This is a genomic window from Clostridium aquiflavi (assembly GCF_031344075.1).
Lineage (GTDB): Bacteria > Bacillota > Clostridia > Clostridiales > Clostridiaceae > Clostridium > Clostridium aquiflavi.
This window is the reverse complement of the sequence record NZ_JAVJAN010000021.1, coordinates 1-57,671: the sequence shown is the minus strand read 5'-3', so window position 1 is coordinate 57,671 and position 57,671 is coordinate 1. Positions and strand designations below refer to the sequence as shown.

Below are 57,671 nucleotides of genomic sequence, written 5' to 3'. Positions count from 1 at the left end.
ATCCTGGTGGTGCAAATATAAAAATGATTGGTGGTGCGAATTTATATGATTAATACTGATTTTTATCTCGTTGAATTGCTTGTAAGAAATCATCCTGGAGTAATGAGTCATATAACAGGATTGTTTACTAGAAGAGCTTTTAATTTGGAAGGGATATTTTGTACTCAAATTGGTGACGGTAGTACAAGCAAAATGTTCTTACTTGTAAAGAATGATTTCACATTAGAGCAAATTATAAAACAATTAGAGAAACTTTATGATGTTCTTCAAGTCTCACTTCATCAAGATTATGATTATTCAATTTTTCAAAATCTAGATAAAGTATTAAAAATAAAATAGTATCAAATAGCTGTATATAGAAACAGTACAACTACTTGATACTTTGTAGGAAAGTGGGAATATTCTAATTAAAGTTATATTTTAAAATAAAAAATTAATTTATTAATTACAACTTCCACTTTCCCTTTAAACTCTTTTTTTATTTAAATAATTATTATATTATATTCTTTATCTGTTATATATTAAATTACATCTTTATTAGAAAATTGGCTATTATATAATTTCTCATAAAATCCACCTTTTTTCATTAATTCTTCATGGTTTCCTTGTTCAACAATGTTTCCATCATTTATTACTAAAATTAAATCTGCATTACGAATTGTTGAAAGTCTGTGTGCAATAACAAAACTTGTTCTACCCTTCATTACATTTTTCATTGCTTTTTGAAGCATTAACTCAATTCTTGTATCTACTGAACTAGTTGCTTCATCTAATATTAAGATTGCTGGATCAGATATTATCGCTCTAGCTATAGTTAATAGTTGTTTTTCGCCCTGAGATATATTAGATCCTTCTTCATTAATAAACATATCATAACCATCTGGTAAAGTTTTAATAAAATGATGTACATTTGCTATCTTAGCAGCATCTTTAATCTCTTCTTTAGTAGCGCCAAATCTACCATATTCTATGTTTTCATAAATACTTCCATTAAATAACCAAGTATCCTGAAGAACCATTCCAAAAATAGATCTTAAATCTTCACGTTTCATATCTCTACTATCTACACCATCTATTTTTATAGATCCACCTTGAATTTCATAAAACCTCATTAACAAATTAATTAATGTGGTTTTTCCTGCCCCTGTTGGACCTACTATTGCAACCATTTGGCCACTCTTAATTTCTGCATTTAAATCAGTTATTAAAGGTTTATCTTCAGAATATCCAAATTTAACATGTTCAAAAGAAACATTTCCTTTAGGATCACTTAACTTTTTAAAATCTTCTTTATCAGAAATTTGTTCTTCTTCATCTAATATTTCAAACACACGATCTATAGCTGCAAATGCTGATTGAATTGCAGAAGATAATTGTGTTACTTGTGAAAGGGGTTGATTTATTTGCCATATATAACGTATAAATGCTTGTAAATTACCTACTGTTAACGTACCAGTTACAGAATAAAATGCTCCTAAAACGCCTATAACAGCAATTCCAAGATAAGTTATTAATGAAATAAATGGAGACATAGTACTTGATATAAATTGTGCCTTAAATCCTGTTTTATACAGCTCTTCATTTATATCTGAAAATTCTTTAATAACATCTTCTTGTTTTCCATATAACTTTATTTCATTAAATCCAGTATACATTTCTTGAACATTACCATTTAATTTACCCAACGCATTTTGTTGATGATAAAATAACTTTTGAGATTTTGATACTACTATTTTTGATATCAAATAACTTGTAGGAATAATTAATATTGCAATCAATGCCAATTTAACATTAATTGTAAACATCATTATTACTGCTAATGTTAATGATAATACAGCATTAATTACTTGGCTAAAACTTTGTTGAAGCGCATTAGATATTGTATCTATATCATTAGTAATTCTACTTAATACATCCCCTTGACTATTTTTATCAAAATAACTTATTGGTAATTTTCTTATTTTATTTTGAACTGCATTTCTCAAATCTCTCATTGCATTTTGTATAGAATTTGTTAATAAAAAGCTAGCTCCATAAGTTGAAACAGCACTAAATACATAGACTGTTCCTAATAATATAAGAACCTTTATAATGTAATTAAAATTTACTGCTGCTCCATCAATTCCTTTAACTATATTAATTGAATCCCTTGTAAGTTGTGTTATTATAAGCCCTTCTACAACAGGTGAAATAGCCGTAAATACCGCTGCTATTATTATTAATACAATTGCTCCTATAAATCCTTTTTTGTATTGTTTTACAAAAGGAGATATCTTATTTACTGTATATTTTAATTTTTTCATTATGCTAATTCCTCCTTTGTAAGCTGAGATGAGGCAATTTCATTATATATATTACAACTATTTAATAGTTCTTTATGTTTACCTATTCCAACAACCTTCCCTTCATTTAAAACTATAATTTTGTCTGCATCCATTATTGAACTTACTCTTTGTGCTACTATTAGAACCACTGATTCTTTTGTTTCTTCTTTTAATTTCGCTCTAAGTAATGAATCTGTTTTAAAATCAAGTGCTGAAAAACTATCATCAAATATATATATTTCCGGTTTTCTAACTATAGCTCTTGCTATAGACAATCTTTGTTTTTGCCCCCCTGATACATTGGCTCCACCTTCAGTTATCATTTCATCAAACATCTTAGGTTTATGTGAAATAAAATCATAAGCTTGTGATACTTTAGCTGAATATTCTACTTCTCCAGTGCTTGCATTTTTTTTACCAAACTTAATATTATTAGATATACTACCTGTAAATAATAAAGTTTTTTGTGGTATAAAACCTATCTTTTTACGAAGAGAATTTAAATCATACTCTCTAACATCAACATTATCTATCTTTATATTACCTTCAGTAACATCATAAAATCTTGGAATTAAATTAATTAAAGTAGATTTTCCACTACCTGTACTTCCTATAAATGCTACTGTTTCACCCTTTTTAGCAATAAAAGATATATCTTTTAGTACAGCTTCTTCTCCACCTGGATAAGTAAATGTTACATTATTAAATTCTACTAAGCCTCTAATTTCCGTACTTTTAATACCATTTTTAGGATTTTCTATTATAGGCTCTTCTTTTAATATTTCTTCAATTCTATTTGCAGATACCTGTGCCTTTGGATACATAATAAATATCATTGAAAATAACATCATTGAAAACATAGCATGAAACAAGTATTCTATAAATGCTACTAGCTGTCCAACTTGAAGAGTACCTACATTTATCATATTACTTGATAACCAAAAAATAGCTATTATAGCTACGTCTAGCAATAAGAAAAATGCGGGTTGTGATACTGCCATTAATTTAAATAAATTTTTAGATATATTAGCATATTCATTATTAGTTTCATAAAACCTTTGTTTTTCATGATCATCATTTCCAAAAGCTCTAATAACTCTTATGCCAGTTAAATTCTCTCTAGATATTCTATTTAGCTTATCTAATCTATTTTGTTGTTTTTCTGATATAGGATGAGATAATTTTGCAATTATAATAACTCCTACTATTATAAATGGTACTGCAATTAATAATACGGTTGATAATTTCACATTAGTTCTTACTATCATAATTAAACTTACTACAAACATAACTGGAGTAAGTAATGCCATTCTAAGCAACGTATTTGTAAATTGCATAACTTGATAAGCATCATTTGTAGTTCTTGTAATCATTGAAGAAACTCCAAATTTATTGTATTCACTATGTGAAAATTCTTGAGATTTTTTAAATATATCATTTCTTATATCTCTAGTTATACTTGTGGAGATTTTTGCTGAGCAATATCCAACCATTATTGTTCCTATTACTCCTAAAATAGAAATTAAAACAATAACCAAGCCCATATTTTTTATGTACTGTACATCACTATTAGCTATTCCATTATCAATAATTTTAGCCATAATAGTTGGAATTCCTAATTCAACTAAAGCAAATCCAAACACAGATATCACATTTAAAGCTATTAGAAATTTATAATTTTTTAAGTATCTTAAAATTAATTTCATTCTGTAATTTTCTCCTATCTATTTTTTATTGATTATATTGTTTAAAAAATATTAAAACTATTATTCCATATTAAATTATTCCTAATTAGTTTGTACTAATTTTTCTATATTTAATAAAAAATTTATATTATTAGTTAGCTTTATTTATGCTAAAATATGAGCACTATATTAAAATATGATTAATTTTAATATATGATATTTTTACTTAGAGTTATTAATATTAATTTTACAACTACTGTATTATTTTGGACATTTCTTAATTTTACCACATAAAATTTACATTATTGAAAAATCTTTATAGAAATATTATTATATAATCATAAGGTATATAGTAACCATACAGTCAATAGGAGGATTAAAAAATGAGCGAAAAATTAAAAAAATATTTTAATACTGGAGAATTTGCTAAACTATGTAATGTAAAAAAACAAACACTTTTTCACTATGATGCAATAGGAATTTTTTCGCCTGAGATAAAAGATAAAAATGGATACAGATATTATTCACACCATCAATTTGAAATCTTTAATGTTATTATGATTCTAAAAGGAATTAATATGCCATTAAAAGATATAAGATCTTATCTTGATAATAGAACTCCTGATTCATTAATTAATTTATTTAAAAATAAAATGTTAGAAATAGATAATGAAATTGAAAACTTAAATAGAATAAAAGAACTTATGCAAACTAAAATAGATGTGACAGAAAAATCATATAAAATTGATCCATTGAAGATATCTTTAGAATTTAAAGAAGAAGAACATTTGATTCTTAGTAAATCTATAGAAAATGTTAGTTATAACGAATACCTAAGATCAGTATCAGAACATATGAAATACTGCACTTCAAATAAACTAAATACAAGTTACTCCCTTGGTGCAATGATAAATAAAAAAAATATTCTTCAGGGTGTAAAAGAAAATTATTCTTATCTTTACACAAAAATAGATCCAAAATTAAATTGTAGTTCTATTTTTATTAAACCTAACGGTATTTATGCTATAGCTTATCATAAAGGAAATTATGAAACTATTAATTCTACATATAAAAAAATAATATCATTTTTAGATTCGTTTAACCTTAATATTGGTGATTATGCTTATGAAGAATGCATTTTAGATGAAGCTTCTGTTATCGGATTTGAAAATTACTTAACAGAAATTTCAGTTGAGGTTAATACTAAATAGATTTCTAAATGCTTAATTGAATTAATATATACAGCATCAAAGCTTGAAATAATTTCATCTTCTTATTGTATATATTTTGATTATTTCATATATCAATTAAAATTTAAAACAATTATAAATTAATATTATTGTGTTAAATTTATTTTTTTATTTAATATTTGCTTTTATATAAAATCATAAAACTTTTTTAATTCTTTCAATGGAATATCTATATCTTCTGAATATTTTTCACATGTATACACAGGTAAATTAGTCATTTCTTCTAAAATTCTTTTATTATCTATATGAATAATATTACTCTTATCATAATTGTTTAATATAATTGAATTTACAACAAGATTATGTTTTTTTATATATTCCAAAGTCAAAATAGTCCCATTTATACTGCCTAATCCTGATGGTGATACTAGTATAATTGGAATTTTTAATTTTTTTATAATATCCGTTAACATTATTTTTTCTTTATCATAATAAATTGGACATATGATCCCCCCACTACCTTCTACTGTAATATAATCATGCTCATTACATCTATAATTAAAATCAGCAACTATTTTATCCATACTAATATGCACGTTATTAAGTTTAGCTGCTAAATGAGGTGATACAGCTTGTTTAAAAATGTAACTTACACATTCATTTGGATTTCCTTTAATATTTGCTACATTATAAACATACTTTGCATCCCCAGCTACAATATCATTATTTATAATTTCTGCACCACTAAGCGCTGCTTTATAATAACCACAATTAATATTTGCTTCTCTTAATTTTTTTACAATTAAAGCAGTTATATACGTCTTTCCTACATCTGTATTAGTTGCTGTTATAAAAACTCCCTTTGCCATATTTACACCTCAAATCCTAACTCTTTTATCATTTTTATGTCATCAAAAGTTTTTATCCCACTTGTTGTTAACATATCTCCTGAAATAGCTGCATTTACTCCAGACTTCATAAGTCTTTCACCTTTATCATTAAGCAACGCTCTTCCTCCTGCAAGACGAATTTGCTTTTTGGGAAGAATAAATCTAAATAACGCAAATGTTTTTGTTATCTCATCATAAGATAATTTTTCTTGATTTTCTAATGCTGTTCCCTTTATGGGGTTTAAAATATTAATTGGTATGCTATCTACATTAAGTTCTCTTAAAGTAAATGCCATATCTATTCTATCTTCCATAGTTTCTCCAAGTCCTATGATTCCACCACTACAAACTTGAAGTCCTGCCTTTAATGCATTTTTAATAGTATGTATTTTTTCATCAAAGGTATGTGTAGTACAAATGTTAGAAAAAAAGTTTCTAGATGTTTCTAAATTATTGTGGTATCGAATTACTCCTGATTCTTTTAGTTTTATTAATTCTTCATAATTTAATAATCCATGAGAGGCACAAAGCTTAATATCACATTTGTCTTTTAATTCACTATAAGTTTTGCAAACTGTATGTACTTCTTTATTAGTTAGCTTTTTTCCAGAAGTTACAACAGAAAATCTATGTACTCCACTATTATAATTAGAAATTGCACTTGTTATTATTGATTCACTATCCAAAAGGTTATATTCTTCAATATCAGTTTTAAAATACACAGATTGTGCACAGTATTTACAATTTTCTCCACACCTTCCGCTTTTTCCATTTATAATTGTGCATAAGTTGAATTCTTTTCCACATAAACTCATTCTTATATCGTTTGCTGCACTTGCTAATTCATCTATGTTTTCTTTTGAAAGTATCATAACTTCTTTTTTAGAAATTAATTCTCCACTTAAAATTTTTTCTTTAAATTTATCTACTATATTCAATATACTTACTCCTTAAAATTGGATTTATCTTACTTGCTAATATCGCTCCTACTATACATAATACAATGTCACCTGGCATATCTAATGGAAGGCACGATAATATAATAATGCTTATTGATGTTGGAGTTTTTAAATATAAATTTAAAATTATAAATTTATATAGTATTCCAATAAAATATGTTGCAAAGAAACCTGATAAAGCTGAAATTAAATATTGCTTAAAATTCTTTGCTTTTATCTTATCAACTACGTATCCAACTAGAAATGATGCTACAATAAATCCTATTAAATATCCAAAACTTGGTCTAAAAATATATTGAATCCCACCTCCTGCTGCAAATACTGGTACTCCCAATAATCCTAACATTACATAGGTACCCACAGAAGTTGCTCCTGACTTTGGTCCTAAAATCATTCCAGATAAAATAACAAAAAGAAATTGTAATGTAAAATAGTCCATAAAGGGTACAGGAATTTGAATAAATGCTCCTATTATAATTAATGTAGTAAATAATGCACAATAACTCATATCCCTAATTTTTGATTTTCTCATAACTATAACTCTCCTATTTTTTATAAATATGTGAATAATTATAGTTGTACAATTTTAGATTGTCAACTTTATTTTTTATTAAAGTCGACAATGAATATATTATTAAAATATTTTATAAATACCCATCAAGTAGCATAAAATAATAACGAGATATTAAATAAGTACTTTAAGATAAAGAGAATTATTATGGATAAAGATTTAACACCTAGAACCTATGTAGCTTAAACTACTATTTAATAAGCCCATTTAAAAACCTTAATATATAAAAAGAACTAGAACATTTCCTTAATTGGTTGTTCTAGTTCTTTTAAATTATATATAATTTAAAATTATTTTTTTAATAGTTTTACTAAATATTTTAATTTTTCTTCACTAATTTCTCCAAATGGTTCATTATCAATTCTCACAGCAGTCCCAAAATGAAAATCTGTAAACTCCGTATTTTCCTTAAGCATTTCTATATTATTAAAATTCAATCCACCACCTAAAAGTATATTAATATGTCTTGAATTTCTTATCATCTCTTTTATTACAGATATATTTTTTACAATATCTCCAGTTCCACCAGAAGTTAATATATTTTTTATCTCTTTATATTTACTAAGTGTTTTTACACTCTCTATTGTATTAGTTTCATCTATAGCTTTATGAAATGTTACATCTATCTCCTTACAACTTTCAATTATCCTTTTAAGCTGTAATTCTGATATATTTTTATTTTCATCTAACATTCCAAGAACAACACCATTAGCACCTAAATTTCTTACTATATCAATATCTCTTATCATTATATCTATTTCATCATCACTATAGAGGAATCCTTTTGCATGATTTCGTATCATTACATTTACAGGTATTTTCACATTTTTTATTACACTTTCTATCATCCCAAAACTCGGCGTAAGTCCACCTTCTGTTAAAGCACTTACAAGCTCTATTCTATCAGCTCCACAATATTCTATAATTTTTGCATCTTCTAATGTCATTCCTATTATTTCTAACATTATATATCACCTCAAGTAATTTAAAGAAGTCGCGTATTTTACGACTCCTTATTATATATTTTTAATTATGTTTTAAAATCTAAATTATATTTTTAATTAGACTCTCATTAAGGTTTTAATTCCATCGGCAACAAATTCTACATTAGTTCCTATTATAACTTGAGCACTATTTTTATCTAATCTAACTACACCTCTCGCACCAATAGATTTTAACTTTTTCTCATCAATTAAACTTGAATCTCCTACTTCTAATCTTAAACGAGTTGCACAATTATCAACTTTTAATATATTTTCTTTTCCACCTAAATATTCTATATACTTTCCATAAACGTTTTCATCAGACATATTTAAAGTTATGTTTTCTGTAAATTCATCATCATCTTCTTCTCTACCTGGTGTTGGTAAATTTAATTTCTTTATTAATACAAAAAATATTAAGAAATAAAGAAGCCCTATTCCAAGTCCTATTGGTATTATTAATGATGGCTTAGTTGCTAAATTAAAGTTTAATCCGTAATCAATGAATCCTGCTGAGAATGTAAACCCATGTAGTATTCCCATAGAATCTACTACGAAACAAGATAAAGCGGTTAATAAAGCATGCGCTACTAATAAAACTGGTGATAAGAATATAAATAAGAATTCTAATGGTTCAGTAACACCTGTTAAGAACGCTGTAAGAGCTAATGATATCAACATTCCTGATACTGCTTTTCTTTTTTCTTTTTTAGCTGCAAAATAAATTGCAAGTCCTACTGCTGGCATACCAAACATCATTACCGGGAAAAATCCTGCCATAAAATGTCCTGCAGTAGGATCTCCTTGGAAGAATCTATTTAAGTCCCCTGCTTTACCATTAAATTCTCCTAATTGGAACCAGAAAAACGAATTTAAAACATGATGAAGTCCCATAGGTATTAACAAACGATTAAAGAATCCAAATAGTGCTACACCAACTGCACCTAATGCTGCTACACCAGCTGACGCAGTGCCTAATGCATTTTGAATTGATGGCCAAATCATTCCAAGCGGTATTGCTACTACAAATGCAATTAATCCTGACATGATTGGAACAAGTCTTCTCCCACCAAAGAATGCCAAAAATTCTGGTAACTTTACAGTTCTAAATCTATTATAAGATAACCCACCTATAACTCCTGCAAGTATCCCCCCTAAAAATGATATATTAAGTGTTTTAGCAAATTCTGCTTCATAATTCATAATCCAATATTGTTTAGTTACATTTGTTAACGTTAAATAAGTAATAACACCAGCCAATCCAGCTGAACCATTTTGGTCATCAGATAACCCTACAGCAACACCCACTGCAAATAATAACGGTAAATTATCGAATAATGCACTTCCTGCAGCTTTAAAAAAAGGTAATATTTGCGCTAGAAATGGTATAAATCCTAATGCTTCAATAACATCTGGCTGACCAATTCTAAGCATTAGTCCACCAATTGGCAAACATGCTATTGGAAGCATTAGTGATTTCCCTATCCGTTGTAAAAATTTAATCATAAATTATTCCTCCCCCTTAAATTGTTAATCTATAAAAAATTAATTTTTATACTACTTTATAGTCTTTAGGGTTTAGTAAACTAGCAGCTTCTTTATCTAAAATAACTATTAAATCATCATGAAATTGAAGTATTGAAGCTGGAACTTCTGGTGTCACTTTTCCATAAATAGTATCATAGATAGCCTTTGCTTTATTTTTTCCAGTTGCTAAAAGCATAATTTTTTTGCTTTCAAATATTGAACCTATTCCCATTGTAATGGCTTTGCTAGGTACTTCGTCTAAACTGTTAAAAAATCTTGCATTTGCAATTTTAGTAGACTCCTCTAATTCAACTACATAAGTTTTCTTTTCAAAATTTACTGTTGGTTCATTGAATCCTATATGAGCATTATTTCCTATACCCAATACTTGTATATCTATTCCGCCAGCTTCTTTTATCAAATTATCATATTTTACACATTCATTTTCAATATCATTGGCCATTCCATTAGGTATATGGATATTTTCCCTTTTTACATTTATATAGTTGAATAAATTATCATCCATAAAATAATGATAACTTTGGTTATTACTTATAGGTAAATTTTGATATTCATCTAAATTAAATGTTTTTACATCTGAGAAATCTATCATTTTATTTTCATACATTTCAACTAATTTCTTATACATACCTATTGGTGTACTTCCTGTTGCAAGACCTAATATTGAATTAGACTTTAAAGTTATTTGGCTCATTATTATTTGAGCTGCTTTTTCACTTAACTTATCATAATTTTCACAAACTAATATTTTCATAATTTTAACCCACCTCTAATTTAATTTTTATAACTATTTTCTATTTTTCAGAATTCACTTTTTAATATTTATATTATTGTGATTCTTAAAATTTTTACATAATATTATTTTATAAAGAATTAAAAATAACTCTTCCTTCTGATACTAAAAAATAACAATTCATTTCATCATCAAAAATACATATATCTGCATCTTTTCCAATATCTAAACTTCCTTTTTTATCATCTATTCCTATAGATTTCGCTGGATTTAATGAAGCCATATTTATAACTTCATTAAGTTCTAAGTTAGTATTTTCAAAAAAATTATAAACTGCTTTATTTAAAGTTAGAATGCTTCCTGCTAAAGTTCCATTAATTAGCCTTGCAGCACCATCCTTAACATAAACATCTTGTCCACCTAGCTCATATTTACCATCTTTCATACATCCAGCTCTCATACAATCAGTTATAAGAATTACTTTTTCATTACCTTTATTATTTAATATAAATTGAAATAAGCTTTTATCTACATGTATCTTGTCTGCTATTATTTCGCAATAAGCATTACTCATAAGAGCTGCACCAACTACCCCTGGTTCCCTGTGATTTAATGGACTCATAGCATTAAATAAATGAGTTATATTAGTAACTCCTAAACTTATTGCTTCCATACATTGCTTATATGAAGCATTACTATGACAAATTGATAATGTAATCTTAGTATTTTCTTTAACTTCTTTTGTAAATTCATAATCATCATCTAGTTCAGGTGAATATGAAATTAGTTTTATAACATCAGTGTAGTCTTTTATAAATTGAAAATTTGGTTTTAATATATGTTTAGAATCTTGTGCACCTTTATAAATTGGATTTATAAATGGCCCTTCCATATGAGCCCCAATAACTTTTGCACCATTAAAGTCTTTTTTCATACATTTTTTTATTATATTTAAAGAACTATAAATATTTTCTTTAGTCATTGTCATTGTTGTTGGTAAAAATGAAGTGACACCATTTTTACAAATTCCACTACTTATAGCTTCTATTGCTTCTATTGAATTATCCATAGTGTCAAAATTACAGCTACCATGTACATGTATATCTATAAGACCAGGTGTTACTATTTTTTGCTTTGCATCAATAATCTCACAATTTTCTGGTATTTCCTCACATATACTAATTATTTTTTTATCAAACAAAAGAACCTTATTTCCTAAAATCCCACTCTTAGTTACAATTATTCCATTTATTATTGCTTTCATATTAAACCCTTCCTATCAATTTTTTAGTTTTCATGTAATACTATTTCATATTCATGCTTGCCTGTCATAAATATTGAACTCGTATATTCCATTATTTCTTCTTTATCTGTATATACTAATCTATCTATTTTAAGTGCTAACGTATGATTTTCTTGATTTAATAAATCTGCAGTAAACTCATTTATCATTATTGGACTTATTACTTGTTCTGCTCTTTTGGTTTTATGATTATATCTTTCTCTATACAATGTATATAAAGAATTTTCTTTTACTAATTCCTCATTTAAGTCTTGACACATGTCTTTTGATGTATATACAATTTCTAATGCAAATGGATCATCATCTATATATCTTATTCTTTCAATCCTATATATGAGAGTATCTTTATCTTCCACATTTAGTTTTTTTCTTATACTTTTATTTTGAAAATCTAATTCAAATTTTAATAATTTGCTTTTTACTGTAAATCCCTTTTCATTCATTACTTCAGTAAATCCCAGTAACTTTTGGAATTTATGTTTTTTCTTTTCATAAGCAACAAATGTTCCTTTTCCCTGTTTTCTATCTAATAAACCTTCAGATACAAGATTTAGTATTGCTTTATTAACCGTCATTCTACTAACGTTTTGAATCTTGCAAATTTCTCTTTCTGGCATTAAATAGTTACCTTCCTTTAATTCACCACTTTTTATCATATCTCTAATTATCAAAGATAATTGAGTATGTAATGGTATGTTTAAATTTTTGTCTACTATTTTCAATTTTATCTCCCCCATCTTGGCATATTATATTGGTATATACCAATTGGTCTATACCAATATAATATGCCATATCGTTTTCAATGTCAATTATTTTTATAAAAAAATTTATTATCTTATTAAAATATTAACATATGTGCTAGTTAAATGATCTCATACTCTTTTTAGTATTCCTAATTCTGACTGCTTCATCCATTTTACTTGTACATATATCAATCTATATATTTAAAATATAGGATACACAAAAAAGCCTAATGTAGTTTTATTCTACATTAGACTTTCTATACTATATTTAATAATAACAAATAATTGTAGTTTTGGGTGTTATATTATCATAAATAGATTTAGCTGTACTATATGGCAAGTTTATGCATCCATGAGAACCACCATTTTTATAAATTTCTCCACCAAACTCTGATCTCCAATTAGCATCATGAAGTCCTATTCCACCATTGAAAGGCATCCAAAAATTTACCGGTGATGCATATCCTGGACCTCTTAATACAGTATCTTTTTGTTTGTAATATAATTTATAAGTACCACTTGGTGTTGCATATCCCGCACTCATATTTCCTGTAACAATATCACTTTGCACAACAAGATATCCATTTTTATAAAACCATAAATGTTGATTAGTCATATCTATCTCAACAAAAGTATCTGATACATTATTAAAATAACTTGCTGCTGATGTTTGATAATATGATGGGTAAGTTGTTAATGTTTGTCCATTTTTTATAAGGCTTATTAATGTTCTAGTTTCTTCATCAACATTGATTGCCCATCCATGATTATTTCCTGAATATCCACCATTAACTTTTATAGAAGTTCCTAATGAACTTCTATAAGAACTGGCTAATCCTTCTACAAAGTTTCTAACTTTAGATTCATCTAATATTATTGATAAATTAGGCTCTATTGAAATCCAATCTATTACTTTATATTTATCTACAACTTGTACCATTCCACCATAACTATAAGTTATATTAGCTGATAAATACTTGTTAATAGTATTTGCTGCATAAATTACCTCGGGTGAATTAGATGTATATTGTGGATGTTCATAACAATCCAATGTTTCTAAATTCAATTCAATATCTTGGTTCTTTATAGCCATAACTACATTAGTATATAATTTTTCTTTATTTAATTTACTTCCTATAACTTCTGATGTAATTATATAAGAATAATTTCTATATTCTAACTTTGAACTTTTAGGTTCAGTTACATTAGTTGGATTTAAACAAGATAAGTTATCTATACATTGCCTCAACAATTGTTCATCATAAGAAATTGATATGGAATCTGTAGAATTGACTTTTAAATTTATATCTTTTCCTTTAATTTCTTCAATAGTTCCACCTCTTTTTATTAATTTTAATACATATTCATCACTTGATGTAGAACTTAAAGTTTTTGCATAAGCATTTGTAGTATTAATAAAGATTATACTTAATGCTAAAATCATACTCAAAAAAGTGGCTAAGCATTTACTTATAAACTTATTATAATTATTAATTTCTTTCTCCATAAAAATAATCCCCCCTAAAACTCTTATATTAAATTAAACAATATTTTTTATCGTAGTGTTTATCTTTATTAAATAAAGCTACAACTTATTTAAAAATTATAATTTTATATTTATTATTATACATTTTTTTCCATTTGTAAAGTTTTGTGGCAATAATTATTTAAAAAGAAATTTTTTTAAATAATTACATTACATAAAATAAGGTTTCTAGATAGAGCCTTTTTACATATTATTTCCAACTATAATATATAATTATAAAAATCATCAACAATATATCTTACTTCTGTCTTAAGTTAAAATATAATTATTATTAAATTATAATAAGCTATATAATGAATTGAATTTCATTATATAGCTTATTCTTAAATAACAATAACTCTTATGTTAATTGTCAAATCTATCAACTCTAAAAAGCTTTAAATTTTCATCAATTTCACCTAAATAAAGCTTATTTAACATGATTCCACCTAGTATCGCAAAAAGTATTCCATTAGCTCCATATCCAAGATTGAACCATAATTTTTTATTCTTAGGATCTTTTCCTATAAACCCTAAATTATCTTGAGTTGAAGTAAAAGCTCCACAATATTTATATTCTATATCAATATTCTTTATATTAGGAAACATTGATTTTAATCTTTGTTCTAATATAGAGTACTTTTCACTAACTTGCTTTTTATTATAAATATCGGGAATAAAATTTATATCTTCTCCACCAATTATAATTCTATTATCACTAGTTGTTCTTAAGTAATTATATGGTTCCTTATTATCTCTAATTAAAACTTTATTATAATATCCATCAAAATTATCTAAAGGTTTTGTTGCTATATTAAATGCTGTTGTAGTTACACCAAAATTTCTACTTGTAAATAGGTCTGTGTGATAACCTGTAGCAACTATTACTATCTTACCTCTAACTTTAAAATCATACTTCGTTACTACTTCTACTCCATCATCATTATAGAGTACTTTTACAGCCTCTGTATTTTCATATACTCTTAACCCTTTTTTAGTAGATACATCTATCAGTTGATGTGTAAACTTATAAGGATCTATTTCTGCCCCGCCATTTTTAGAATATAATCCGGCTTTTAAATCAAACGAAAACGGATTATTTTTCTCTTCGATAAATTCAACATCGAATCCATTTTCTTTTCTTATTTTATATTCTTCTTTTATCTGTGCTATATCACTAGATTTAGCTGTATAAAATAAAGTATCCCTTTTTTTATAATTACATTTATTATCGTATTGTTTTATAAATTCTTCAATTTCATTCAATGCTTTTATTCCCAATTTATAGGATTGTATTACATTTTGAGTAGTAGTATACTGTTCCAATTCTCTAACTGTTCCATCTAATTCATATTGTAATAACGCTGTCGTAATTCCTGTGCTTCCATACCCAATTATATTTTTTTCTAGAATCACCGAATTTATATTATTTTTACTAAAATAATATCCTAAAATACTTCCTGTAACTCCCCCTCCAACAATAATTACATCTGTTTCTACATCTTCTGTTAAATAATTATATTGCTTAATAATTTTATTTATTTTAGCAAATAAAGAATCACCCTTAACAAATTGTAAATCCATGTTTAGACCCTCCAATATATTCTTTAATCAAAATATTTGTTTCAGATGAAATTTAACTTAATAGCAGACTCAGTAAAATTATACATATATTTAATAATCATCTGATAAAAGTATTATTTCCTAGAAAACTTTTAGTATACTTTTAAACATTACTATATCAAACTTTATTGGTTATTTTTTAGTGATTCTCATAATCTCTTAAAAATACAACATTCTATAAGTTGTCTTCATATTCTTTAAGAATATAAATTCCTAAAAATAAAAAGAGATTCTAATCAGAATCCCTTTAAAATTATTTCTTATATGCACTTTTTAATAGTTCTATTTCATTCTTATATCCCTCAAGCTCATTAGGTGTCTCAAGGAAAAATGGTAAATGACACAATTTAGGATGATTAATAATATTTGTTACAGCTTCTAATCCTATATACCCATTTCCTATAGTTTCATGTCTATCCTTATGACTTTCAAATGGATTTTTGCTGTCATTTAAATGGATAGCATATAATTTATCTAATCCTATTATACTATTAAATTCCTCTAAAACCTTATCTAACTCATTTACTATATCATATCCTGCATCATGAATATGACATGTATCTAAGCACACTCCTACATGTTCTTTTAATTCAACACGTTTTATAATTTCAGCTATTTCTTCAAAATTTCTACCTACTTCAGTTCCCTTTCCTGACATAGTTTCTAAAAGAACTTTAGTTGTTTGATCCTTTTTTAAAATAGAATTTAAAGCACTTGAAATATACTCTATACCAACTTCTGTTCCTTGCTTAACATGACTGCCTGGATGAAAATTATATAAATTATTAGGTAGATACTCCATTCTTTTTAAGTCATCTGCCATTATTTCTATTGCAAATTCTCTATTTCTTTCATCAGCTGAACATGCATTTAATGTATATGGTGCATGAGCTAATATCTTACAAAAATTATTTTCCTTTGCTAATTCTAAAAACTCTTTAACATCATTTTCATCTATATCTTTTGCCTTGCTTCCCCTTGGATTACGAGTAAAGAACTGAAAAGTATTTGCTCCAATTTTCAAAGCATTTTCACCCATATTTTTAAATCCCTTTGATGAAGATAAATGGCATCCTATATTTAACATATTATATCCTCCATATTTAACTAGCAGTTTATTTATTAGTTATATTTTAATATTATATCGATATATGCTTAAGTAAAACTAGAAAGAATATTTGACTCTTTGTTTATTGCATATATCAGAATATATTTAAAACATATCTTATTTATCTTATTATACCGCTAATAAATTATTATTTCTATATAATAATTATTATCCTTTTGCTATCTCATCTAAAGTTTCAGTTATTATTTCATAAACTCCACTATATGTCTATAAATAAAGCTTAGTATCAATTCTTCTATCATATTCTGACCATGTGCCACTTTTAGTCTTATCTTTTAATTGATTAATTTTATTCATTGTAGCATCTATAGTATCAGCATAATTTACTATAAAAGATTCTTCCATCTTCATATCTCTAGGAGATCCATATTCAAGTTTACCGTGATGTTGAGTAACACATCCTTTTATTCTGTTTACAAAATCGTCACTATAAGGAAAGGAAGTTTCACGAATAGCTTGATCTATCATTTGAACCCCAATTACAATATGTCCCTCCATTTCACCTTGCAGTGTATATTTAAAAGGCCCATCATAGTAAAGTTCATATATCTTTCCAATATCATGAAGTTTAGCAGAAAGTACTGCTATTTCATTTCTTCTACAATCATATCTTTCGCAAAGCATTGCAGTTAAATACATGACATTTAATGTATGTTCTGCAAGTCCACCTATATAATTATGATGCATAGAAACACCACCAATTCCTCGTTTAAATTTATTTAAAAACTCTTCATCTTTAAAAAAATAATCGTTTAGTGCTTTTCCTTCTTTAGATATTATGTACTTATTTGTATATTCTTCAATTTCATTCATTATATCTTCAATTGGTCTCTTTACTGTTGGTAGATAATCTTCTAAATTGTACTCTGAAATAAATTCATATCTTCTAATATCTAAATTTACGCCCTTTGTTCCATGTACCTTTAGCACCATACCTTCCTTAATATCTTGTTTTTTACTAGCTATATTTGATTTGCTTTCTCCTGTCTTATCTGCAAGTATACATACAGTCTTATTAGGATCCTTAAAAATTATCCTCATAACCATTAAATTTATTTCTATAGTTTCCTCATCTTTTAAATCGCATAAAAACTTATCTTTATCGCTCATAAAGTCCTCCATCTTAAATTTATTTATAAAAATATTATGTGTAAAAATATACAAATTATAATTATTTGTTATAAATCAAATAATTAGTATATTGTACCACAATTATATTGAAAATTTATAAATAATAATAAGTATTGCTAGCTCCTCTATCTAATTTTTAATCTAAACTAATACTAATTTAAAAACCTGTACATTAAAAGATTTCATAGACCTTGTCCTCATTAGTTTCATTATTGACTATAAGGATCTTAAGATTTGATAAGCCTCTAGATCCATTATTCTCACTAGGATATATTAAATAACACATATTATTTTTATCTATATATGCACAATCTAGTAACTCCATATCTCCATATTTTTTAATACATTCATCGTTATAATAATTTATTTTATTATATTCATCTTCAAAATAATGTGGTCCTTTATACTCATCATTAAAATTACTAATATTACTTTTACTTAATTTATCATTTTCAATATTATATAAATAAGCATTATCATGATCAGAATCATTATAAATTAGTATCTCACTTCCGTCTTCTTTTACTTTAAAAATAGTAACTTCATCACCTTGAATATAGTTCATATTAATATTCTTTAAGTTTATAGCTCTATAAATTTGCTTATTAGAAACATCATATACAATTAAACCAATAGTTCCATAAAAAATAACTCTATCTTTTGAAGCATATGCTAATTCTGTAAAAAGGGCCATCTGTTTATCTTCCATTTCTTTAGCAATTCCATTTAAATGTTTTTGATTTAATATGTTGCAAGCTGTAAATTGAAAAATAATTATACTCATAGTAAAAAACAATATAAAATCAAAGCAATTCTTTTTTAAATTAAATATATTTTTTGACAATACCTAATACCCCCATCTTAAGATTCTAAATCTCTTATTATATATAATAACATTAAATACCCTTTTTAATTTACAAAATATGTTATAATTGTTCTGTTTATATAGAATTAATTATATATGAATAACAATTTTAAAACTCTATAAAACAAACCTTACAAAATTGAAATATTACAGTCACATAAATGAATACTAAAATATAACTATTTGATTTAAAATTAGCTCATACCTTACAAATAACAAATAAATATTCAATAAAATCAATACAATTGGAGGCGTTAATTTTGAAAAAGATATTTATAACATTAGGCATAGTTGGAGCATTATTAATTGGAACTGGAGTTTGTGCAAGATCTGTATTGTATCCATTAAATAATAAAGATAATATACAAAAATACTCTAAAGAATACAATGTAAAACCAGAAGTGATAGCTGCTGTAATACATTTTGAAACTGGTTTTAAATCAACTCCTTATAAAGAAGGACATAGAGTTGGTTTAATGAATATAAAAGATACTGAAGGTATAAAAATGTCTAAAGAAATTGGGTTAAATATTACAGATCCTAAAGACATTGCATCAGATGATGTAAATATACAAATTGGTACATGGTATATTTCTCATAATGGTGGTGATTCAAATTTAAATGATATGATGGGAAAATGGGTTTTGCGTAATGACGAAAAAGTTGAATCAAAAATAATTGAATATGCTAAACAATACTATGGTAAAAAAATAGAACAACGCTCTAAAATATACAAAATATTATATCCAGAACTTAAATTTTAAATTCCTCTACCCTAATACTAAATAACTATATTGAATATTATCTTTACATAAAAAAACGTGGCTTTATGTCACGTTTTTTAGTTGAGAGTGCAAAAGTTAAAGTGAAGAGTTAAGGAATTTTTTCCTTAACTCTTCACTTTAACTTCTCAACTAATATTAATTCACTATTTTATTATTATTTAATCAAATATTATTTTATGGTTTTTTTGAAAATTATCTTTTAATGTAAGGGATAAACTATTTGCTCTGTTTCCCTCTATTATATTGGTCACAGTAAAATCCTTAACTCTATCAAATAGTGTGAAAATAGTTTTGGCCTTATTTTCACTATTATATACTTTCCAATATCCACAAGTTAAACATTTTTTCTCTGAACACTCCATAAAATCTTTAACATCTTCTAAAGGATATCCTAAAAATATTCCTAATTCATGAGGACAATTATATACTTCATATCTATCTTTTAATGTATTCAACGCATCTTCTACTGATAGCTCTCTATCATATCCTACACAATTAAGAAATTTTAAATTATCCTTCTTATTGATATATTTTTCTAATAGCTCTTTATCATAAATTAATACTATTAAAGACTTATCGCTATCTCTCAATGAAATATAACCTAAGTTTAATTTTCTCAAATAATCTTTTCCATACATATTCCATAAGTAAAATATATCCTTATTATCATATTTACTTAAATTCAGTGTAATTGATGGCTTCAATCTAGCACTTATTAATGCAACATTATAAGATATAAAAGTTTCAATATATTCTTTTCCCTCCATACCATTTAATAAGTTATAAAAAGTACTAATTTTTTCTCCCATCATTACTCCTCCATTAATTAATTACTTAATTTAGCTATTTCTCTTCCGTATTGAATGCATTGTTCTTCACTTTCACCTTCCGGTGCATAATTTACAATTAGTGGTTCTAAAGCCACATTAACTCCTGAAGCTGTCATTTCTTCTTCCCAGCTTCTCATCCACTGTCCATCACCCCATCCATAAGATCCAAACAATATAACTTTTTTATTTTTTAAATCATCTTGAACATTCTCTAATAATGGTAAAAATTCTCCTCCTTCAAGTTCTTCATCGCCCATAGAAGGACATCCTAAAACTACTATGTTTTCATCCTTTAAACTATCTACATTAGCATTAGAAATATTTATCAGTTCAGTTTTAACTTCTGAGTCTTCAATTCCTTTTGCTATTAAATTTGCCATAGCCTCTGTATTACCTGTACCACTCCAATAAATTATTTTCATAAATCCTCCTCTTTGTTCCCTTGTTGAGAACAATTATCAATTTCATTATATTATTATAATATTCTACTTAAATAATGTTGTCAAGAGTATTTTTAATAAAAACTATATAACTAAAATATATTAATTTATATAAAAAGACCTTGGTAATTCTTTTTAATTACCAAGGTCTAAAAAGCATTATTTATATTACTACTGAACTTTCAGTTATTATATCTTATTTAATACCAATTTTCTACTTTTCATTAAGTAAATTGTAAATATAACAACCCCTATTATTAGCGTAACTCCTGCATATGCATAAATACTTCTATATCCATAATCCATAACTACTTCACCCCAAATTATTGAGCCAACTCCATAGCCACCATCTAATAGTGCATAATAAATAGCATTAGCCATTCCTTTTTTATTTTCACTTACTGAATCTAATATCATAAGATTAATTATTGGTAATAATGATCCCATCATAATTCCACATAAAAATCCAAATATTATTAATTGAGGCATTGTTTTAACTATTGACATTCCAAATATAGATACTGAAAAAATTATTAATCCATATGATAATACTGCATTTGTTCCGAATTTACTTACTATTTGATTTATAAACAATCTTGATGCTAATATACCTAAAGCATTTATTGTGAAAAATAATCCAATATTACTAAAGCCTAACTCTATTCCATATAAAGCTGTAAATGCCAAAATAGTACTTTCTGCAACTGCTGCTAAAAATAATATGATTGCAGGTACAAGCATATTTCTTTCATTTACTTTTTCTTCAGCATTATCTTTATTATTCTCTTCATTTAATTGAGTTTTTGTAGTATTTTCACTATATGATAATTTTAAAGATATCAAAATTGTTATAATAGCTACAACTGTTGTTGTAATAAATAATAATCTAAAGTTTTCATAGCTCTTACCAACTAAAGCTAATGCAATTGATGGTCCTATTGCTGTAGTTATAGTTATTCCTACTCCAGAATATCCTATTCCTTCAAGCATTCTTGATTTTGGTGTAACATCTGTAACAATTGTTGCTACTGCAGTAGAAGATATCCCGAATCCAAATCCCTGAAATATTCTTAATAATATAATCATTTGTATATTATTTATAGCTAAATATGATATTGTTGACAGTGCAGTTATAGCTACACCTAATATTAATATTTTCCTTCTTCCAACCTTGTCTAAAAGTTTTCCTGCAAGCAATCTAATAAATAATGCTGCTAATGTAAATGCCCCTGTCATCATGCCTGCATAGGTATCAACATTAGTAATTTGTTTTGTATAAATTGATATTGTTGATAATAATAAATTACAAGCTAGGTTTACCCCTATTGTAATAAATAATGCCAATATAAAATGACTTGTCCATAGTTTTTCTTTTTTATCCATTACGTTATCCCCATCCTATATTCGTTTTTCCTTACAATATTTTAACTAGATACTTGAAAATAGATTGTAGTATAGGCTACAATCTATTTAATAAATATTTTTTATAGATGGTGGTTTTATGAATAATAAACTAAAATTTTTTCCCAGTTCAACTGTAAATATAACATCTGAATTTTATAAGGTATTTGAAGATGCCGGTACACTAAAAAAATATCGTAAAAATGAAATAATATATTTCCAAGACGATATAGCTGAAAATTTCTATTTAATTAAATCAGGAAGAGTTCGAGTTTTTTTAATATCTCCTCAAGGTACAGAACTTACTATTGAAATTTTAAGGAAAGGAAATCTTTTTGGTGAATCATCTTATTTTGCCTATGGTTCTAGAATGACCTCTGGTAGCGCTGCTACAGATGTGGAATTAATCGCTGTAAGCCTAAGTGATCTTTATCCTTATCTAACAAAATATCCTGAATTAATGATTCAAATGTTCCATCTTATGTCACTATCCATTCAGAATTTATCAATTCAAGTTACTAGCATGGCTTTTTTAGAAGCCGATAAAAAAACCGCTGAATTATTAGTACGTTTAGGTGTGTATTTTAAGAAAAATAAATGTGATAATTCCTACACTATTGATTATTCGCATGAAGAGATTGCTCAATTAATCGGATGTTGTAGAGTTACTGTAACCAAAATATTAAATAGATTTCAAAAGGATGGATTAGTATCTTTAGGCTATAAAGAAGTAAAAGTTATAGATGAAAAAAAACTGAAAGAACTTGTTTTTTATTAAATTCATTTGAATAATCTATGATTATATTAAATACCTGACTATTATTACTAAAATCCGTTGTTTTAGGTATAACCTTAACTTTTTCATTAATTGAAGTACTTTTTATATTTAATTCATCACATGTCTTATGTATTGTAAATATAATATAAATAGGAACTATTAAATTCCAGTAAAATTTTTTCTATGTAGGTGATTAAAATGTACTATTTTGATAAAAAAATTAGGAAGGAAGTATCAGTACCTTATCCATTATACCAATCAGAAAAGGGAGAGTACTTCATTGGTCAGACACCAAAATTAATTGGTGAAGATCAGCATGCTTTAGCTGCATTAGTAAATCCTATTGGTTCAAAAGTAAACATTTATGTGAATGCTATAACTGTAACAAATATTTCAACTCTTAATTTATCAGCTGAATTTTACCTTAGAGCTACCCTAAAGAAAGGTATGGTTAGTGATTCAGTTAGCTGTACTAACTTAGGTATTATTCCAAAACCAATTCCTGAAGGAAAAATTAAATATTTAACTACAGTTACCAAACCACCTCAAGATGGTGTAAATATATTTAGTCGAATAGTTTCTTCATATTCAACTTTAGTAATTGATGGTGGACAGATAATTATTTCACCTGGACAATCTCTTATAGTTTATCTTGGAGGATTTCTTCCACTTGAATTTGATAGTGCAATAGTTGCTTTCGGATGGTGGGAAGAAACAATATACGAGTATCCATGCTGCCATTGCTAAAATAAAATTTTTTTATTAACCTATAAATATTTTAAGTATTAAAATCCACGATATTTCCGTCGTGGATTTTTTAGTATAAATTAAGTGTGACTCTTTTAATTTACTTTTTAATTGGAATCCATATTTCACATCTATAATCTGAAGAATATATATCACCTTCAGGATAAATCTCTAGCTCTGGTGCACAAGCATGCTCATATCCCGTAGATGGCAACCATTCAGTAAATATCCTTCTGGTAAGATCTTGTATAGCATCAGGTAACGCTCCAGATGATTCAAATATAGCCCAAGTAGCAGCAGGTATTGTTGCTGAAACATATCCTTTTGGAATAGAGTCTTTGATTTCCTCAACCCCTATCATATAATTAAATTCATCTTTGCCAAAATCTTTACATATCCCTAGAACCCCTAGCTTGCCTACTTTTGAGCAAATCCAATTGTATGAACCATCTTTCATACAATTGTTCCAAAATTCAGGTACTTGTTCAAAATTTTCTCCGTCAACCATAGTTATTCTTGTTTGTTTACCAACTACTCTAAAACTCTCTTTCTCAACGATTTTATAATTCATATCTTTATCTCCTTTTATTGAAATGTGAAAGGATAGTTTTGGATATGCCTTAAGATTTGCCTCTGGCTCACGTGCAGCTGATGGACTCATTCCATACATTCTTCTAAAAGCTTTTGTGAATGCTTCTGGTGTTTCATATCCATACTTATAAGCTACATTAATAATTTTTTCACCAGATATAATGTCTTGTGCTGCCAGTGTAAGTCTTCTTCTCCGTACATATTCAGCTATTGTTACACCTGTTATCACATGGTACATACGCTGAAAGTGAAACGGGGATGATAATGCAATTTTAGCTACCTTTTCAATATCAAGCTTTTCAGTGATATTATCTTCTATATATTCAACTGCCTTATTCATTGAATCAAGCCAATCCATAAACTCACTCCTTACTATTTCTATATTAAAGGTTTTATATTTATTTATCCTGTCTTTAAATGCTATCCGATGATAGGTTATAAATTTGTTGCTTATATATTTTTATTTACATGTATTTTCTCTTTGTGAATTTAGAATTATCCAATCAGTGGAATCAAGTTTATCCATAAGTGCATCCATACCATTTTGCAGTTTATATTCAATTTCTTCCTTATACAAAGGAAGCACATAATATATATTAATTCTATTACTATCGTTTGTATTTATTACACTGATTTCTTCTTTAAACATATTAAATATAACACCATTTAGTCCTGTATTTTCTGAATATGAATCATATGTTTCATAATTTGGTACAGTATGTCCATATGCAAGCCATGTATTATATTCATGAGGAAAGCGTGCCATTTGTTTCATTAATCTAATAGGCCAGTAATTGTTCTCATTTTTTATGCTTTGCTCTGTCAACTCCCAATCTGCTGGTAAAAACATCATTAGCTCTGACCTGTAATATAATTCTCTTTGATCTTCCGGTATTTCATCTGGAAGGGTCATAGGCATGCTACTCATTCCAGTTGTAAATAATATCTTAAAAGGCTGTTCTTCAGTTGCTTCCATAATTGTTATATCAATATGTATAGTATCAGAAATCAACTCATGAAAAGTAGACGATTGCCTTCCTGGAAAAACTTTATCAAAATGTTTTTTAATTTCTTCTACATATGGTGTAAACGCTACATTATCCATATCACTTAATGATTCATCATATCTATATACACTTGTTCCATCTTCTGAAGTCCCTTCTGATTTACCACCAAATATTTTTTTAAATATATTTTTCATTTTCTTACCTGCTTTCTTTTGTCTAAAATTAATCATAATTGTATATATTATACTATTTAATATATAATTTAAAAATAAATATAAAATGAGCTGTTACTCAAATCAACTAATCAGTTAATTATGCAACAGCTCATTCTATAGTCTACTTATTTTAAATTACAAAATCATTTTTGCAAATTCCATATTATCAAAGTTATTTTCTTTGATATACTCTAAAATCTCACTTCTATAATTCTTATCGTGCTCTACTGCTTTTATAAATACTTGGATAAACTCTATCATATCTTCTATAGAATCTTTTCCATTATGTATGTATTTTCCAACTAGATAAAACCTCATTAATGAATATCTAAATAAAAGCATAATATACCCTTCAAACATAAAATCACTTTCTGAAAAAGGGAATAAATTATTATATATAAAGTTCACCATATAATTTTCAAATATGTAACTGTTGTTTTCTATATACATATCTGTATATTTTTCAAATGCATTTATATATTCCTCTGCATTTTCAATTACACCATCATTATCTTTAATATTATATCCCTTTAAAAGTTCTTTAGTGTAGTTTTTAAATTTATCACTATCAGTTTCATTTACTATATCTAAAGAATCAACTACATTTTTAAAAAATGAAACTTGAAGTGCATAATTCATACGCTCTCTTTTATAATACTTAGATTTAGTTTCTATATCATATTTATTTATAAATTCCTTTATTTTACCATTCTCTAGATCTTCTATCTCATTTAAAAAATCACCAAGAACATATAATCTAGAACTTATATTTAAATTTCTATTTTGTACTATTTTTATTGAAAAATCTCGTATTTCTTTAAAATACTTTATAGGTGTATCTTTGAATTCTGATGATCTAGTATTAAGTACACCAGACATAGTATACTTACCTAAATTCCTCTCACTTTCCTTGAATTCTATTTTTTCTTTACTCCCAAGAATAATTCTTGATGCTTCTGGACATGCTGAATCAAGGCATATTTCATAATGATCGTCTACTTTATTTAGCACTCTAGGAAATTGAGTACAAACACTAGAAAGATAATCTTCACCAAATTTTCCTTGAATCAAACAATAATTATCATCATCTAAAAACGGACATCTTTTTACTTTGTTTAATTTAATTCTTCCATAATCTAAATTTTCATTAGTACAATATTTATTGTTATGAACATTTTTTTGGAACATCTTCTTCATGGTTTCATCTTTAACTTTATGATATTTTTTAAATGTTTCTTTATCAATATCTATATCCCATCCAATGCAACAGTTATCTTCACATTTTCCTCCAATGCACTGAAACTTCTCTATATATGATGGATATATCATTTTTACACTCTTTTTCATGTTTATCTTCCTTACATTTTAATATTTTATCTAAAGCTAATTATATCATCAACATCACATATAATGATAAATATTTACGCTTTAATACTTACTATAAATTATTAAATATTTAAAAGTAATTTAAATTTTTAATAAAAAACTCTAGTTGATATTATATCCTTTTTAAAACTTTCTAGTGTAACTTTTAAATTTATCTTTATGGTGTTAATATAAAATAGTAAATACAATAAAACAAACTAAATAAAATAATATTAGTTTTAAAAATTTGTGTACATTATTAGAAAACAAAAGATATGACTAGTGCTAAACTTGAAAAATTTATTTTTATTAGTTTTAGGAGGTATAACAATGAAAAAAATTATTAATTTAGGTGTAATAGGTAGTGGTGCAATAGCTGAGAATTTTTTAGATGCTGCCTCTAATTTTAAGAATTTAAACTTTCACACATTTTATTCAAGAAATGAGGATACAGCTAAAAAATTTAAAAATAAGTATAATTTTTATAAAGCATCAACTTCATTAAATGAAATGTCAAAAGACAAAGAATTAGATGCTGTGTATATAGCTTCACCAAATGCACTTCACCACGATCATTCTATACTTTTTCTTGAAAATAAAAAGCATGTTTTATGTGAGAAGGCATTTGCATCAAATTATGTTCAAGCTTTAAATATTATAAATACAGCTAAAAAAAATAACGTAGTAATAATGGAAGCTATGAGACTTACTTGCCTTCCAAACTTTATAAATGTTAAAAATAACCTTCATAAAATTGGTGAAATTAGGAGATATTTTGCAAGTTACTGCCAATATTCATCTAGATATGATAAATTTAAAGAAGGCATTATACTGAATGCTTTTAAAAAAGAATTATCTAATGGATCTCTTATGGATATAGGGATATATTGTTTATCACCCATGATAAATTTATTTGGAAAACCACAAAATATAAAATGTAATACATTATTTTTAAGTAATGGTGTTGATGGGCAAGGAAGTGCAATACTTGATTATGGTTATATGGATGCAGTAATACTTTACTCTAAAATAGCAAACTCTAATATCCCCTCAGAGATACAAGGTGAAAAAGGAAGTATTATAATTGACAAAATAAATACATTCAAAAATGTAAAATTAGTGTACAATGACGGAACTATCGAAAATTTAAGTGAAAATCAATATGATAATGATATGTATTATGAAATTGAGGAATTTATTAAATTAATTAATTCTAGTGATGTCAAAGCTACTTATTCATCTCTTAATACTTTAGATAATACACTTGATACTATTAGTACTATTGATTCAATAAGAAATAAGCTGGATATAGTTTTTCCTGCAGATAATATATAATCTATTGTGGTAAATAGTATCTAAAATTCTTTTTAACTTTATATTTACCTTAATCTAAATCTTTCTTATTATTGTAATAAAATTACTATTATTAAAATAAATTAAATTGGATAAAGAAAAATTTAAAGCTATTACATCTATAAATGGTAGATATTCTAATGAATTATTAAGACTTAAAGAAGAATTTTATAATAAGTTTATGTCTATAAAATAAAAAACTGTACAAATAAATGTACAGTTTTTTTTCTTCTATGCTGAGGCGAGGTATGACTATTAGTGTCCTCGAACTATTTCATAAAGTTGCTCTTGAACATTAAAATTTTTGTAAGCATATTATATTTCCATTTCCTTAACATCATCAGCTATTAATAAATCAGCATCAGTAATCTTTACTACTTCATCAACAGTTACACCTGGTGCCACTTCCATTAATACTAATCCTTTATCTGTAACCTTCATAACCGCTTTGTCAGTAATTATAAGATTAACGCATTTTTTAGCTGATAAAGGTAATGTGCATTTCTTTAGCACCTTTGGATTCCCTTTTTTATCATTATGACTTAAGGCAGCTATTACATATTTTGCTCCTACTAAAAGATCCATTGCGCCACCCATACCTGGTGCAAAAACCCCTGGTATCTTCCAATTTGCAATATTTCCTTCTTCGTCGACCTCTAAAGCTCCTAGTGCAGTTATATCAACATGTCCACCTCTTATTATTGCAAAAGATAGATCCATTTCAAATGTTGATGCTCCTGGCAATAAAGTAATTGGAGCTCCACCAGAATTGGCTAAGTCAGGATCAGCTTCACCTATGCTTGGAGTTGCACCAAACTTCAATGCACCATTTTCACATTGTAGTATTATTTCCATTCCTTCTGGCAAATAGTTTGCAGCCATATTAGGTATACCAAATCCTAAATTCGCAACCATTCCTTCTTTAAATTCTTTTGCGATTCTTCTTGCAATTATTTCTTTACCATTCATCATTTCTCACCCCTATTTCATTTTATTAGTTCTTGTCCATAAATCTTCAAAATATTTTGTTCTCTCTTCAAAAGAGTCGCCTTGAACTATTATATCTACCAATATTCCTGGTGTTCCAACACTATCAGGTGAAATTTCACCTACTTCTACAATTTCATCTACTTCAGCTATAACTAAATCAGCTGCAAGTGCCATACTTGTATTTGTTCCTTTAGTTGTTCCTCTATATACGATGTTACCAAGTTTATCAGCTTTATATCCCTTGATTATTGCAACATCTGCCTTTATTGCTGGAAATACTAAATATTCTTTGCCATCTATAGTAAGTTTATCTCTTCCCTTTTCAATTTCAGTTCCAAGACCAGTTGGAGTTATAACTGCACCAAGTCCAGCCCCCCCAGCTCTTATACATTCTACTATAGTTCCCATAGGTATAAATTCCACTTCTAATGTACCTGCATTGTATTGTTCTTGTATTTCAGGACAAGTTCCAATATGTGAACCTATAAACTTTTTTATTTGTTTATTTGCTACAAGCTTACCAACATCATGAGTTTGTCCTGGATGAGCTGATACAGCTTGAATAAGTGTAAGATATTTAACATTTGTCTCTGCTAATGCATCTATCATCTTTAACGGAGCACCTATTCCTAAAAACCTGCTGTCATAATTTTCATTCCATCTTTAATATTTTCTACTGCTTCTTGTATTGTCTTAATCTTTGTCATTTCTCTATACACCTCCAAAGTTTTATAATCTAACATGGACTACTTGTTTTGAAACTAATCTTGCTATCTTAGAAATTCGATTCTTAGATTATTATTATTCTTATCTAATAATTTTATTCCAACCTTATCCAAATATCAGAAGTATATGTGATTTAATTCTTTAATATAAACCAGTATAAATATTTAGAAACATGCAAATAATCATAATAAATTATAATAAATGTTTTAGGTGATTTTATGTTAGAAACTGAAAAAGCTTATATTGCTGGAATAATAGATGGTGAAGGTAGTATAATGCTTCAAAAAATAAATTCAAATGAGCATCCTTCACCTTGTATATCAATAGCATCAACAACAATAGAATTATTAAATTGGATAAAAGATACAGTTGGTAAAGGTGCCATTAAAAAGAAGAAAAATTATGATATTAATAAACATAGAGATTGCTATAGTTATATTCTTAGGCGTAATGATGCAATTAATTTTTTAGAAGATATATACCCTTACTTACTTATTAATTCAAAGAAAAGAAGAGCTCAATTAATCTTAGAGAAATACAAAGCTCTTACTCCTAGAAATGGTAGATATTCTGCTGAATTATTGAAACTTAAAAAGGAATTCTATAATGAATTTATGGCTCTAAAATAAAAAAACTGTACAAATAAATGTACAGTTTTTCATGGTGGAGGCGAGGGGTCACCGGCGTCCATTATCTCTAATGGTGCTGACTATATCTTAATCTTGTGGACAATCTCTACAAGACTCTTGGCGTATTATAGAAGCATAGTATAGTTTTAATCTTCTATCCTAGTATTCCGTAACATTAATAAATAATATCCTTAGGAACCTATAAGTCGATACGAGGCTGTTAAGTTTCCTTACATACCTCTCGGTATTGCCGGCAACATTATTTGCTACGGTTTCACCGATAAAGCCAAGTTTTCACTTAAGGATCACTCCCTAATGCGACTTTGTTACAAATCGAACCCCTGTCCGAAAGTAGATGCATCTGACTTTCTACGAGTGTAGTCTATATATTAAAATTCGCTCATATGAACGCCTACAGACAGGCAACATACTTGCTAGCTTCATAAATACCCCTCTAGCTCAAAGCTTTGCTAAACTTCGTTTCCCACTTTAATGACACCAGTGATCCGAAGCGTGGGCACCCCGGGCTGATGAACAGCGCTAAATTAGGCTGCTATTGCAAAATTGTCTTCTGCGTTTATCTTTTTGCATACTTGATTAACGAGGTGACATGCTGCCTCGACTCGCTTATCAAACTCCTCTTACCCCCGTCGAAGCCAAAACGCCCCCATGTTAGTAACGAAGTTTGAAACTTCATTATTCAATTTTTCTTTGTTCCTAAATTATATATTATAAAAAATATAATGTCAAATATCATATTACTACAATAATTACATAAAATAGATTCTATATAAAAAAACAAAAAAAGTTCTTTTTATAATTTAAAATTATAAAGAGAACTTTTTAAATTCCTTATCTACTTTCTAAGAACTCAGTTAACCTATTTACAGTTGACATATCTTCTCTTTCTAAATCTGTAGGTTGTAATTTTATTCCTAGCTTTTCTTCTATTTGAAGTAACATTTCAATTATTGCTAAAGAATCTAATAATCCCGCTTCAAAAAGATCTAAATCTAAATCTTCTGCAATTTCATCATTTCCAGTAACTTCAATAAACATTTCTAATACTTTATCTTTCATAATTAACACACATCCTTTTCACATATAGTATAGCAAATGATAATCTTGAATTCATTCAAAATTTATTATAGCAATACTTTATTTAAATAAATATCCTGAAAATATTAACATACCAAAACATACAATATGGAATGTTACTACTCTTTGTATCATTTGAAACCATTTTTCTTTTTTATGCTTTTTATAATAAGATGATTTTCTTTGATATATATCCGTTAAAACCAATGCTGAACCTTGATACAATCCATAAATTATGTAATATGTAGTTAGTCCATGCCACAATCCCATTACAAACATTGTTATTATTTGTGCCACATGTGATGCTATAATTCTATTTTTGAATCTTTTCTTTCTCATTGAATTTAATACAAATCTTGAAAAGATATAATCACCAAACCATCTTGATAAAGATATATGCCATCTAGTCCAAAATTCCTTCATATCTTTACTTACAAAAGGTTTGTTAAAGTTATCTGGTGTTTTAATTCCAAATATATAGCTAGTTCCAACTGCAAATAAACTATATCCTGCAAAATCAAAGACTAGATATAATGTATATGCATACATATAGTTCCAACTATTTAATAAAGTTATATCTGTAGGTATCTTTAATAGCCAATACGTATCTATTAAATATGCCAAGATAAATTTATATCCTATAGCTAAAATTATTTTTCTAAACCCTGGTATTAAATATTCATTTATATATTCTTCTTTTTCAATCTTACCATTTAAATTTTCCTCAAATCTTTTCCATCTATCAATAGGTCCTGAACTTAAAGTTGGGAAAAACATTATGAAATATATAAATGTAGTGAATTTTATTTCTGTAATTCTTCCATCATAAATTTCAATTATCATTTGAATAGCTTTAAAATTCAAATATGATAAACCAATAAATCCAATAACAGATGAATATCTAGTAACCCCTGCTAATTTGCTAATAACAACAGGAAGCATTGACAAAAATAATGCTAACCAATATATGTACTTATTATCTGTTTTCTTTCTTATAAATAAATACATATATATTACAAAAGTTTCACCAATTAAAAACATTAAAAATAGATACAATCCTATACTTTTAGTCATGATTAATAAAATCATAACTGCTGATACAATTATTCCATAATATTTAGGTTTTATTCCATTTAGCCCTAATATTATTGCTGGAATAAATGTTAGTAATAATAAATATAAATAAAAGTAATCTCCATATTGCGTTAACTTCATTATAATTCCTCCGCTAATTTCTTCCTATCAATTTTTCCGTTTATATTAGTAGGAAATTCTTTTACTATTTTTATATTTCTCGGAATCATATATGAAGGTATTAATTCACTTAGCTCTTTTTTTATCATTATTCCATTTTTTAATCCACTTAATCCATTGTCCTCTTTTAATTCAATGAAAGCAGTTAAATATGCTATCTTTCCATCCTTATTTACTGGAACAACAGCTGCATTCTTTACATTACTTACCCTTACTAAGTTATTTTCTATATCTTCTATCTCTATTCTATAACCATTTAGTTTTATTTGGAAATCTTTTCTACCACAGTAATATAAGTTTCCATTAACATAGTATCCTAAATCTCCAGTTCTATAAGCTCTGCATCTTTCTCCGTTATACTCATCATAATAAAATGATTTTTTAGTCATTTCTTCATTATTAAAGTATCCTTTGCTTACACTAGGACCTACTATTATAATTTCTCCTTTTTCTTCATCTTTTAAAACATTTCCTTCTTCATCAACAATCTTAACTACTGATTTCTTCATAGGATATCCAATAGGTAAACTTCCTTCTTGTAATAATACTTCTCTATTCATATCATTTATACTTACCGCTACCGTTGCCTCTGTTGGACCATATCCATTTATTATTCTCGTATTTGGAAATCTCTTCAAAAGTTCTTCACATAATGGCTTAGGAAGTATTTCTCCTACAAATACCATAGCTTTTAAATTAGTTAACATATTTGAATTAAAGTTGTCCTCAGTTACACACATTCCAGCAAATGATGGTGTAGATACCCATATATTAATTCCTGAATGTTTTATATCTTCAAACATTTGTTTTAAATTTGAAAGTGTATTTTTTGAAAATCCATGTAGAGTTTTTCCATAGCATAATCCTGGATAAATTGAAGTTACAGATAAATCAAATGAATAAGCAGCTTGATTCATAAATACTTCTTCACTTTCATCTAGTTTTAAATAATCTGCCATCCACTCAACAAAATTATCTAAATTGTTACTGCTTATTTGCACTCCCTTTGGCTTTCCTGTGCTACCAGAAGTGAATAAAATATATGCATTTTCATCTTCTTTTACCCATTTTTCTGGACTTACTTCTAAACCATTATATTCATTAACTATTTCTCTAATTTCTTTTTCTTTTAAAACTAATATATTATCGAAAACATTACCTTCACTAAAATCTATAAGAACTTGTGGATTTACCTCTTTAATAATTGCATCCACTCTTTCTTTAGGATAACTTATATCTATAGGTATGTATGCTCTCCCACATTTTAATGCTGATATCATAGATGCCATCATTAAATTTTCTTTATTTCCGTAAATAATAATAGGGGTTCTATCATTACCTAATTTCTTTAATACAAAACTTGCTATACTTTCTGATATATTATCTAATTCTTTATATGTCATAGACATTCCATCACAAGTTAATGCAACTCTATCACTTTTTGAAAACTTCTTTATTCCTTCTAATATCTTCATTTTAACTACACCTTTCTTTAAAATTGATTGTATATAAATGGAATTTCGTTAAATGGTTCAAATACTAATATTAAAATAGCAAAAATCACTACTATTGAACTTATTAAAACAAATTTTAATTCTTCATTATTCTTTAAAGCGTTTATATAGTTCTTCATCTACTTTAAGCCATCCTTTCCATCCTAAATGCATTACATCACACATAAAGTAAGGTGTATATTCTTCATCTTTTAAGTTTAAGACATCAAAGCCTTTTTCTTCTGCCATCTCTTGAACTTTATCATAAAATTCATCTCTTTTTTCTTTGCTAAGTCCAGTATAGTCATACCATAATCCATTTGTTGGCATTAATATTATGTATGGCTCTATTCCTAATTCAGTACAAGTATCTAAATATAACTCATAATCCTCAAATTCTTTTGATTTCATTAAATCAACATTCTTATTTGAATCTTTTTGTGATTCTACATTGCTTTTTAAGTTATTGTTATAATAACTATCATATACCATAAATTCATTGTTAGTTACTTGTGGACTTGCTTCTTCCTCTGCTCTTTTATATTCCTCATCCCAATTAACTATTTCACTTTGAATTTCACTTTTTTCTGGTAATTTTTTTAACTTTTTATATAATAGTCCTTTATCTTTAAGTTCAACCACTTCTTTTCTTGCAATAAAATAAGGCTTACATAATATATCAGCCATGTTATATAAAAAATTATCACTACTATACATTTTTGAATATAATCTTTCTGGTGCAAATTGAGTACTTCCAGATAATAAACTACATATTCTAGTTGCATATTGTTTTTTATTACCTTCACTTATTTTTTCATTACTTAAAAAATTATAAAATTGTACTGGTGAAAAATTGGCTTGAAAACTGCCTGAATCTATTCCACCTTCTCCCATAAACCATTGTAATGAAAGTACTAGTGCAACTTTTTTACCTTCCATATCAACTTGTTGACTTCCCAATATAGATGATTGATGTAAATGTTGAGAATACGATCTTCCATTTGTAACAATTTGATCTAATCCCTTAACTGGGAAAAATGTTGTAGGTAATTGTGAAACTGGAGAACCTAATTCTGATGATCCTTGTAATACTAATTCATTTTCTTGAGTAATATACTCATTATATGCTAATCCTTTATCCTTATATATGCTCCCATATTCCTTATTTATGCTGGTTAAATCCTTAGACTTTAACATATCATTTAATTCTTTATCTAAAAAAATATTTAAAGAAGTAACTGTTATTAGCATTATAATGATAGGAAGTATTATGTATATAGCTATCTTTTTCATATTGTCCCTCCTTTTTAATAATCAACTATTTATCATTAAAATTTTATACACATTAATTCTAAAAATAAATATCATAAATCCTTTTAATATCATTAATATTTTATACATATAATTGTATCAATGTCAATATTATCTGAGTTGACGTTTTATTTTTCTAAGATTCACTTTAAATCTGTTACATTTGAAACAGATTTAAAACTTTCTCTATACTATAATAAATATTATTAGGTTGTATTTAAATCAATATTGTTTGTTATGGAGGGTTATTTTATGATAAGAAAAATTATTAAAATTGACGAAAATAAATGTACTGGTTGTGGACTTTGTGTTGATGCTTGCCATGAAGATGCTATTGGATTAATTAATGGTAAAGCGCAATTATTACGTGATGATTATTGTGATGGATTAGGTGATTGTTTACCATCTTGTCCTACAAATGCTATTTCTTTTGAAGAAAGAGAAGCTCTAGACTACGATGAAGAAGCAGTCAAATTAAATATGGAAAATAAAAAAACATCTATACCTAAAACTTTAAATTTAAATAATAATGTAAACATACCTAAAGGTTGTCCTGGTTCTAATGCCAAAGTTATAAAACATAATGATTTAACTAATGAAGAAACAACTATTGTGTCTTCTCAATTAAATCAATGGCCAGTTCAAATAAAACTCGTTTCACCTAAAGCAGAATATTTAAATGATTCTAATCTTTTAATTGCAGCAGATTGTACTGCATATGCTTATGGCAACTTTCACAACAAGTTTATGAAAAATAGAATTACTTTGATAGGTTGTCCGAAATTAGATAATGTTGATTATTCTGAAAAATTAATAGAAATATTAAACTATAATGAAATAAATAGTATTACTATTGTTCGTATGGAAGTACCTTGCTGTGCTGGAATAGTTAATGCTACAAAAAAAGCACTTCTGGAAAGTGGAAAAGTAATACCTTGGCAAATTGTAACTATTTCTACTTCTGGAGAAATATTAGAATAATATCTATGTAAATAAATAAATAAGGAGTACTTAATCAAACATTAATTGCTCCTTATTTTTATTATTCACTCTGTTTTAAATATATCACTATCTTCTTATTTAATCATTTGCAAATAAATTCATTAGTTCTGTTGCTTCATTATATATGTTTTCAACACTTTCTTGTATGCTATTAATTTGTTCTTCCTGTTCTTCCTGTAGTGTTGTTACTTCTTCTGTATTAGCTACATATTGTTCAGTAATAGCTGTTGTACTCTCAACATTTGATTGTACATTGTCTACTAATGAATTTATTTTTTCCACTAATCCATATTCTTTATATATGTCATCTTTAATATTTTCAAACATTTTTTGCATATCTTTAAAACTAATCAAAGTAGATTCTATGATATCTCTACCCTTTTCAGCTTCTTCATCACCTTTTTTAACAGACTTAACTACTTAATAATTACTTTTTATTTTATAAATAATTTATTATCTTTAAATTTAATTGTATTTTTTCCAAATATAGTATTGACAAAATTAGTATATAGTTGTACTATTGTATTACGTTATTAATACAATAGTACAAGGAGTTGAAAATATGGGTTGGGAATTCAAAGATGATAGACCAATATATCTACAATTAATAGATCAACTACAATTGCGAATTATTTCAGGTATATATATAACTGGTGATAAATTACCATCTGTAAGAGAACTTGCTAGTGAAGCTTCTGTTAATCCTAATACAATGCAAAAAGCTCTTACTGAGCTTGAACGAAAAAACTTAGTATTTACACAAAGAACAAGTGGTAGATTTATTACGGAGGATATAGACTTGATTAATAAAATTAGAAATGATTTAGCTAAAAAAGAAATTGAGAGTTTTCTTAATAATATGAAGAATATAGGCTATGCCCAAAATGAAATAATTAATATTATGGATAAATTTATGAAGGAGATGAAATAATGAATAATACACCTATATTGGAATGCAAAAATTTAGTTAAAAATTATGGTGGAAAACAAGCATTAAAAGGTATTGATTTAACAATTAATCGTGGTAGAATTGTTGGACTTTTAGGACCAAATGGTAGTGGTAAAAGTACATTAATAAAACTTGCTAATTCACTCTTAACACCTAACAGTGGTGAAATATTAATTAATGGAAATAAACCTGGTGTTGAAACAAAAAAAATAGTTTCCTATTTACCAGAAAGAACTTACCTAAATGATTGGATGAAAGTATCTGATATTATAAATTTATTTAAGGATTTTTATAAAGATTTTAATTCTGATAAAGCTTATGATATGTTAAAAAACTTGAATATTAATCCTAATGATAAATTAAAAACTATGTCTAAGGGTACAAAAGAAAAAGTACAACTTATTTTAGTAATGAGTAGAGATGCTGAACTTTACTTTTTAGATGAACCAATAGCCGGAGTTGACCCTGCGGCTAGAGATTATATATTAAACACTATTATTAATAATTATAGTGAAAATGCAACTGTAATTATATCTACACATTTAATATCAGATATTGAACAAGTATTAGATGATGTTGTATTTATATCTTATGGTGAAATATACTTGACAAAAAGTGTTGACGAAATTAGAGAAGAACATGGAAAAAGTGTTGATGCTTTATTTAGGGAGGTATTTAAATGTTAGGAAAATTAATGAAATATGAGACAAAAGCAACTGGAAGAACATTACTTCCACTTTATGCTGCACTTTTAATATTTGCACTAATTAATAAAATTTTTATGAATAATGATTTTTCTGTTATTAATACAGATACTTTAGGAGGAATTCCAGCTTTCCTTAGTGTATTTGCTTATGGATGTACTATGGCTGCAGTATTTATAGTAACATTTTTTATAATTGTACAAAGATTTTATAAAAACATTCTTGGCGATGAAGGTTATTTAATGAATACATTACCTGTTGCCCCTTGGCAAAATATATTTAGTAAGCTTTTAATTGCTGTTATGTGGACTATAGTTAGTGGCATTGTTGCAATACTTTCAGTATTTATTTTGGCATTTAATTCCAATGCACTTAACCCAAACTTCTTTAAGGATTTATGTACTGCTTTTTCATCTATTTATCAATATTGGGGTATAAGTGGTTATATGGTTGGTTTAGAATTTATAATCGCTGCATTAGTTCAAATGGCCATGGGAATTATTATGATATATGCTTCCATATCAATAGGTCACTTATTTAATAAGAGAAAAATATTGTCTTCATTCGGAGCATTTATAGTTTTAAATCTTATTATGAATACAATACTTTCTACTTTAGCAATTACTTTTTCAGATAAAGTTTCTAATTATATGATTTCATGGAATATATCTTCAATCAATCAATTTCACGGAGTTTTTATTTCTGCTATAGCTATTAATGCTATATTCTTTATATGTTATTTCTTAATAACTAATTACATCATAAAAAATAAATTAAATTTGGAATAATTGCATAAAAAAAATAGTTGAGATTAAAATCTCAACTATTTTTATTTACTATTAAATTTATTTATATCTCTATTCTTTAGTCACTAATTGTTGGTAGTGAGCTCAAGTTATTTGATTCATTTTGATCTGGTAAACTTCTAAGATATTCTTCTCCCTTTTTAGAAACACTAACTGATACACCAGCTATATTCCCATCTTTGGCCATTTTAACGCCTTCTTCTTTAGATATTCTTTGACCATTTGAAAGTTCATATCCTGTTATTTCTCCTGAATTTTTTATTACAGCTGATATTGATTGTGAATTACTACTAGGTGTAGTCACTTCTTTAGTACTATTAGTTGATACACCATCTAACATCTCTTTATTATTATTCATAAAATCACACCTCCTATAATATTATGATGTTATTTTATCCTAATATTATATTTTAATTCACTCGATTTTTTTATATGAAATATTTTTAATTACTATATCTTATATAAATTAAGTACATTTTAGCTTTAATCATAATACTATACAGTAACAGCAATAAATATTTGAGGTGAATATAGTATGAATCCATTATTAAGTATGATATTTAGTGCATTATTTCCTAATAGTCCCCTATCTGGTATGATGAATGCTATGGGTGGCAATCAAATGATGGGAAATAATCCTATGATGGGCGGAAATCAAATGATGGGAAATAACCAGATGATGAATGGTAATCCTATGATGAATATGTTTGGTGGTGGAAATAACAACCAAAATCAAGGAATGGGTGGTAATCCCCTTTTAAACATGCTTATGGGCGGAATGAATCCGAACATGATGAATGGTGCTAACATGATGAATAATCCTAATATGAATAATAATCCCCTTATGAATATGCTTATGGGAAATCAAAATAATGGCGTTAATCCGTTTAACGGTATGAACAACATGAATAACATGAATAAAAACATGAATAAAAACATGAATAATAATAATTCTAACCATAGAAGATAATGGGACGCCAAAATGAGCCTTAAAATATTAAGGCTCATTTTGATTTTAGTAAAACTTAAATATTTCTCAATATGAATTATAACCATTATATATGTTCAATTTTATCATCATATCAATTTTCTTATTAATTTCATTAATACTCTATAGTATTTTCATTTTAAATACTCATTATGTTTTTACTAATTTTATAGTTTTACTTACATTATTATTTAGCTGCTATTACTTCCACTTCACATAAAACACTTTTAGGTAATTCTTTTACTGCAACGCAAGAACGTGCAGGATTGCTAATAAAATATTTTGCGTAAACTTCATTAAACTTAGAAAAATCATTCATATTAGCAAGAAAACAGGTTGTTTTTATAACATTAGAAAAATTAATATCATTAGATTCCAATATAGCACCAATATTTTTTATAACTTGAGTGGCTTGCTCTTCAATATCTTCTCCAACAATTTCTCCACTTAATGGATCTAGTGGAATTTGTCCTGATGTAAATAATAGATCTCCAAAACTTATCGCTTGAGAATATGGGCCTATTGCTTTAGGTGCTTTATCTGTATTTGTAACTTTTAACATTTTAATTCCCCCAATAATAATTGTATTTTTATGAATTTTAAGAACAAATTACATATTTATTTAATAGATATTTTAATACATATCCGACTTAAAATCCACTAACATTTTTAAGTATTTCCCTAAACATCTATAATCAAAATTTTATCTCCTTATTTTTATAATAAGATATGTTCTTCACTTAAAATAATTTTTAACACAACTCATAATTAAGTACATTATTACTATATATTATAGTAACGATAAAACAACTTATACTTGGGAGGAGCTCATAATGTTTCAATTGTATTTTTATTATAAATTATATTTCCTATTATCAATTCCATTTATAGTACTTCTTGCAACATTATTTCATTACACATATAAATTAAGTAATAATTCATTATTAGTTGGCATATTCACGCCTGTTAATGAAAGCATTTGGGAACACTTAAAACTTGCTATATACCCTACAATAATTTGGTATGCTATATCTAATATTATTTTCAATAATATAATATTGGATTGGGAAAAATGGTTTCATACATGTACAATTTCAATGATAATTGCTTCAATTACAATAGTTGTCTTTTACTATACCTATACTGGTGCTTTAGGAATTCACTCTTTAGCCTTAGATATATTTTCTTTAATTTTAGGTGTATCTATTGGTCAATATATTGGCTTTAAGGCTTATGCTAATTATGATTTAAGCAATAATTATTTATATTCTGCTCTTTTCTTTATTACTATATTTTTATTTACTCTATTTACATTTGTTCAACCTAAAATACCTCTTTTCATGGATTCAACCAATGGTAAGTATGGAATTAACTGATATTATTTTGTAAAATATTGAATTCACTTATTTTCTTACAAATAAATATTATGTTATAATATAATAAATTAACAAATAATAATTATTTTAATAATCGGAGGTAACTTAAAATGGATATCAAACAACAAATATTAAATACTATGAGTGAAGCAAATAAACCACTAAGTGCTGGCGAAGTAGAAAAACTTTCAGGATTAGATCGTAAAGATATTGATAAAACCTTTAAAGAATTAAAAAAAGAAGAATTAATCATTTCACCAGTTCGTTGCAAATGGGAACCTGCTAACAAATAAAAAATATACCCTTAAGAATTTATCCTAAGGGTATATTTTTTTATTTGACTCTATTTTAAATCTACAATAATTATTTAGTATTTAAAACTAATTCTTTTATATTATCTACAATTTTATTTACAACTGACATAACTTTTTCTTTATTTCTATTTCCTGATAGAAGTTTATCTAAATTTTCTTCAAAATCTTTAGGTAAGCATTTACACGAACTTAAACATATTGAGATTAATCTTTTTTCTCCTGGATGTTGTAGTTCATTAACTGCAAAAATTATATCAAAATAACTAGCCAAAAATTCTGTAATTCTATGATTTATACTAACTATGTCTCCTCTAATTATTGCTTTTTCTATTTGCATAGAAAATGATGGAATATATCCATCTAATAATTTTAGATTTTTTTCTATAATATTTTTCCTTAATTCTTTAGGATATTTAATATTATATTTGTCTTTTAAATCCTTTAGCTTATTATTTCTATCATATAAAACTACACATTCATTAATATTTGACCACATACAAGTAGTATATCCATTGTGCGCATTGCAATCCAAAACTACTGATTTTAATTCATTTTCAAATTCACTCATACTTCGATAAATAATTTCAATAATTGTTCCATCATTTAAATAACAATCATCTTCGGCTTCCCAGTAAGTATTATTTAACTCTATATAATTACAGTATTTATCTAAAATATTTTTTCTAACTTCTTTAGATAAATCAGAGTTTAAATAAACATATAGATCATAATCTGAATTATTATCATTTAATTTAGTAGCTCTTGATCCTCCAAGAGCTATACTTTCTATTTCTTGTCTTTTACTAAAGTCTTCAATTAAATTTTTAATTTTATCCATTATGCTCTCCCCCATATACTCATATAAATATACTATATTATTAATAAAATCTATTTTTTGCTTATTTTTTTATTCCTAAATTTAATTACTATCCTCACTTTTCATATTAATATTTATATAAAACAGAACAGGCAGTTCTAGTTGCTGCAATAGACCAAAATACTACATAATCTCCTCTTTTAATTTTCCCACTCTTTACTCCATCATTAAAAGCCATAAGAGGTGAACTTGTCCCTGTATACCCAAACTTATCTCCTACAAAAATAACTTTTTTTGAATCTAATCTTAGTCTATCTATACATCCATTTATTATAGGAAGTGCGAACTGTGAAAGACAAAAAGCACTTATATCAGATATATTTAAATTATTATCTTTTAATAATTTATTAATAGAATTTACTGCTATATCAATCACATCATCGTCACATTCTGACCAGCCAAATTTCATATCATCATAAGATGTAGTATCTTTATAATATGAAGATGAACCACATTGTGGATACATTACTGCACTATATTTTTTACTATCAGTAAAATAATCAGAATCAATAAATCCACACTCTTCATTTGTTTTTTCTAAAATCATTGCACATGCTGCATCTGCAAACATCGGGTAACATAATTCATCACTATGTTTCATGTGAATTGAGGCATAATCTGATCCTATTATTAATGCTCTTTTAAGTTTCTTATTTTGAAGTAATTGTCTTGATGCTGTATCAAGAGTTACTAACATACCAAGACAATTTACATTTAAGTCCATAACTATAGTATCGTTTTTACCTTTTATAGCATTATGTACTATCAATGCTTGAGTTGGACATATGTATTCTGGAAATTGACTTGAAAATATAATTAAATCTATATCGTCACCTTTAAGATTTGCGCTCTCTAATACTTTTAATGAAGCCTGAATTCCCATGCTCAGTGTAGTATCACTATCATTATTTACTATTCTTCTTTCTTTTCTTCCGAAAGCTTCTAAAAGTCTATTTATGTCTTTTCCCTGTTCCTTAAAATGCTTTATGTAAAATTCATTATCTACTATATTTTCTGGATATTCTGTTTCTATAGCTCTTATTTTTATATTCATTTATACTTCTCCATTCCAATTATTTAAATCAATGGTATTTTTTAATATCATAATTATAGATTTTTATGTATTCATGTAATATATTTATTGTAAAATATTACCAACATATACTATGATAATCCACTTTTAATTTTATGTCAACCCATAATTACTTAAATTATACTATTTTTTGAATTTTATTCTATTTTTTCTTTATTTTTTGATATTTTTTTACTAAATAATTTAGTTTTATATAAACTAAAAAAAATGATTTCTATATATTTAAGAAATCATCTTTTAATTTATAAATTGGTTAATCTTCTATTTTATGTTTATTTAAAAAATCCTCTACAATTTTATTAAATTCTTTAGGGTTTTCTGCTGCAACAAAATGACTTGAATTTGAAATAATATTTACTTCAGAATTTTCTATTAGTCTTGAAATCAGTTTAGTATGATTTTCTTTAATCATATCATTATCTCCTGCTATTACTAATGTAGGTATTTTAATTTTTTCAAGTTGTTCTTTGAATAATTTAGGGTTATTTACCATCAAATTTAAAATATCTCTATTGTTTTTTGCTTTATTTGAACATAGTGAGAAAATTATCGATAAATAATATCCCAATATAACTGGGGCTTGAACTAAAAATTTCACTCCATTAGGATTAAAATTTGCTCCATTTAAAATAAGTGATCTGATTCTATCAGGATATTTTAAACCTAAATGTAATGCAGTATTACCACCATCACTAAAGCCTAAAATATGAGCTTTTTTAATATTAACTTTATCTAAAATTGAAATTACATCATCTGAAAATAACCAAAAATCAAATGGTATATTTCCTTTTGTAGATTTACCATGTCCTCGAGTATCTATTGCAATAACCATATATTTATTTGAAAAATACTCTATTTGATTTTTAAAATATTCTAAATCCTCCCCATTTCCATGTAAAAGCACTAATGCCTCCCCTTTACCATGTACTTCATAATATATATTAGCTGTTTTGTTATTAATTACATTAGAGCATGATTTACTCACTAGCTTACTCTCCTTTAAATATCAAATGGTATCATCCACTCAATACTGTATTTTCATATCTTAGCTTTATTATACTATTTTAATTCTAGTAATTATAATTTGAATATATGATAGTTAAAATTACTATTTCATCATAGAATTATATATGCTTTACACAAAATTATATATTTATTTTCCTTAATAAAAAATCTATTTAATTCTTCATAATAAAAAAACAATTCATACTCAACTAAAAATAAGGCTTAAATTTTGCATATAGCATAATTTAAGCCTTATTTTAATTAATTTTAAAAACAATATTATTTGTATTATGAATTAACTATTTCTCCACCGTTAATATGTATTGTTTGACCAGTAATGTATGATGCACATTCAGATGCTAAAAATACATATGCTCCAGCACATTCAACTGGTTGGCCTGCCCTTCCCATAGGGGTATTTGCTCCAAATGTAGTTACTTTAGTTGAATCAAAACTAGATGGTATAAGCGGAGTCCAAACTGGCCCTGGGGCAACTGCATTTACTCTTATTCCACTTTTATTCTTTGCAAGAGAAAGTGCTAATGATCTTGTAAGTGCGATTATAGCTCCCTTTGTCATAGAATAATCAATTAATGTTTCATTCCCCTTAAATGCTACAACAGAAGCAGTGTTTATTATACAACTTCCTTGTTTTAAATATTTTAATGCCTCTCTAGTCATATAAAAAGTTCCATATGCATTCACATTAAAAGTCTTATCAAATTGTTCATCAGATAAATTCTTTATATCTTGACATTCATATTGAACAGCTGCATTATTTACTAAAATATCTAATTTTCCATATTCACTTATAGTTTTTTTAATTGCTTCATTACAAAATTCTGATTTTCCAATATCACCACTTATAATAGTACACTTTCGTCCTATGTTTTCTATAAGTTTTTTTGTTTCTTCTGCATCTCTATTTTCATTATAATAAACAATTACTATATCTGCTCCTTGTTTAGCATACGCTATTGATACCGCTCTTCCGATTCCACTATCACCCCCAGTAATTAGTGCTACCTTATTACTTAATAAATCACCACTCTTATTATAATTAGGATCATCATAAACTGGTACTGGACTCATTTCATATTCAAATCCTGGATGCTTGGTTTGATGTTGTGCTGGAAATGAATTAGGAAAATTCATATTAATTCCTCCTTAGTTATCTATTTAATATTAAATAGTATCTCCTAGCACAAAAAAAATATTTACTTCCAACTATATTTCAGGACATAAATATAAAAATATTACTCCATACACTTTACTTATTAATATATTAACACTTCGATAAAATATCACATTAAATTTATATAATAGATTGTTTTCTGAGTTTAACTACTAAATTGGCTAATATACTCATTAAATGTTATTAAGTATTTTGTTTCCTTTTCTAATAATTCATTTTCAATAAATCCTACTTTTTTAAATACCTTACTTGATCTATAATTTTCTTTATGAATTTTAGCTACTACTTTATTAACTCTGTATTTTAAGAATGCCTCACTTAAAGCTTTTTTTACAGCTATTGTTCCTATTCCTTTGCCCCATTTTTTCTTATCACCAATAGCAACAACTATTTCTGCACTGTTATTATTATCTTTAGTAACAATCTTTAAATAACCAATTGATTTATTTTTATGCTCTATCATATAAAATGGACCATTATTATTAAAATATTGAGTCATTACAGGCAATGTTGAATTGTTTGCTAAACTATCCAAACTATTTGTTATTCCATTTTTTTCATTTAAATATTTAGATACCTCTTCATCCTTTAACCATTTTGCAATATCAAAAACATCGTCTCTATAAACCTCATGCTGGAGATTTATATCTGAATATAACATTGTACTATCCCTCCAAATAATCTAATAATCTTAATCGATTGTACCAATTATATAAGTTAATAGTAAAATGCTGTAATTTTTGTAATATGTTATTACATTGAAATAATCTATCTTTTCTCAATTTACATAAGTTTTCTTCCAATTTATTGGTAGCTGTAATTAAATTCAATTTAATTCTATTAAAAGTAATTTAATTCAATTTAATTACATTTCTATTATAGAATTAAATTTTTCAACTTAAAAATCCTAGTTTTGAAATTCAAAAAATAAAGTATAACTATGAATTTAATGTGGACAAGTTTTTTAACATTGCTCTTTAAATCTTATTTCATCTATAGTAAATAATACGATAGCACAAAGTAATACAATTACAGAAATCCAAACTGATCTAACTCCAATTTTTAGAGTTGATACTCCACCTAAACATGCGCCCACTAAAAAAGAAATTATAATTATACAATAACGAATTGATTTTATAGTGTAGGTCTTATCTTTTCTTCTAAATGCCATATATGCCGCTTGTGAAGCACTTCTCAAATTTCCAGTACACATGGTTGTACTATATGGAGAATCAACTAATTTTCTAAATGATGATATCTGTACAGATGAAACAAATGATATAGTGGTAGTTACAAATATATTAGGAATTGTAGTTGGTACAAACCCTATAATAAAAAGTACTAACATTTCAATTATCAAAATAGCACGATGACTGTCTACGACTACAATACAAGATTCAAATTCGTTTATTCTTTCTGCAACAATAACACCAATTATGAATGCTAAAATAGGTAAAAATGCCATAACAGCTCCTTTAAAATTTCCTTTAGTTACCTCTACTCCTACTAAAACTATATTACCAGTTTCTGCATTTGCAAAAACTCCTCCTCTACATACAAATGTATAGGCATCAAGGAATCCTCCCACAATAGCTAAAAGTATTCCTAAATGTACAGATTCTGAAGTATTAACATGTTTATTTTTACACATATTAATATTTATATCTTTAGTAAACAATATTAAAATTCCCCCTTTTTTATAACGCAAAAAATATATCATCAAAACTTAGAAGCAATGATGATATATTAATAATAATTTTCTATTTTTTATTTGGCTCATTGTACTCTACGCCTTTGCTATCTACAGTAATTGACTCAATAATCACATCATCTTTAGGAATATCTTGTGATTTAGTTTTTACACTTCCTATTTTATCTAACACATCAAAACCTGATACTACCTTACCAAAAGCAGCATATTCTCCATCAAGATGTGGTGCGTCTCCAGTCATTATAAAAAACTGACTACCTGCACTATTAGGATTCTGTGATCTTGCCATAGACAGTACACCTTTGGTATGTTTTAATCCATTTGGAATACCGTTTGATGCAAATTCTCCTTCTATTGAATAACCTGGACCTCCAGTTCCATCACCCTTTGGATCCCCACCTTGAATCATAAAGTCTTTAATTATTCTATGAAATTTAAGGTTATTATAAAAACCTTTATTAGCTAAATCTATAAAATTATTTACCGTATTAGGAGCAGTTTCTGGATACAACACAGCTTCAATAACCCCATAATCCTTAACATTTATAGTTGCTAATGGTAAATTTTCAATTTCCTCTGATGAATTACTGTCAGTATCTTCTGTTGTAGAGTTTGACTCAACATTTTGTTTAGTATCATTATCTTTAAAATTTCCACAACCAACTAATCCTAAAGAGCTAACAAAAACTAATAATAAAATCAAATTGGTATACTTCTTTATACTTTTTATAAGCATCAAATTCCTCCACCCTACAATTAAAATTTTAACAATATAAGTATAACATAATTTACTTGTTTTTATATACAACAAAGGCAGACATTATTCTAAATATATAACATCTACCTCTATCATCAATTTATATTATCTTTTTAATTATTTTATGTTTTAAATGTTCATATATTAAGATACTACTAAAACAAAACCTTAAATTAAACATATTCTAAATTTTAAACTTAGAAATTTCTTCTTTTAACCTTTTAGCATTTTCTTGTGATTTTAATGCATTTTCTAAAACACTATTAGATTTATCATTAACTTGTAAAATACTACTTGCAATATCTGTAGTACCCCCAGCCCCTTCATTTGCAGCTTGTGAAACTCCGTCTATTGTTTTAATCACTTCTTGTAAAGATGCTAAAAGTTCCTCTGAGCTTGAACTAAAATCAGTTACAAGACTGTCAACAAACTCAGCATCTTCGCTGTATTTACATGCTACATCTAACATCTCCTTATAGTCATTGTAAACATCTATAGACATAAATCTTAATAATTTATCTGAACTACTAGAAAGATTTCTAACTGCACTGGTTACTTTTCCTGTTATATTTTGAATTTCTATTACTGTATCTTTTGATTGTTCTGCAAGCTTTCTTATCTCTTCAGCAACAACTGAAAATCCTTTTCCTGCTTCTCCTGCTCTTGCTGCTTCTATAGCTGCATTTAAAGCAAGAAGATTAGTTTGTGAAGTTATTTGCATTATTGATTCTGAAAGTACATTTATTTGTTCAACAACTTTTGATGCTTGTATTGCTTCTTCTAATTCTAATTTTGTACTTTTAAATAATTCAATTGACTTCTTCTCTGAAGCTTGTACATTTATTTTAGTATCTTCTGCTCTATTACTTATCTCTCCTGCTTTAATAGCTCCCTCTTGAGATTTTTGAGAAATAGATTTAACCACTTCTTCAATTTCCTGCGATGTTGCTAACATTTCTTCAGATGAAGCTGCTGTTTCTTCCATATTTGCAGCAAGTTCCTCTGTAGTTGCTGATACTTCCTCTATATCTGAATTTAACTTTGTAACATTATTCTTTATAATTTCTGTAACATCATCTATGCTATTAGAACTTTCATTAACTTGTTTTATAATATTCCTTAAATTTTGTATGAATTTGTTCAAACTCACTGAAAGATCTTTTATTTCATCTTCTGAATTTATTTCTATCTCTTTAGTTAAATCTCCGCCTCTTTCTGCTAATGAATCTAGCTCTACTTTTAACATATTCAGTGGTTTTCTTATAGCATTAATAATAATAACTCCAAATATTATACTTAATACACTTAATACTGCTATTATTATTATGTTTATTTTAATAGACGTACTATATTCTTTATCCCCTTCTAAACTAGCATTTTCAGTCATTTTTTTATTAAGATCTGCTAATTTTATTAAAGAAGATGATGCTTTATTAAAAGCTTCTCTTAAATCTTCACTCATTATATTCATTGCTTCTTGTGTTTTTAATTCTTTACTTAAACCAATAACTTGATTATGTAATCCTAAGTATTTGTTCCATTCTTCTTTAACAATATCAAATAATTCTTTATCTTCTTCTCTATATATAGTTTTTGAATACATGTCTAATTTTTTCTGTATTTCTTTCTCTTTTTCTTCCATAGCTTTTTCTTTTTCTTCCATAATTTCTGGAGTTGTTGCAACTATATGGCTATACTCAAGCAATCTAAAATCTGATGTCATTGTATTCAATTCTTCTGAATATACTATTGCTGGAATAAACTCCTTTGAAATAATTGTTGATTTTTGATTTACATTATTTAAAGTTTTAGTTGAATATATTCCCATAAATACAATTGTAATTACAAAAATAATTACTAAAAAAATCAACTTACTTTTTATTGTTTTTAACATATTTTTATCTCCTTACTGTTATATCTTCATAATTTTAACACTATATCTAATTTTCGACTATATTTTTATTAAACTTTAATATTGTTATTTACAAAAAAACTATGTTTTTAATTATATTAATATTTTTCTTTTATTTACTAGTTTTTTCTCTCTTTATTTATATATTTGTTAATTTTCAAAGCATTTTTTTGTGAATAATAATTTAAAATATATAATATTAAATACAAATAAATTGTTAATTTATGTTTAAAGTTATTTAAATATAAAAAAGGCCATTACTAAAATTATTAGTAATGTCCTTTTTGAATGCGTGCGTTCGTTCAATATATCTAAATTATTTAGTTAAGTATTCATCAATTGCTTGAGCTGCTTTTTTTCCTGCTCCCATAGCAAGAATTACTGTTGCAGCACCAGTTACTGCATCTCCACCAGCATAAACACCTTCTTTTGACGTTAATCCAGTTTCATCTTCAGCAATTATACATCTTCTCTTATTTATTTCTAATCCTTGAGTTGTTGAAGATATTAATGGATTTGGTGATGTTCCAAGTGACATTATTACAGTATCCACATCAATAATAAATTCTGATCCTGCAATTTCAACTGGACTTCTTCTTCCAGATTCATCTGGCTCTCCAAGTTCCATTTTAATGCATTTCATTCCTTTAACCCATCCATTTTCATCTACTAATATTTCTTTTGGATTAGTTAAAACATCAAAGATTACACCTTCTTCTTTAGCATGATGAACTTCTTCAACTCTTGCTGGAAGTTCTGATTCACCTCTTCTGTATACTATATGACTTTCTGCTCCAAGTCTTAATGCAGTTCTTGCAGCATCCATAGCAACATTTCCGCCACCAACTATAGCAACTTTTTTACCAGCTCTAACAGGTGTATCATATCCATCAACTGCTGCTTTCATTAAGTTTACTCTTGTTAAGAACTCATTTGCAGAACATACTCCATTTGCATTTTCTCCTTCTATTCCCATGAATTTAGGAAGACCTGCTCCTGAACCTATAAATACTGCTTTGAAACCTTCTTCTTCAAAAAGTTCATCAATTGTTATTGTTCTACCTACAATAACATTAGTTTCAATCTTAACGCCAAGTTTTCTTATATTATCAACTTCATTTTTAACTACTTTTTCTTTTGGAAGTCTGAATTCTGGTATACCATATTCTAAAACTCCACCAGCTTTATGAAGTGCTTCAAATATAGTAACATCATATCCGTTTTTAGCTAAGTCTCCTGCACAAGTTAGTCCTGATGGACCACTTCCTATAACAGCTACCTTTATTCCATTTTTAGATGCTGTTTCACTTAAATCTACATCATTGGTACTTGCCCAATCGGCTGTAAATCTTTCAAGCTTACCAATTGATACTGAATCACCTTTTATTCCTAAAACGCATTTTCCTTCACATTGGCTTTCTTGAGGACATACTCTACCGCATACTGCTGGTAGTGCACTATACTTTGAAACTTCTTTTGCTGCTTCTTCAAAGTTACCTTCTTTAACATGTGAAATAAATCCTGGAATATTAATAGATACTGGACAGCCTTCTACACATTTAGGATTTTTACAATTTAAACATCTTGAGGCTTCTTTAATCGCTTCTTCTTCATTGTATCCTAAACAGACTTCTTCAAAATTTGTTGCTCTAACTTTTGGATTTTGTTCTCTTACAGGTACTCTTACCATTCTCTCTTTCATATCCATTATTACTTATCACCTCTGCAACCACAGCCACCATGACTATGAGTATTACCTTCTTCTAATGCTAGTTTAGCTTTACCTTCTTCTGTTTTATACATAGCTTGTCTCCTCATAGATTCATCGTAATTTATTAAGTGACCATTAAATTCTGGTCCATCAACACAAGCAAATTTAATTTCACCACCAACAGTTACTCTACAAGCTCCGCACATTCCTGTTCCATCTACCATTATAGGATTTAAGCTTACTGTAGTTGGTATATCTAATTTTTTAGTTAAGTCTGCCATAAATTTCATCATTATCATAGGGCCTATAACAACTGCATGGTCATACTCATTTCCTTCGTTAACTAGACCTTGTAAGCAATCAGTAACTCTTCCATTAAATCCATAGCTTCCATCATCAGTTGCTACATAAAGAGTTCCAGCTACTGCTTTCATTTCTTCTTCTAATATTAATAAATTTTTTGTTCTAGATCCAACAATAACATCTACATCTATTCCATTATCATGCATCCATTTAACTTGAGGATAAACAGGTGCAGCTCCTACTCCCCCAGCAATGAATATTAGCTTTTTCTTTTTTAAGCTTTCTAAATCTTCATGAATAAATTCACTTGGCTGTCCTAATGGTCCAACAAAGTCTGCTACATAAGAACCAACTTCATATTGAGCTAGCTCTTGTGTGCTTTTACCAACTGTTTGAAATACTATACTTACAGTTCCTTCTTCTCTATTATAACCTGCAATAGTTAAAGGTACTCTTTCACCTTTTTCATCATTCTTAATAATAATAAATTGACCTGGCTCAGCTGATTTTGCTACTCTTGGAGCTTCTATATCCATTAAAAATATATTATTTGTAAGCTCTCTTTTACTAACTATCTTGTACATTTATGTTCCCCCTGATTCTTTTATAAAAGACCTTTATCTGGTGTTACTAATATCTTAACGTGTTTCTTCTTTTCTGGACCTGTTAATGCTCCAAATCCTTCTTCTACTATGTCATCTAAGTGTATTCTCTTAGTTACATATCCTTCTGCTTTTATTCTACCATCATTCATTTGAGCCATAGTTGCTGGGAATTCATGTCTATATGCTAATGTTCCAACTATCTTCTTTTCTGTAAATACTAAAGCATTAGGATTAAATGTAACGCCATTTTCCCATATACTTGTTATAACCATAGTTCCTTCGAATTTTAAGCTATTAATACCTGTGTCAAAACCTATTTGAGCTCCTGTAGTTTCAAAGGCTACATCTACGCCTAATCCATTTGTAAGCTTTTTAACTTCTTCTGCTATATCAACTTCATTAGGATCTAGAACAACATCTGCTCCTGCTCTTTTAGCATATTCTTGTCTTATAGATTTTCTTTGTAATACTACTACTAATTTTGCACCTGCCGCTTTTAAACATTCTATAGTTGCTAATCCTATAGGACCAGAGCCTAATACTAATGCTGTATCTCCAATTTTAAAGTTTCCTACTCTAATTGAATGTAGTGCTACTGCCATTGGTTCAACTAAAGCTGCTTGTTCATAAGACATTTCATCCGGTATCTTATGTATAAATTCTTCTGGGAAAACTGTATATTCTGCAAGTCCTCCACCACTTCCGCAAAGTCCATGGAATCCTAAAGATGAACATAAATTATATTTTCCTTCTAAACATGCTGGACATTTTCCACATGCAACTATAGGTTCAACAATTACTCTATCTCCAACTTTAAACTTTGTTACATTTTCGCCAACTTCTACAATATCACCTGAAAATTCATGACCTAAAACTACTGGTGCAGTTGTTCCACTTAATGGATGAGGCTGTCCTACTGGAATAAATATAGGTCCTCCTAAATATTCATGTAAGTCTGATCCACATATCCCACACCATTTTACTTTTATTTTCACACCATTGCTTGTAACCTTTGGCTCTTCAATTTCTTCTACTCTAACATCTTTCTTTGCATACCATAATGCTGCTTTCATATTAAAATTCCTCCCTAAATATCTAAATATATTGTTAATTAATTAACATACATATTTACATAGCAATATCCATGCCAAATTCTTAACATAATTATTAAATTATAAAGTTATTTATTGAAAACCTCTGTATTTACAACTATATAGCTTATTTATAAAATATTAAAATTAACTTTAATTATATCTATATATAAAAATAAATGTATCAATATGATACATTTATTTTTATCATTTTGATACACTTACTCTTTTCATTCTCATTTTGATACACTTATGTCATACTTTTTAATCTTTCTATATAATGTAGCTCTTCCTATATTCAGTAACTTTGATGCCATTTGAATATTTCCATTGCATTTTTTTATAGCATCCTTTATAGCATTCCTCTCTAAGTAATCAAGAGGTAGTATTTTTATATCTTCTTCTGTAAATTTTTCCTCTTCTAAGTTCTTATTTGCCTCTACATAATTCATATTATTTATACTTATAAGTTCATCATCACTTAGATAATAGTCTCTCTCTACTACATTTCTGAGTTCTCTTATGTTTCCTGGCCAATTATACTTTTTTAATTCATCTACATAGTAATCATTTATTTTTGTAATCTTATCTTTATTTTTTAAATTTAGTTTTTCTATAAAATAATTTATAAGTACATTTATATCATCTATTCTATCTCTTAAAGGAATAGTTTTTATCTCCATTACACTTAATCTATAATATAAATCTTCTCTAAAATTTTGTTTATTTATTTCATTTTTTAATATTCTATTTGTAGCACCAATAACTCTCACATTTAGTTGCTTTTCATAATTTCCTCCAACCCTTATAATCTTTCCATTATCTAAAACTCTAAGAAGCTTACTCTGAGTATCTAACGGAAGTTCCCCTATTTCATCTAAAAATATTGTTCCTCCATCTGCCAATTCAAATTTTCCTGGGTGTCCCTCTTTTGAAGCTCCTGTAAAAGCACCTTTTTCATATCCAAATAATTCACTTTCAACTAATTCTCTCGGAATTGATGCACAGTTTACAGCAACAAATGGTCCTTTATCTCGCTCACTATAATTATGTATTGATTGTGCTATTAATTCTTTTCCAGTTCCACTTTCTCCTTGAATTAATATATTACAATCACTTACAGCAGCTTTTTTTGCAAAAGCTATCATCTTTTTCATATCTTTATTTGTTGTCATAATATCATCAAATTTATATTGAGCTTTGTATCCTACAAATTTATTTACTAATTTATGTACCCTTTTAACTTCTGTAAAAGTTATTACCATCCCATTATTCTTACCACTTATATTTAATGGCACTACATTTATAACACACTTAACTACGCTATCATTAATATGAAAATCCCATTCTATATTATTTAAAGATTTATTCTGTTCCTTAAGTAATTTATGAAAATGTACCCCATTTAAAAATTTATCAATGTTCATTTTCATAGCTTCTTCTAATGATATATTTAATATATCTAATGCTCTTCCATTTACCCTTTTCACTTTCATATTTTCATTAATAACTATCATACCTTCAGATATAGAATCAAAAGTTACATTTAATAATTTATATGAAATAGTTAAAGCCATTTGTTTTTGAATTGACTGAGCTGCAGCTGTTACTATTCCCATAGTATGAGAATGAGCATTATAATAATTTCCAGACATATTTATACACCCTATTAAATTTCCGTCTTCATCATGAATTGGTGATGCTGAACAAGTCCATGAATGTTGATTTATTCCATAATGTTCTGCACCTATTGTTTGAACTGGCTTATTAAGATATAGTGCTGTTCCTATAGCATTAGTTCCAACTATATTTTCTGTCCATAATTCTCCTTTTAAAAAGTTTAATTCATTAACCCTCTCCATTATATCTTGATCGCCTATTATCTCTAATAAATAGCCATCTTTATCTGACAAAAATAAAGCAAAACCCGATCCAGAAACCATACTATAAATACTTTCCATAATAGGTCGAGCTACTGAAATAAGTTCAATATTACTTTTTATTAATTTATCTATCTCTGGATGTTTAACATTTCCCTTACCATTGTTAGGATCAACACCATATTTCCTACACCTTATCCATGATTCCGCTATTTCACTTCTAACTTTACTATCTACTTCTCCAGTAGCAATAAATTTTTTCCATGCATTATTAATAAAGTTCATGTAATTTTCCATATATATATTTCTCCAATACTCATATAACTATTTTTAAAATAACATTACATGCTATTATTATACTTAATTTATTTATGAACTACTACTTAAGAAAGCAATATAATATTTTTTGGGACTTCATCCACAAAAACAAAAAGACTTTATTAAAATTTTTAATTACTTCTTTGCAGAAAGTATTCCTTTTTTCATGGAGTGACATTTAGAATAGTTATTTTAGTTGTTATAAAATATCTTAATTTAATTAAAAAAGAGTTAGACAAATTTTTGCTAACTCTTTTGTTATATAATATTGAATTATTTCTAAGAATTCTTATCAATATAAATCTTAAGTGCTTTAATCCCTAAAAATAATGCATAAACTTCCATTACCCATAAAATTAACTTTGGAATTATACCAAATGCTATAGCTCCACTCATAATACTCATATTCTCCATAAATATCCCCCTAATAAGTAATATTATTAAATGTTAAGATATTTTTTGATAATAACTTAACATAATATTTTTTATAATTTCTTTAAAACCTCATCCATTTTCTTATCTAGTTTTTCAACTTTATTAACAAAGTTCTTTATTTTTTTAATACCTTTAACCACTACTATTGAAATTCCTATTATTAATAAAATATTTGCAACTGTACTTATAATAACCATATAATTTGTCTCCAATATTATCACTCCTCTTTAATGTTTATTATAACATTTATGTAAATATAATGTATTTATATGAATAATATTTACTATTAAGTAACTCTATACTTTATTTACAAGAACAAAATCGCTAAGGCGACTTTGGAACCGTCGATTTTTTTAGCCATGCGCCCTTTCCAAACGCAGTGCAGGAATAATGGTGCGGCATATGATTATTTTTTATTCTTTAG

Annotated in this window: 59 protein-coding genes, 1 other RNA gene and 1 pseudogene (1 of these 61 running past the window's edge); 15 read left to right on the top strand and 46 right to left on the bottom strand. The window is 27.0% G+C overall.

Features of this window, described 5'->3' with window-relative positions; all coding sequences use genetic code 11:
- Both ilvB and ilvN read left to right on the top strand, forming a co-directional pair.
- Positions 1-53 carry the 3' portion of a biosynthetic-type acetolactate synthase large subunit gene (gene ilvB / locus RGC78_RS09120; RefSeq protein ID WP_309556528.1) on the top strand. The gene continues 1,627 nt to the left of window position 1, outside the view, so only the last 53 of its 1,680 coding nucleotides appear in the window; the start codon falls outside the window, past its left edge; the stop codon is at positions 51-53.
- The gene (gene ilvN / locus RGC78_RS09115; RefSeq protein ID WP_309556527.1) at positions 46-339 is read left to right on the top strand and encodes an acetolactate synthase small subunit; all 294 of its coding nucleotides are present in this window, start codon (positions 46-48) and stop codon (positions 337-339) included. Before ilvB ends, ilvN begins: the two co-directional genes overlap by 8 nt.
- 182 nt (positions 340-521) lie before the next feature.
- Here ilvN and RGC78_RS09110 read toward each other — a convergent pair whose 3' ends face one another.
- Positions 522-2,303: an ABC transporter ATP-binding protein gene (locus tag RGC78_RS09110; protein WP_309556526.1), complete on the bottom strand. Its 1,782-nt coding sequence runs from the start codon at positions 2,301-2,303 to the stop codon at positions 522-524.
- Positions 2,303-4,030 (bottom strand): ABC transporter ATP-binding protein, encoded by a 1,728-nt coding sequence (locus tag RGC78_RS09105; RefSeq protein ID WP_309556525.1) that lies wholly within the window; start codon positions 4,028-4,030, stop codon positions 2,303-2,305. Before RGC78_RS09105 ends, RGC78_RS09110 begins: the two co-directional genes overlap by 1 nt.
- 362 nt (positions 4,031-4,392) lie before the next feature.
- On the opposite strand from RGC78_RS09105, the gene RGC78_RS09100 reads away from it, so the two are divergent.
- Entirely contained in the window at positions 4,393-5,220 is an 828-nt protein-coding gene (locus RGC78_RS09100) for a MerR family transcriptional regulator (protein WP_309556524.1), read from the top strand.
- A gap of 164 nt (positions 5,221-5,384) precedes the next feature.
- Here the strand turns inward: RGC78_RS09100 and bioD are convergent, their stop codons facing one another.
- From bioD to RGC78_RS09035, 13 genes are all read right to left on the bottom strand, one after another.
- Positions 5,385-6,068: a dethiobiotin synthase gene (bioD, locus tag RGC78_RS09095; RefSeq protein ID WP_309556523.1), complete on the bottom strand. Its 684-nt coding sequence runs from the start codon at positions 6,066-6,068 to the stop codon at positions 5,385-5,387.
- 2 nt (positions 6,069-6,070) lie between these two features.
- Entirely contained in the window at positions 6,071-7,027 is a 957-nt protein-coding gene (gene bioB / locus RGC78_RS09090) for a biotin synthase BioB (RefSeq protein ID WP_434062233.1), read from the bottom strand.
- Positions 7,011-7,580, bottom strand: coding sequence for a biotin transporter BioY (locus RGC78_RS09085; protein ID WP_252223361.1), 570 nt, complete (start codon positions 7,578-7,580; stop codon positions 7,011-7,013). Before RGC78_RS09085 ends, bioB begins: the two co-directional genes overlap by 17 nt.
- Positions 7,581-7,909: 329 nt before the next feature.
- On the bottom strand, positions 7,910-8,584 hold the full coding sequence (locus tag RGC78_RS09080) for a copper homeostasis protein CutC (RefSeq protein ID WP_105176071.1): 675 nt from the start codon (positions 8,582-8,584) through the stop codon (positions 7,910-7,912).
- Between the two features lie 96 nt (positions 8,585-8,680).
- Positions 8,681-10,108 (bottom strand): N-acetylglucosamine-specific PTS transporter subunit IIBC, encoded by a 1,428-nt coding sequence (nagE, locus tag RGC78_RS09075; RefSeq protein ID WP_105176070.1) that lies wholly within the window; start codon positions 10,106-10,108, stop codon positions 8,681-8,683.
- Positions 10,109-10,154: 46 nt separating this feature from the next.
- Positions 10,155-10,904, bottom strand: coding sequence for a glucosamine-6-phosphate deaminase (nagB, locus tag RGC78_RS09070; RefSeq protein WP_105176069.1), 750 nt, complete (start codon positions 10,902-10,904; stop codon positions 10,155-10,157).
- A gap of 109 nt (positions 10,905-11,013) precedes the next feature.
- The gene (nagA, locus tag RGC78_RS09065; protein ID WP_309556522.1) at positions 11,014-12,147 is read right to left on the bottom strand and encodes an N-acetylglucosamine-6-phosphate deacetylase; all 1,134 of its coding nucleotides are present in this window, start codon (positions 12,145-12,147) and stop codon (positions 11,014-11,016) included.
- A gap of 23 nt (positions 12,148-12,170) precedes the next feature.
- Positions 12,171-12,908 carry a GntR family transcriptional regulator gene (locus RGC78_RS09060; RefSeq protein WP_309556521.1) on the bottom strand — a complete coding sequence of 246 codons (738 nt, stop codon included), beginning with the start codon at positions 12,906-12,908 and terminating at the stop codon, positions 12,171-12,173.
- Between the two features lie 289 nt (positions 12,909-13,197).
- The gene (locus RGC78_RS09055) at positions 13,198-14,436 is read right to left on the bottom strand and encodes a L,D-transpeptidase family protein (protein ID WP_309556520.1); all 1,239 of its coding nucleotides are present in this window, start codon (positions 14,434-14,436) and stop codon (positions 13,198-13,200) included.
- Between the two features lie 384 nt (positions 14,437-14,820).
- Positions 14,821-16,038, bottom strand: coding sequence for an NAD(P)/FAD-dependent oxidoreductase (locus tag RGC78_RS09050; RefSeq protein ID WP_309556519.1), 1,218 nt, complete (start codon positions 16,036-16,038; stop codon positions 14,821-14,823).
- 292 nt (positions 16,039-16,330) lie between these two features.
- Positions 16,331-17,164 (bottom strand): deoxyribonuclease IV, encoded by an 834-nt coding sequence (locus RGC78_RS09045; RefSeq protein WP_017353464.1) that lies wholly within the window; start codon positions 17,162-17,164, stop codon positions 16,331-16,333.
- Positions 17,165-17,413: 249 nt separating this feature from the next.
- On the bottom strand, positions 17,414-18,316 hold the full coding sequence (locus RGC78_RS09040; RefSeq protein ID WP_012423047.1) for a 3'-5' exoribonuclease YhaM family protein: 903 nt from the start codon (positions 18,314-18,316) through the stop codon (positions 17,414-17,416).
- Positions 18,317-18,509: 193 nt separating this feature from the next.
- Positions 18,510-19,181, bottom strand: a complete 672-nt coding sequence (locus tag RGC78_RS09035; protein ID WP_309556518.1) for a hypothetical protein — start codon at positions 19,179-19,181, stop codon at positions 18,510-18,512.
- A 281-nt stretch (positions 19,182-19,462) separates the two neighbouring features.
- On the opposite strand from RGC78_RS09035, the gene RGC78_RS09030 reads away from it, so the two are divergent.
- On the top strand, positions 19,463-19,966 hold the full coding sequence (locus RGC78_RS09030) for a transglycosylase SLT domain-containing protein (RefSeq protein ID WP_252250298.1): 504 nt from the start codon (positions 19,463-19,465) through the stop codon (positions 19,964-19,966).
- 179 nt (positions 19,967-20,145) lie between these two features.
- On the opposite strand, the gene RGC78_RS09025 is transcribed toward RGC78_RS09030, so the two are convergent.
- The 3 genes from RGC78_RS09025 to RGC78_RS09015 form a co-directional block, all read right to left on the bottom strand.
- Positions 20,146-20,796, bottom strand: a complete 651-nt coding sequence (locus RGC78_RS09025; RefSeq protein WP_224656025.1) for a DUF3793 family protein — start codon at positions 20,794-20,796, stop codon at positions 20,146-20,148.
- 17 nt (positions 20,797-20,813) lie between these two features.
- Positions 20,814-21,239: a flavodoxin gene (locus tag RGC78_RS09020; RefSeq protein ID WP_309556517.1), complete on the bottom strand. Its 426-nt coding sequence runs from the start codon at positions 21,237-21,239 to the stop codon at positions 20,814-20,816.
- 207 nt (positions 21,240-21,446) lie between these two features.
- A complete protein-coding gene (locus RGC78_RS09015) occupies positions 21,447-22,640 on the bottom strand; it encodes an MFS transporter (RefSeq protein WP_309556516.1) in 1,194 nt (397 codons plus the stop codon).
- Positions 22,641-22,758: 118 nt separating this feature from the next.
- Between RGC78_RS09015 and RGC78_RS09010 the strand changes: the two genes are divergently transcribed.
- Positions 22,759-23,436 (top strand): Crp/Fnr family transcriptional regulator, encoded by a 678-nt coding sequence (locus RGC78_RS09010; protein WP_309556515.1) that lies wholly within the window; start codon positions 22,759-22,761, stop codon positions 23,434-23,436.
- 198 nt (positions 23,437-23,634) lie between these two features.
- On the top strand, positions 23,635-24,183 hold the full coding sequence (locus RGC78_RS09005) for a DUF6143 family protein (protein ID WP_012425687.1): 549 nt from the start codon (positions 23,635-23,637) through the stop codon (positions 24,181-24,183).
- A gap of 100 nt (positions 24,184-24,283) precedes the next feature.
- Here RGC78_RS09005 and RGC78_RS09000 read toward each other — a convergent pair whose 3' ends face one another.
- The 3 genes from RGC78_RS09000 to fliB form a co-directional block, all read right to left on the bottom strand.
- The gene (locus tag RGC78_RS09000) at positions 24,284-25,132 is read right to left on the bottom strand and encodes an AraC family transcriptional regulator (protein ID WP_017353471.1); all 849 of its coding nucleotides are present in this window, start codon (positions 25,130-25,132) and stop codon (positions 24,284-24,286) included.
- A 102-nt stretch (positions 25,133-25,234) separates the two neighbouring features.
- Entirely contained in the window at positions 25,235-25,975 is a 741-nt protein-coding gene (locus RGC78_RS08995) for a suppressor of fused domain protein (RefSeq protein WP_017353472.1), read from the bottom strand.
- A 156-nt stretch (positions 25,976-26,131) separates the two neighbouring features.
- On the bottom strand, positions 26,132-27,343 hold the full coding sequence (fliB, locus tag RGC78_RS08990) for a flagellin lysine-N-methylase (protein WP_309556514.1): 1,212 nt from the start codon (positions 27,341-27,343) through the stop codon (positions 26,132-26,134).
- Between the two features lie 348 nt (positions 27,344-27,691).
- Here fliB and RGC78_RS08985 point away from each other — a divergent pair, with 348 nt between their 5' ends.
- Positions 27,692-28,696, top strand: a complete 1,005-nt coding sequence (locus RGC78_RS08985; protein WP_309556513.1) for a Gfo/Idh/MocA family protein — start codon at positions 27,692-27,694, stop codon at positions 28,694-28,696.
- A gap of 333 nt (positions 28,697-29,029) precedes the next feature.
- On the opposite strand, the gene RGC78_RS08980 is transcribed toward RGC78_RS08985, so the two are convergent.
- Together RGC78_RS08980 and RGC78_RS08975 are read right to left on the bottom strand one after the other, a co-directional pair.
- Positions 29,030-29,683, bottom strand: coding sequence for a 3-oxoacid CoA-transferase subunit B (locus RGC78_RS08980; protein ID WP_035783750.1), 654 nt, complete (start codon positions 29,681-29,683; stop codon positions 29,030-29,032).
- Positions 29,684-29,695: 12 nt separating this feature from the next.
- Positions 29,696-30,411 (bottom strand): annotated as a pseudogene (locus RGC78_RS08975) (CoA transferase subunit A).
- 237 nt (positions 30,412-30,648) lie between these two features.
- Here RGC78_RS08975 and RGC78_RS08970 point away from each other — a divergent pair.
- Positions 30,649-31,059, top strand: a complete 411-nt coding sequence (locus tag RGC78_RS08970) for an LAGLIDADG family homing endonuclease (protein ID WP_309556512.1) — start codon at positions 30,649-30,651, stop codon at positions 31,057-31,059.
- A gap of 329 nt (positions 31,060-31,388) precedes the next feature.
- On the opposite strand, the gene ssrA is transcribed toward RGC78_RS08970, so the two are convergent.
- The 6 genes from ssrA to dltD form a co-directional block, all read right to left on the bottom strand.
- Positions 31,389-31,720: a transfer-messenger RNA gene (gene ssrA / locus RGC78_RS08965) on the bottom strand.
- Between the two features lie 191 nt (positions 31,721-31,911).
- Complete coding sequence (gene dltC, locus RGC78_RS08960; protein WP_309556511.1) at positions 31,912-32,139, bottom strand: D-alanine--poly(phosphoribitol) ligase subunit DltC; 228 nt, start codon at positions 32,137-32,139, stop codon at positions 31,912-31,914.
- Between the two features lie 78 nt (positions 32,140-32,217).
- On the bottom strand, positions 32,218-33,372 hold the full coding sequence (gene dltB / locus RGC78_RS08955; protein WP_309556510.1) for a D-alanyl-lipoteichoic acid biosynthesis protein DltB: 1,155 nt from the start codon (positions 33,370-33,372) through the stop codon (positions 32,218-32,220).
- The gene (dltA, locus tag RGC78_RS08950; RefSeq protein WP_309556509.1) at positions 33,372-34,886 is read right to left on the bottom strand and encodes a D-alanine--poly(phosphoribitol) ligase subunit DltA; all 1,515 of its coding nucleotides are present in this window, start codon (positions 34,884-34,886) and stop codon (positions 33,372-33,374) included. Before dltA ends, dltB begins: the two co-directional genes overlap by 1 nt.
- Before the next feature lie 17 nt (positions 34,887-34,903).
- Positions 34,904-35,044, bottom strand: a complete 141-nt coding sequence (locus RGC78_RS08945) for a hypothetical protein (protein ID WP_252230434.1) — start codon at positions 35,042-35,044, stop codon at positions 34,904-34,906.
- Positions 35,013-36,197 carry a D-alanyl-lipoteichoic acid biosynthesis protein DltD gene (gene dltD, locus RGC78_RS08940; RefSeq protein ID WP_309556508.1) on the bottom strand — a complete coding sequence of 395 codons (1,185 nt, stop codon included), beginning with the start codon at positions 36,195-36,197 and terminating at the stop codon, positions 35,013-35,015. The genes RGC78_RS08945 and dltD overlap by 32 nt, the downstream gene beginning before the upstream one ends.
- Positions 36,198-36,467: 270 nt before the next feature.
- On the opposite strand from dltD, the gene RGC78_RS08935 reads away from it, so the two are divergent.
- Complete coding sequence (locus RGC78_RS08935) at positions 36,468-37,196, top strand: ATP-binding protein (RefSeq protein WP_252223908.1); 729 nt, start codon at positions 36,468-36,470, stop codon at positions 37,194-37,196.
- Between the two features lie 99 nt (positions 37,197-37,295).
- Here the strand turns inward: RGC78_RS08935 and RGC78_RS08930 are convergent, their stop codons facing one another.
- Positions 37,296-37,544, bottom strand: coding sequence for a hypothetical protein (locus RGC78_RS08930; RefSeq protein WP_252230430.1), 249 nt, complete (start codon positions 37,542-37,544; stop codon positions 37,296-37,298).
- 235 nt (positions 37,545-37,779) lie between these two features.
- Between RGC78_RS08930 and RGC78_RS08925 the strand changes: the two genes are divergently transcribed.
- From RGC78_RS08925 to RGC78_RS08915, 3 genes are read left to right on the top strand one after another with little or no spacing between them, the layout of a single operon-like run.
- Positions 37,780-38,148 (top strand): GntR family transcriptional regulator, encoded by a 369-nt coding sequence (locus RGC78_RS08925; RefSeq protein ID WP_003372139.1) that lies wholly within the window; start codon positions 37,780-37,782, stop codon positions 38,146-38,148.
- On the top strand, positions 38,148-38,852 hold the full coding sequence (locus tag RGC78_RS08920) for an ABC transporter ATP-binding protein (protein ID WP_012423477.1): 705 nt from the start codon (positions 38,148-38,150) through the stop codon (positions 38,850-38,852). Before RGC78_RS08925 ends, RGC78_RS08920 begins: the two co-directional genes overlap by 1 nt.
- Complete coding sequence (locus RGC78_RS08915) at positions 38,846-39,658, top strand: ABC transporter permease (RefSeq protein ID WP_252246622.1); 813 nt, start codon at positions 38,846-38,848, stop codon at positions 39,656-39,658. The genes RGC78_RS08920 and RGC78_RS08915 overlap by 7 nt, the downstream gene beginning before the upstream one ends.
- Positions 39,659-39,734: 76 nt before the next feature.
- Here RGC78_RS08915 and RGC78_RS08910 read toward each other — a convergent pair whose 3' ends face one another.
- The gene (locus RGC78_RS08910; protein ID WP_012424256.1) at positions 39,735-40,034 is read right to left on the bottom strand and encodes a DUF3892 domain-containing protein; all 300 of its coding nucleotides are present in this window, start codon (positions 40,032-40,034) and stop codon (positions 39,735-39,737) included.
- 177 nt (positions 40,035-40,211) lie between these two features.
- Here RGC78_RS08910 and RGC78_RS08905 point away from each other — a divergent pair, with 177 nt between their 5' ends.
- Positions 40,212-40,646, top strand: a complete 435-nt coding sequence (locus RGC78_RS08905) for a hypothetical protein (RefSeq protein WP_252246621.1) — start codon at positions 40,212-40,214, stop codon at positions 40,644-40,646.
- Positions 40,647-40,851: 205 nt separating this feature from the next.
- On the opposite strand, the gene RGC78_RS08900 is transcribed toward RGC78_RS08905, so the two are convergent.
- Positions 40,852-41,226, bottom strand: a complete 375-nt coding sequence (locus tag RGC78_RS08900) for a RidA family protein (protein ID WP_309556507.1) — start codon at positions 41,224-41,226, stop codon at positions 40,852-40,854.
- Positions 41,227-41,497: 271 nt separating this feature from the next.
- Here RGC78_RS08900 and RGC78_RS08895 point away from each other — a divergent pair, with 271 nt between their 5' ends.
- A complete protein-coding gene (locus RGC78_RS08895; protein ID WP_309556506.1) occupies positions 41,498-42,040 on the top strand; it encodes a DUF6512 family protein in 543 nt (180 codons plus the stop codon).
- 110 nt (positions 42,041-42,150) lie between these two features.
- Positions 42,151-42,333 (top strand): hypothetical protein, encoded by a 183-nt coding sequence (locus RGC78_RS08890; RefSeq protein WP_012424761.1) that lies wholly within the window; start codon positions 42,151-42,153, stop codon positions 42,331-42,333.
- Between the two features lie 70 nt (positions 42,334-42,403).
- Here RGC78_RS08890 and RGC78_RS08885 read toward each other — a convergent pair whose 3' ends face one another.
- From RGC78_RS08885 to RGC78_RS08820, 14 genes are all read right to left on the bottom strand, one after another.
- Positions 42,404-43,192: a nucleotidyltransferase domain-containing protein gene (locus tag RGC78_RS08885; RefSeq protein ID WP_309556505.1), complete on the bottom strand. Its 789-nt coding sequence runs from the start codon at positions 43,190-43,192 to the stop codon at positions 42,404-42,406.
- Positions 43,193-43,298: 106 nt separating this feature from the next.
- Positions 43,299-44,285 carry a ketoacyl-ACP synthase III gene (locus RGC78_RS08880; protein ID WP_309556504.1) on the bottom strand — a complete coding sequence of 329 codons (987 nt, stop codon included), beginning with the start codon at positions 44,283-44,285 and terminating at the stop codon, positions 43,299-43,301.
- A gap of 292 nt (positions 44,286-44,577) precedes the next feature.
- Positions 44,578-45,309: an alpha/beta fold hydrolase gene (locus RGC78_RS08875; RefSeq protein WP_309556503.1), complete on the bottom strand. Its 732-nt coding sequence runs from the start codon at positions 45,307-45,309 to the stop codon at positions 44,578-44,580.
- A 308-nt stretch (positions 45,310-45,617) separates the two neighbouring features.
- Positions 45,618-46,484, bottom strand: a complete 867-nt coding sequence (locus tag RGC78_RS08870; protein WP_309556501.1) for an SDR family oxidoreductase — start codon at positions 46,482-46,484, stop codon at positions 45,618-45,620.
- Between the two features lie 185 nt (positions 46,485-46,669).
- Complete coding sequence (locus RGC78_RS08865; protein WP_309556499.1) at positions 46,670-47,185, bottom strand: GNAT family N-acetyltransferase; 516 nt, start codon at positions 47,183-47,185, stop codon at positions 46,670-46,672.
- A 303-nt stretch (positions 47,186-47,488) separates the two neighbouring features.
- Positions 47,489-48,202: a YoaK family protein gene (locus RGC78_RS08860; RefSeq protein ID WP_309556497.1), complete on the bottom strand. Its 714-nt coding sequence runs from the start codon at positions 48,200-48,202 to the stop codon at positions 47,489-47,491.
- Between the two features lie 82 nt (positions 48,203-48,284).
- Entirely contained in the window at positions 48,285-48,971 is a 687-nt protein-coding gene (locus tag RGC78_RS08855; protein ID WP_252248679.1) for a peptidylprolyl isomerase, read from the bottom strand.
- A 205-nt stretch (positions 48,972-49,176) separates the two neighbouring features.
- The gene (locus tag RGC78_RS08850; protein ID WP_012423619.1) at positions 49,177-50,886 is read right to left on the bottom strand and encodes a methyl-accepting chemotaxis protein; all 1,710 of its coding nucleotides are present in this window, start codon (positions 50,884-50,886) and stop codon (positions 49,177-49,179) included.
- Positions 50,887-51,220: 334 nt separating this feature from the next.
- On the bottom strand, positions 51,221-52,612 hold the full coding sequence (gene gltA / locus RGC78_RS08845; protein ID WP_309556496.1) for an NADPH-dependent glutamate synthase: 1,392 nt from the start codon (positions 52,610-52,612) through the stop codon (positions 51,221-51,223).
- Positions 52,613-52,614: 2 nt separating this feature from the next.
- Entirely contained in the window at positions 52,615-53,502 is an 888-nt protein-coding gene (locus RGC78_RS08840; RefSeq protein ID WP_309556495.1) for a sulfide/dihydroorotate dehydrogenase-like FAD/NAD-binding protein, read from the bottom strand.
- Positions 53,503-53,522: 20 nt separating this feature from the next.
- Positions 53,523-54,596: a 2,3-butanediol dehydrogenase gene (locus RGC78_RS08835; RefSeq protein WP_017826274.1), complete on the bottom strand. Its 1,074-nt coding sequence runs from the start codon at positions 54,594-54,596 to the stop codon at positions 53,523-53,525.
- A gap of 254 nt (positions 54,597-54,850) precedes the next feature.
- The gene (locus RGC78_RS08830; RefSeq protein WP_252224552.1) at positions 54,851-56,791 is read right to left on the bottom strand and encodes a sigma-54-dependent Fis family transcriptional regulator; all 1,941 of its coding nucleotides are present in this window, start codon (positions 56,789-56,791) and stop codon (positions 54,851-54,853) included.
- Between the two features lie 300 nt (positions 56,792-57,091).
- Positions 57,092-57,226, bottom strand: coding sequence for a hypothetical protein (locus tag RGC78_RS08825; protein ID WP_012422723.1), 135 nt, complete (start codon positions 57,224-57,226; stop codon positions 57,092-57,094).
- A gap of 71 nt (positions 57,227-57,297) precedes the next feature.
- On the bottom strand, positions 57,298-57,459 hold the full coding sequence (locus RGC78_RS08820) for a hypothetical protein (RefSeq protein ID WP_252224894.1): 162 nt from the start codon (positions 57,457-57,459) through the stop codon (positions 57,298-57,300).
- Positions 57,460-57,671 lie beyond the last annotated feature (212 nt).

Excerpts from the sequence above, each read along its gene's own strand:
- RGC78_RS08930 (WP_252230430.1), bottom strand. The coding sequence starts at position 37,544 with ATGTTTGAAAATATTAAAGATGACATATATAAAGAATATGGATTAGTG.
- RGC78_RS09045 (WP_017353464.1), bottom strand. The coding sequence starts at position 17,164 with ATGTTAAATATAGGATGCCATTTATCTTCATCAAAGGGATTTAAAAAT.
- RGC78_RS08855 (WP_252248679.1), bottom strand. The coding sequence starts at position 48,971 with ATGCTTATAAAAAGTATAAAGAAGTATACCAATTTGATTTTATTATTA.
- RGC78_RS08840 (WP_309556495.1), bottom strand. The coding sequence starts at position 53,502 with ATGTACAAGATAGTTAGTAAAAGAGAGCTTACAAATAATATATTTTTA.
- RGC78_RS08985 (WP_309556513.1), top strand. The coding sequence starts at position 27,692 with ATGAAAAAAATTATTAATTTAGGTGTAATAGGTAGTGGTGCAATAGCT.
- RGC78_RS08905 (WP_252246621.1), top strand. The coding sequence starts at position 40,212 with ATGAATCCATTATTAAGTATGATATTTAGTGCATTATTTCCTAATAGT.
- RGC78_RS08925 (WP_003372139.1), top strand. The coding sequence starts at position 37,780 with ATGGGTTGGGAATTCAAAGATGATAGACCAATATATCTACAATTAATA.
- RGC78_RS08890 (WP_012424761.1), top strand. The coding sequence starts at position 42,151 with ATGGATATCAAACAACAAATATTAAATACTATGAGTGAAGCAAATAAA.
- RGC78_RS08935 (WP_252223908.1), top strand. The coding sequence starts at position 36,468 with ATGATAAGAAAAATTATTAAAATTGACGAAAATAAATGTACTGGTTGT.
- RGC78_RS08900 (WP_309556507.1), bottom strand. The coding sequence starts at position 41,226 with ATGTTAAAAGTTACAAATACAGATAAAGCACCTAAAGCAATAGGCCCA.
- RGC78_RS08995 (WP_017353472.1), bottom strand. The coding sequence starts at position 25,975 with ATGAAAAATATATTTAAAAAAATATTTGGTGGTAAATCAGAAGGGACT.
- RGC78_RS09055 (WP_309556520.1), bottom strand. The coding sequence starts at position 14,436 with ATGGAGAAAGAAATTAATAATTATAATAAGTTTATAAGTAAATGCTTA.
- gltA (WP_309556496.1), bottom strand. The coding sequence starts at position 52,612 with ATGGATATGAAAGAGAGAATGGTAAGAGTACCTGTAAGAGAACAAAAT.
- RGC78_RS09110 (WP_309556526.1), bottom strand. The coding sequence starts at position 2,303 with ATGAAAAAATTAAAATATACAGTAAATAAGATATCTCCTTTTGTAAAA.
- dltB (WP_309556510.1), bottom strand. The coding sequence starts at position 33,372 with ATGAAGTTAACGCAATATGGAGATTACTTTTATTTATATTTATTATTA.
- RGC78_RS09040 (WP_012423047.1), bottom strand. The coding sequence starts at position 18,316 with ATGAGCGATAAAGATAAGTTTTTATGCGATTTAAAAGATGAGGAAACT.
- RGC78_RS08920 (WP_012423477.1), top strand. The coding sequence starts at position 38,148 with ATGAATAATACACCTATATTGGAATGCAAAAATTTAGTTAAAAATTAT.
- RGC78_RS08945 (WP_252230434.1), bottom strand. The coding sequence starts at position 35,044 with ATGAAGAACTATATAAACGCTTTAAAGAATAATGAAGAATTAAAATTT.
- RGC78_RS09105 (WP_309556525.1), bottom strand. The coding sequence starts at position 4,030 with ATGAAATTAATTTTAAGATACTTAAAAAATTATAAATTTCTAATAGCT.
- ilvN (WP_309556527.1), top strand. The coding sequence starts at position 46 with ATGATTAATACTGATTTTTATCTCGTTGAATTGCTTGTAAGAAATCAT.
- dltC (WP_309556511.1), bottom strand. The coding sequence starts at position 32,139 with ATGAAAGATAAAGTATTAGAAATGTTTATTGAAGTTACTGGAAATGAT.
- nagB (WP_105176069.1), bottom strand. The coding sequence starts at position 10,904 with ATGAAAATATTAGTTTGTGAAAATTATGATAAGTTAAGTGAAAAAGCA.
- RGC78_RS09080 (WP_105176071.1), bottom strand. The coding sequence starts at position 8,584 with ATGTTAGAAATAATAGGAATGACATTAGAAGATGCAAAAATTATAGAA.
- RGC78_RS08870 (WP_309556501.1), bottom strand. The coding sequence starts at position 46,484 with ATGAATTTTCCTAATTCATTTCCAGCACAACATCAAACCAAGCATCCA.
- nagE (WP_105176070.1), bottom strand. The coding sequence starts at position 10,108 with ATGATTAAATTTTTACAACGGATAGGGAAATCACTAATGCTTCCAATA.
- RGC78_RS08865 (WP_309556499.1), bottom strand. The coding sequence starts at position 47,185 with ATGTTATATTCAGATATAAATCTCCAGCATGAGGTTTATAGAGACGAT.
- RGC78_RS08970 (WP_309556512.1), top strand. The coding sequence starts at position 30,649 with ATGTTAGAAACTGAAAAAGCTTATATTGCTGGAATAATAGATGGTGAA.
- RGC78_RS08915 (WP_252246622.1), top strand. The coding sequence starts at position 38,846 with ATGTTAGGAAAATTAATGAAATATGAGACAAAAGCAACTGGAAGAACA.
- RGC78_RS09020 (WP_309556517.1), bottom strand. The coding sequence starts at position 21,239 with ATGAAAATAATTTATTGGAGTGGTACAGGTAATACAGAGGCTATGGCA.
- RGC78_RS09000 (WP_017353471.1), bottom strand. The coding sequence starts at position 25,132 with ATGGATTGGCTTGATTCAATGAATAAGGCAGTTGAATATATAGAAGAT.
- RGC78_RS08895 (WP_309556506.1), top strand. The coding sequence starts at position 41,498 with ATGTTTCAATTGTATTTTTATTATAAATTATATTTCCTATTATCAATT.
- nagA (WP_309556522.1), bottom strand. The coding sequence starts at position 12,147 with ATGAAAGCAATAATAAATGGAATAATTGTAACTAAGAGTGGGATTTTA.
- RGC78_RS09085 (WP_252223361.1), bottom strand. The coding sequence starts at position 7,580 with ATGAGAAAATCAAAAATTAGGGATATGAGTTATTGTGCATTATTTACT.
- RGC78_RS09025 (WP_224656025.1), bottom strand. The coding sequence starts at position 20,796 with ATGGGAGAAAAAATTAGTACTTTTTATAACTTATTAAATGGTATGGAG.
- RGC78_RS08830 (WP_252224552.1), bottom strand. The coding sequence starts at position 56,791 with ATGGAAAATTACATGAACTTTATTAATAATGCATGGAAAAAATTTATT.
- dltD (WP_309556508.1), bottom strand. The coding sequence starts at position 36,197 with ATGAAAAAGATAGCTATATACATAATACTTCCTATCATTATAATGCTA.
- RGC78_RS09005 (WP_012425687.1), top strand. The coding sequence starts at position 23,635 with ATGTACTATTTTGATAAAAAAATTAGGAAGGAAGTATCAGTACCTTAT.
- RGC78_RS08910 (WP_012424256.1), bottom strand. The coding sequence starts at position 40,034 with ATGAATAATAATAAAGAGATGTTAGATGGTGTATCAACTAATAGTACT.
- dltA (WP_309556509.1), bottom strand. The coding sequence starts at position 34,886 with ATGAAGATATTAGAAGGAATAAAGAAGTTTTCAAAAAGTGATAGAGTT.
- fliB (WP_309556514.1), bottom strand. The coding sequence starts at position 27,343 with ATGAAAAAGAGTGTAAAAATGATATATCCATCATATATAGAGAAGTTT.
- RGC78_RS08980 (WP_035783750.1), bottom strand. The coding sequence starts at position 29,683 with ATGAATGGTAAAGAAATAATTGCAAGAAGAATCGCAAAAGAATTTAAA.
- RGC78_RS09010 (WP_309556515.1), top strand. The coding sequence starts at position 22,759 with ATGAATAATAAACTAAAATTTTTTCCCAGTTCAACTGTAAATATAACA.
- RGC78_RS08880 (WP_309556504.1), bottom strand. The coding sequence starts at position 44,285 with ATGAATATAAAAATAAGAGCTATAGAAACAGAATATCCAGAAAATATA.
- RGC78_RS08825 (WP_012422723.1), bottom strand. The coding sequence starts at position 57,226 with ATGGAGAATATGAGTATTATGAGTGGAGCTATAGCATTTGGTATAATT.
- RGC78_RS09050 (WP_309556519.1), bottom strand. The coding sequence starts at position 16,038 with ATGGATTTACAATTTGTTAAGGGTGATTCTTTATTTGCTAAAATAAAT.
- RGC78_RS09015 (WP_309556516.1), bottom strand. The coding sequence starts at position 22,640 with ATGGATAAAAAAGAAAAACTATGGACAAGTCATTTTATATTGGCATTA.
- RGC78_RS09100 (WP_309556524.1), top strand. The coding sequence starts at position 4,393 with ATGAGCGAAAAATTAAAAAAATATTTTAATACTGGAGAATTTGCTAAA.
- RGC78_RS08835 (WP_017826274.1), bottom strand. The coding sequence starts at position 54,596 with ATGAAAGCAGCATTATGGTATGCAAAGAAAGATGTTAGAGTAGAAGAA.
- RGC78_RS08850 (WP_012423619.1), bottom strand. The coding sequence starts at position 50,886 with ATGTTAAAAACAATAAAAAGTAAGTTGATTTTTTTAGTAATTATTTTT.
- bioD (WP_309556523.1), bottom strand. The coding sequence starts at position 6,068 with ATGGCAAAGGGAGTTTTTATAACAGCAACTAATACAGATGTAGGAAAG.
- RGC78_RS08885 (WP_309556505.1), bottom strand. The coding sequence starts at position 43,192 with ATGGATAAAATTAAAAATTTAATTGAAGACTTTAGTAAAAGACAAGAA.